The organism is Methanofastidiosum sp. (assembly GCA_013178285.1).
Classification (GTDB): Archaea; Methanobacteriota_B; Thermococci; order Methanofastidiosales; family Methanofastidiosaceae; genus Methanofastidiosum.
The window spans coordinates 1-57671 of sequence record JABLXD010000007.1 but is presented as its reverse complement, the minus strand read 5'-3'; the positions used below and the strand labels follow the sequence as shown (position 1 = coordinate 57671).

59 protein-coding genes (1 of these 59 running past the window's edge) are annotated in these 57671 nt (G+C 33.5%); 38 read left to right on the top strand and 21 right to left on the bottom strand.

What is annotated here, in order from left to right:
* On the bottom strand, window positions 1-186 hold the 5' portion of the coding sequence (locus HPY60_04010) for a SemiSWEET transporter (protein ID NPV50346.1). It extends 69 nt beyond the left edge of the window; only the first 186 of its 255 coding nucleotides appear in the window; its start codon is at window positions 184-186; the stop codon falls past the left edge of the window.
* 110 nt (window positions 187-296) lie between these two features.
* On the opposite strand from HPY60_04010, the gene HPY60_04005 reads away from it, so the two are divergent.
* The 4 genes from HPY60_04005 to HPY60_03990 are packed head-to-tail and all read left to right on the top strand — an operon-like array spanning window position 297 to window position 4346.
* A complete protein-coding gene (locus tag HPY60_04005) occupies window positions 297-1607 on the top strand; it encodes an adenylosuccinate lyase (protein ID NPV50345.1) in 1311 nt (436 codons plus the stop codon).
* On the top strand, window positions 1588-3177 hold the full coding sequence (locus HPY60_04000) for a DUF5591 domain-containing protein (GenBank protein ID NPV50344.1): 1590 nt from the start codon (window positions 1588-1590) through the stop codon (window positions 3175-3177). Before HPY60_04005 ends, HPY60_04000 begins: the two co-directional genes overlap by 20 nt.
* A gap of 1 nt (window position 3178) precedes the next feature.
* A complete protein-coding gene (locus HPY60_03995; protein ID NPV50343.1) occupies window positions 3179-3577 on the top strand; it encodes a YjbQ family protein in 399 nt (132 codons plus the stop codon).
* A gap of 4 nt (window positions 3578-3581) precedes the next feature.
* Complete coding sequence (locus tag HPY60_03990; protein ID NPV50342.1) at window positions 3582-4346, top strand: inositol monophosphatase; 765 nt, start codon at window positions 3582-3584, stop codon at window positions 4344-4346.
* Here the strand turns inward: HPY60_03990 and HPY60_03985 are convergent.
* Window positions 4343-4885 (bottom strand): redoxin domain-containing protein, encoded by a 543-nt coding sequence (locus tag HPY60_03985; GenBank protein NPV50341.1) that lies wholly within the window; start codon window positions 4883-4885, stop codon window positions 4343-4345. The genes HPY60_03990 and HPY60_03985 overlap by 4 nt on opposite strands.
* 125 nt (window positions 4886-5010) lie before the next feature.
* Between HPY60_03985 and HPY60_03980 the strand changes: the two genes are divergently transcribed.
* Window positions 5011-5880, top strand: a complete 870-nt coding sequence (locus HPY60_03980) for an ATP phosphoribosyltransferase (GenBank protein ID NPV50340.1) — start codon at window positions 5011-5013, stop codon at window positions 5878-5880.
* Window positions 5881-5889: 9 nt separating this feature from the next.
* On the opposite strand, the gene HPY60_03975 is transcribed toward HPY60_03980, so the two are convergent.
* The gene (locus tag HPY60_03975; protein NPV50339.1) at window positions 5890-7302 is read right to left on the bottom strand and encodes a hypothetical protein; all 1413 of its coding nucleotides are present in this window, start codon (window positions 7300-7302) and stop codon (window positions 5890-5892) included.
* A 161-nt stretch (window positions 7303-7463) separates the two neighbouring features.
* Here HPY60_03975 and HPY60_03970 point away from each other — a divergent pair, with 161 nt between their 5' ends.
* Together HPY60_03970 and HPY60_03965 are read left to right on the top strand one after the other, a co-directional pair.
* Complete coding sequence (locus HPY60_03970; GenBank protein ID NPV50338.1) at window positions 7464-8240, top strand: Mrp/NBP35 family ATP-binding protein; 777 nt, start codon at window positions 7464-7466, stop codon at window positions 8238-8240.
* Entirely contained in the window at window positions 8237-9091 is an 855-nt protein-coding gene (locus HPY60_03965; protein ID NPV50337.1) for an MBL fold metallo-hydrolase, read from the top strand. Before HPY60_03970 ends, HPY60_03965 begins: the two co-directional genes overlap by 4 nt.
* Here the strand turns inward: HPY60_03965 and HPY60_03960 are convergent, their stop codons facing one another.
* Window positions 9092-9361 carry an acylphosphatase gene (locus HPY60_03960; GenBank protein ID NPV50336.1) on the bottom strand — a complete coding sequence of 90 codons (270 nt, stop codon included), beginning with the start codon at window positions 9359-9361 and terminating at the stop codon, window positions 9092-9094.
* A 99-nt stretch (window positions 9362-9460) separates the two neighbouring features.
* Here HPY60_03960 and HPY60_03955 point away from each other — a divergent pair, with 99 nt between their 5' ends.
* Genes HPY60_03955 through HPY60_03945 form a run of 3 tightly spaced genes read left to right on the top strand, consistent with a single transcriptional unit; the run spans window position 9461 to window position 13815 of the window.
* Window positions 9461-10279 (top strand): hypothetical protein, encoded by an 819-nt coding sequence (locus HPY60_03955; GenBank protein NPV50335.1) that lies wholly within the window; start codon window positions 9461-9463, stop codon window positions 10277-10279.
* A 32-nt stretch (window positions 10280-10311) separates the two neighbouring features.
* Window positions 10312-13134, top strand: a complete 2823-nt coding sequence (locus tag HPY60_03950) for a M1 family metallopeptidase (GenBank protein ID NPV50334.1) — start codon at window positions 10312-10314, stop codon at window positions 13132-13134.
* A gap of 9 nt (window positions 13135-13143) precedes the next feature.
* Window positions 13144-13815 (top strand): hypothetical protein, encoded by a 672-nt coding sequence (locus tag HPY60_03945; protein ID NPV50333.1) that lies wholly within the window; start codon window positions 13144-13146, stop codon window positions 13813-13815.
* Between the two features lie 10 nt (window positions 13816-13825).
* Here HPY60_03945 and HPY60_03940 read toward each other — a convergent pair whose 3' ends face one another.
* On the bottom strand, window positions 13826-14029 hold the full coding sequence (locus tag HPY60_03940; protein NPV50332.1) for a dodecin domain-containing protein: 204 nt from the start codon (window positions 14027-14029) through the stop codon (window positions 13826-13828).
* A 96-nt stretch (window positions 14030-14125) separates the two neighbouring features.
* Here HPY60_03940 and HPY60_03935 point away from each other — a divergent pair, with 96 nt between their 5' ends.
* The 4 genes from HPY60_03935 to icd all read left to right on the top strand — a co-directional run bounded on the left by HPY60_03935 (window position 14126) and on the right by icd (window position 18689).
* A complete protein-coding gene (locus tag HPY60_03935) occupies window positions 14126-14875 on the top strand; it encodes an alpha/beta fold hydrolase (protein ID NPV50331.1) in 750 nt (249 codons plus the stop codon).
* A gap of 54 nt (window positions 14876-14929) precedes the next feature.
* Window positions 14930-15454, top strand: a complete 525-nt coding sequence (locus HPY60_03930; protein ID NPV50330.1) for a 2'-5' RNA ligase family protein — start codon at window positions 14930-14932, stop codon at window positions 15452-15454.
* 117 nt (window positions 15455-15571) lie between these two features.
* Entirely contained in the window at window positions 15572-17488 is a 1917-nt protein-coding gene (locus tag HPY60_03925; protein ID NPV50329.1) for an aconitate hydratase, read from the top strand.
* Window position 17489: 1 nt separating this feature from the next.
* Window positions 17490-18689: an isocitrate dehydrogenase (NADP(+)) gene (icd, locus tag HPY60_03920; GenBank protein ID NPV50328.1), complete on the top strand. Its 1200-nt coding sequence runs from the start codon at window positions 17490-17492 to the stop codon at window positions 18687-18689.
* On the opposite strand, the gene HPY60_03915 is transcribed toward icd, so the two are convergent.
* Both HPY60_03915 and HPY60_03910 read right to left on the bottom strand, forming a co-directional pair.
* Window positions 18686-18946 (bottom strand): hypothetical protein, encoded by a 261-nt coding sequence (locus HPY60_03915; GenBank protein ID NPV50327.1) that lies wholly within the window; start codon window positions 18944-18946, stop codon window positions 18686-18688. The genes icd and HPY60_03915 overlap by 4 nt on opposite strands.
* A 45-nt stretch (window positions 18947-18991) precedes the next feature.
* Window positions 18992-19456: a GNAT family N-acetyltransferase gene (locus HPY60_03910; protein NPV50326.1), complete on the bottom strand. Its 465-nt coding sequence runs from the start codon at window positions 19454-19456 to the stop codon at window positions 18992-18994.
* Between the two features lie 120 nt (window positions 19457-19576).
* On the opposite strand from HPY60_03910, the gene rsgA reads away from it, so the two are divergent.
* Together rsgA and HPY60_03900 are read left to right on the top strand one after the other, a co-directional pair.
* The gene (gene rsgA, locus HPY60_03905) at window positions 19577-20650 is read left to right on the top strand and encodes a ribosome small subunit-dependent GTPase A (protein ID NPV50325.1); all 1074 of its coding nucleotides are present in this window, start codon (window positions 19577-19579) and stop codon (window positions 20648-20650) included.
* A 148-nt stretch (window positions 20651-20798) separates the two neighbouring features.
* Window positions 20799-21689 (top strand): hypothetical protein, encoded by an 891-nt coding sequence (locus tag HPY60_03900; GenBank protein ID NPV50324.1) that lies wholly within the window; start codon window positions 20799-20801, stop codon window positions 21687-21689.
* Window positions 21690-21827: 138 nt separating this feature from the next.
* On the opposite strand, the gene HPY60_03895 is transcribed toward HPY60_03900, so the two are convergent.
* Both HPY60_03895 and HPY60_03890 read right to left on the bottom strand, forming a co-directional pair.
* Entirely contained in the window at window positions 21828-22511 is a 684-nt protein-coding gene (locus tag HPY60_03895) for a hypothetical protein (GenBank protein ID NPV50323.1), read from the bottom strand.
* Window positions 22512-22889 carry a hypothetical protein gene (locus tag HPY60_03890; protein NPV50322.1) on the bottom strand — a complete coding sequence of 126 codons (378 nt, stop codon included), beginning with the start codon at window positions 22887-22889 and terminating at the stop codon, window positions 22512-22514.
* A gap of 226 nt (window positions 22890-23115) precedes the next feature.
* On the opposite strand from HPY60_03890, the gene HPY60_03885 reads away from it, so the two are divergent.
* Window positions 23116-23559, top strand: a complete 444-nt coding sequence (locus HPY60_03885; GenBank protein ID NPV50321.1) for a VOC family protein — start codon at window positions 23116-23118, stop codon at window positions 23557-23559.
* 17 nt (window positions 23560-23576) lie between these two features.
* Here the strand turns inward: HPY60_03885 and npdG are convergent, their stop codons facing one another.
* The 6 genes from npdG to prs form a co-directional block, all read right to left on the bottom strand.
* Complete coding sequence (gene npdG, locus HPY60_03880) at window positions 23577-24317, bottom strand: NADPH-dependent F420 reductase (GenBank protein NPV50320.1); 741 nt, start codon at window positions 24315-24317, stop codon at window positions 23577-23579.
* Between the two features lie 124 nt (window positions 24318-24441).
* Entirely contained in the window at window positions 24442-25590 is a 1149-nt protein-coding gene (locus tag HPY60_03875) for a hypothetical protein (GenBank protein NPV50319.1), read from the bottom strand.
* Window positions 25509-26195, bottom strand: a complete 687-nt coding sequence (locus tag HPY60_03870) for a hypothetical protein (protein ID NPV50318.1) — start codon at window positions 26193-26195, stop codon at window positions 25509-25511. Before HPY60_03870 ends, HPY60_03875 begins: the two co-directional genes overlap by 82 nt.
* A 182-nt stretch (window positions 26196-26377) precedes the next feature.
* Window positions 26378-26827 carry a hypothetical protein gene (locus HPY60_03865; protein NPV50317.1) on the bottom strand — a complete coding sequence of 150 codons (450 nt, stop codon included), beginning with the start codon at window positions 26825-26827 and terminating at the stop codon, window positions 26378-26380.
* 58 nt (window positions 26828-26885) lie between these two features.
* Window positions 26886-27431 carry a CBS domain-containing protein gene (locus tag HPY60_03860; protein NPV50316.1) on the bottom strand — a complete coding sequence of 182 codons (546 nt, stop codon included), beginning with the start codon at window positions 27429-27431 and terminating at the stop codon, window positions 26886-26888.
* 8 nt (window positions 27432-27439) lie between these two features.
* A complete protein-coding gene (gene prs, locus HPY60_03855) occupies window positions 27440-28288 on the bottom strand; it encodes a ribose-phosphate diphosphokinase (GenBank protein ID NPV50315.1) in 849 nt (282 codons plus the stop codon).
* Between the two features lie 203 nt (window positions 28289-28491).
* On the opposite strand from prs, the gene lonB reads away from it, so the two are divergent.
* The 9 genes from lonB to HPY60_03810 all read left to right on the top strand — a co-directional run bounded on the left by lonB (window position 28492) and on the right by HPY60_03810 (window position 39504).
* Window positions 28492-30444: an ATP-dependent protease LonB gene (gene lonB / locus HPY60_03850; GenBank protein NPV50314.1), complete on the top strand. Its 1953-nt coding sequence runs from the start codon at window positions 28492-28494 to the stop codon at window positions 30442-30444.
* Window positions 30445-30448: 4 nt separating this feature from the next.
* Window positions 30449-31069 (top strand): MBL fold metallo-hydrolase, encoded by a 621-nt coding sequence (locus tag HPY60_03845; protein NPV50313.1) that lies wholly within the window; start codon window positions 30449-30451, stop codon window positions 31067-31069.
* A 202-nt stretch (window positions 31070-31271) separates the two neighbouring features.
* Window positions 31272-32519: a Glu/Leu/Phe/Val dehydrogenase gene (locus HPY60_03840; GenBank protein NPV50312.1), complete on the top strand. Its 1248-nt coding sequence runs from the start codon at window positions 31272-31274 to the stop codon at window positions 32517-32519.
* An 85-nt stretch (window positions 32520-32604) separates the two neighbouring features.
* The gene (gene gatD / locus HPY60_03835; GenBank protein NPV50311.1) at window positions 32605-33894 is read left to right on the top strand and encodes a Glu-tRNA(Gln) amidotransferase subunit GatD; all 1290 of its coding nucleotides are present in this window, start codon (window positions 32605-32607) and stop codon (window positions 33892-33894) included.
* Window positions 33878-35755 (top strand): Glu-tRNA(Gln) amidotransferase subunit GatE, encoded by a 1878-nt coding sequence (gene gatE / locus HPY60_03830; protein NPV50310.1) that lies wholly within the window; start codon window positions 33878-33880, stop codon window positions 35753-35755. Before gatD ends, gatE begins: the two co-directional genes overlap by 17 nt.
* Window positions 35756-35875: 120 nt before the next feature.
* On the top strand, window positions 35876-37147 hold the full coding sequence (asnB, locus tag HPY60_03825; GenBank protein NPV50309.1) for an asparagine synthase (glutamine-hydrolyzing): 1272 nt from the start codon (window positions 35876-35878) through the stop codon (window positions 37145-37147).
* Entirely contained in the window at window positions 37134-37388 is a 255-nt protein-coding gene (locus HPY60_03820; protein NPV50308.1) for a hypothetical protein, read from the top strand. Before asnB ends, HPY60_03820 begins: the two co-directional genes overlap by 14 nt.
* Window positions 37389-37439: 51 nt before the next feature.
* Window positions 37440-38849, top strand: a complete 1410-nt coding sequence (locus HPY60_03815; protein ID NPV50307.1) for a CoA-binding protein — start codon at window positions 37440-37442, stop codon at window positions 38847-38849.
* A complete protein-coding gene (locus tag HPY60_03810; GenBank protein ID NPV50306.1) occupies window positions 38800-39504 on the top strand; it encodes an acetate--CoA ligase family protein in 705 nt (234 codons plus the stop codon). Before HPY60_03815 ends, HPY60_03810 begins: the two co-directional genes overlap by 50 nt.
* Here the strand turns inward: HPY60_03810 and HPY60_03805 are convergent, their stop codons facing one another.
* The 5 genes from HPY60_03805 to HPY60_03785 all read right to left on the bottom strand — a co-directional run bounded on the left by HPY60_03805 (window position 39505) and on the right by HPY60_03785 (window position 43598).
* The gene (locus tag HPY60_03805) at window positions 39505-40266 is read right to left on the bottom strand and encodes a hypothetical protein (GenBank protein NPV50305.1); all 762 of its coding nucleotides are present in this window, start codon (window positions 40264-40266) and stop codon (window positions 39505-39507) included.
* 1 nt (window position 40267) lies between these two features.
* Entirely contained in the window at window positions 40268-41047 is a 780-nt protein-coding gene (locus HPY60_03800; protein ID NPV50304.1) for a transglutaminase domain-containing protein, read from the bottom strand.
* A 115-nt stretch (window positions 41048-41162) separates the two neighbouring features.
* Entirely contained in the window at window positions 41163-42500 is a 1338-nt protein-coding gene (locus tag HPY60_03795) for an FAD-dependent oxidoreductase (protein NPV50303.1), read from the bottom strand.
* 79 nt (window positions 42501-42579) lie between these two features.
* Window positions 42580-43113, bottom strand: coding sequence for a hypothetical protein (locus HPY60_03790; GenBank protein ID NPV50302.1), 534 nt, complete (start codon window positions 43111-43113; stop codon window positions 42580-42582).
* A 20-nt stretch (window positions 43114-43133) separates the two neighbouring features.
* Window positions 43134-43598, bottom strand: a complete 465-nt coding sequence (locus HPY60_03785) for a DUF1003 domain-containing protein (GenBank protein NPV50301.1) — start codon at window positions 43596-43598, stop codon at window positions 43134-43136.
* A 97-nt stretch (window positions 43599-43695) separates the two neighbouring features.
* On the opposite strand from HPY60_03785, the gene HPY60_03780 reads away from it, so the two are divergent.
* The 9 genes from HPY60_03780 (at window position 43696) to dnaJ (ending at window position 54712) form a co-directional block, all read left to right on the top strand.
* The gene (locus HPY60_03780) at window positions 43696-44436 is read left to right on the top strand and encodes a hypothetical protein (GenBank protein NPV50300.1); all 741 of its coding nucleotides are present in this window, start codon (window positions 43696-43698) and stop codon (window positions 44434-44436) included.
* Window positions 44429-45553 (top strand): hypothetical protein, encoded by a 1125-nt coding sequence (locus tag HPY60_03775; protein NPV50299.1) that lies wholly within the window; start codon window positions 44429-44431, stop codon window positions 45551-45553. The genes HPY60_03780 and HPY60_03775 overlap by 8 nt, the downstream gene beginning before the upstream one ends.
* A 68-nt stretch (window positions 45554-45621) precedes the next feature.
* Window positions 45622-46833 (top strand): hypothetical protein, encoded by a 1212-nt coding sequence (locus HPY60_03770; protein ID NPV50298.1) that lies wholly within the window; start codon window positions 45622-45624, stop codon window positions 46831-46833.
* A 27-nt stretch (window positions 46834-46860) separates the two neighbouring features.
* Window positions 46861-47553 carry an ABC transporter ATP-binding protein gene (locus HPY60_03765; protein ID NPV50297.1) on the top strand — a complete coding sequence of 231 codons (693 nt, stop codon included), beginning with the start codon at window positions 46861-46863 and terminating at the stop codon, window positions 47551-47553.
* Complete coding sequence (locus HPY60_03760) at window positions 47534-50518, top strand: FtsX-like permease family protein (protein ID NPV50296.1); 2985 nt, start codon at window positions 47534-47536, stop codon at window positions 50516-50518. The genes HPY60_03765 and HPY60_03760 overlap by 20 nt, the downstream gene beginning before the upstream one ends.
* Window positions 50519-50608: 90 nt before the next feature.
* Window positions 50609-51055: an ArsR family transcriptional regulator gene (locus HPY60_03755; protein ID NPV50295.1), complete on the top strand. Its 447-nt coding sequence runs from the start codon at window positions 50609-50611 to the stop codon at window positions 51053-51055.
* Between the two features lie 8 nt (window positions 51056-51063).
* Window positions 51064-51606, top strand: a complete 543-nt coding sequence (gene grpE / locus HPY60_03750; GenBank protein ID NPV50294.1) for a nucleotide exchange factor GrpE — start codon at window positions 51064-51066, stop codon at window positions 51604-51606.
* A gap of 37 nt (window positions 51607-51643) precedes the next feature.
* Window positions 51644-53554 carry a molecular chaperone DnaK gene (dnaK, locus tag HPY60_03745; GenBank protein NPV50293.1) on the top strand — a complete coding sequence of 637 codons (1911 nt, stop codon included), beginning with the start codon at window positions 51644-51646 and terminating at the stop codon, window positions 53552-53554.
* A gap of 33 nt (window positions 53555-53587) precedes the next feature.
* The gene (gene dnaJ, locus HPY60_03740) at window positions 53588-54712 is read left to right on the top strand and encodes a molecular chaperone DnaJ (protein ID NPV50292.1); all 1125 of its coding nucleotides are present in this window, start codon (window positions 53588-53590) and stop codon (window positions 54710-54712) included.
* A 43-nt stretch (window positions 54713-54755) separates the two neighbouring features.
* Here dnaJ and HPY60_03735 read toward each other — a convergent pair whose 3' ends face one another.
* Window positions 54756-55604 (bottom strand): alpha/beta hydrolase, encoded by an 849-nt coding sequence (locus HPY60_03735; protein NPV50291.1) that lies wholly within the window; start codon window positions 55602-55604, stop codon window positions 54756-54758.
* 220 nt (window positions 55605-55824) lie between these two features.
* Here HPY60_03735 and HPY60_03730 point away from each other — a divergent pair, with 220 nt between their 5' ends.
* The 3 genes from HPY60_03730 to HPY60_03720 form a co-directional block, all read left to right on the top strand.
* Window positions 55825-56241, top strand: a complete 417-nt coding sequence (locus HPY60_03730) for a phosphoheptose isomerase (protein ID NPV50290.1) — start codon at window positions 55825-55827, stop codon at window positions 56239-56241.
* Between the two features lie 108 nt (window positions 56242-56349).
* The gene (locus HPY60_03725) at window positions 56350-57261 is read left to right on the top strand and encodes a mechanosensitive ion channel (protein ID NPV50289.1); all 912 of its coding nucleotides are present in this window, start codon (window positions 56350-56352) and stop codon (window positions 57259-57261) included.
* A gap of 50 nt (window positions 57262-57311) precedes the next feature.
* Window positions 57312-57671 (top strand): class I tRNA ligase family protein (locus tag HPY60_03720; protein ID NPV50288.1); only part of this gene is annotated, 360 nt, incomplete at its 3' end.

The following is a 57671-nucleotide window of genomic DNA, read 5'->3' as shown; positions in this document are numbered from 1 at the left end:
AATTGGTAGATCGTTTCTAAAAATACCATAAATTAACCACAAAAATATTCCTAGAGAAAGAAAAGTCCACATCCAAAAAGAAATATCTCTCGTTTCCTTTAATTTAATAGTCTTTATCACTTGAGGTAATGAAGAAACGGTAGTAAGGAAAGCAGCAGTTAGACCAATAATACTAGTATAATCCATAATTATAAGAATTACTAGTTAATGATATATCTTTCGGTTACTTTTTTTAGATAGAATAATATATCTCAAAAAACTTAATAAACTTTATTCAGAAAAATAGATTAGGTGTAATAATGATCCATCCGATTGATAATAGATATGGTTCTGTTGAGATGAGAAAAATATTTGATGAGGAGGAGAGGCTAAATAAGATGCTTCTAGTTGAAGGTGCAATAGCAAAGGCCCATTCAGAATTAGGCCATATACCAAAAGAAGCAGGAAATGAGATCTTCAAAAAAGCAAATACAAAATATGTTTCTCTTGAAAGAATGAAAGAGATTGAAGCTGAGATCAATCACGATATTATGGCGTTAGTTCTTTCTTTATCGGAACAATGTGGTGAGTACGGAAAGTATGTTCACCTAGGAGCAACTTCTAATGACATTAATGATTCTGCAACGGCCCTTCAATTTGTTGAAGCATTCAAGATTATATTTCGGGATTTAAATAAACTTGAGAATATATTAATAGAATTATCCAAAAAATATAGAGATACAGTTTGTGTAGGAAGAACTCATGGGCAGCATGCTATACCAACGACTTATGGAATGAAGTTTGCAATCTTCTTAGATGAAATAAGAAGGGCGAATGATAGGCTTGAATTCTCATATAGTAACGTTTCTGGAAAGATTTCTGGTGCAGTTGGAACTATGGCATCATATAAAGATGGGCCTGAATTACAGAAAAGAGTGGGAGATATACTTGGTATTAAAATGGCAAAAATATCAAATCAAGTTGTATCTAGGGACATATATGCAGACGTTATGTTTTCTTTGGCTTCTATAGCTTCAACTTTAGATAAACTGGCATTGGAAATAAGAAATCTTCAAAGAACAGAGATAATGGAGATTGCAGAAGGATTTGGTAAAAAACAAGTTGGATCTTCAACCATGCCAAACAAAAAAAATCCAGTAACTTGTGAAAAAATATGTGGTCTTGCAAGAGTATTATATTCTAATGTGTTTCCTGCCCTCTTAAACAATCCTCTGTGGCATGAGAGAGATCTTACCAACTCTTCTTGTGAAAGGGTAATCCATCCCGAGTCATTTATTCTTTTGGATGAAATGCTCAAAGGAACTATCAAAGTTCTATCCAATTTAGTATTCTACGAGTCAAATGTAAAAAAGAATTTGGGGCTTACTGGCTATTCAAATTTAGCGGAGGTACTAATGCTAAAGCTAGTTGAGAAGGGAATGGGTAGACAAGACGCTCATGAAATAATGAGATTAGTTTCTATGAAAGAAGGTCTATTTATTGACAATGTTAAGAAGGATAAAAAGATAACAGAACTTTTATCTGAATCTGAAATAGACGATGCGTTAAATCCTGAGAAATATATTGGTTATGCTAAAGAGATAGTGGATGATGTCATTGGAAAATAATCTTTCATTTGAAATACTATATGAAGATGGCCATAGGCTGGGTAAAGTCTCCCTAAATAGTACTTTAGAAAATACTCCGTTCCTTATTAAGAATAATATGAATTTTTTACAATTTGGCAGCATAACTATAGAAAAGCCCATATCTTATCTTGTTTCTGAAACTTACAAAAGAGAAAAATATGATTTGACAACAGCCCCACTGATTGATATACCTTTTGACTTACCCTTAAAAGAGGCTAAAAAACTATCTAGTTTGAACATTTCCATAACCAATCAAAATACTGATGATTGTCTTCCAATATATCTCACGAAATATAAAGAAATTAATCAAGAACTTTTTGAGGCAATACCTGAAAAATCTATTTATTTTTTCAAAAGAATACCAGATGAAAGAATTCTTCTCGATTTCTTTTTTAGATTAAAAGAAAAATATCCCTCTTCACTTTTTTTCATCAATTCAAAAAATTATGAAATCCCAATATTCCTATTTATAGGATTTGATTTGTTTTTACATGAAGAAAACAATGAGCATTTTTTTAAGGAGTATCTCTCAAATCCATCGCCGGAAATAGTTGAGATGTATTCTAACGGGTCTGTAGATTCGAGAAGATTACTAAGAATACTTTACAAAGAATTTTATGATTCATTTGAAATTCATTTACGAAGAGAATTTAAACGTTCTTATTACATAGACGATATTTCCTTGGAAAGACCCCAAGTTGTGAGATGGAGAAATGAAATAGAGGAATATTATTCTCCGTCTACAGATATAATTTTATTACTTCCATGCAGTGCAAAAAAACCTTATCGCGTATCTAAATCCCATACAAAAATTATTTCATTTCTAAAAGATTTTCTAAAAGATAAATACTCTAATATCTCTCAGTTGATTCTTACCTCTCCTTTGGGCGTAGTTCCAAGGGAACTTGAAGATTATGCAGACTATGATATTCCAGTCACTGGTCACTGGAGTCAGGAAGAGTTGGATTGCCTTTCTGAATTATTGCTTTCCTTACTAAATAAATGTAATAATCCAATTGTAATTGCTCACTTCGGTGAAAATAGCCCTTATTTAAAAGCTCTCGAAAAACTACCTTTTGAGATATTATATACAAAAGGTTCTCTTGAAGAATTAAAAAATATACTTGAAGCTAATAGAATTTTTTGGGATAAAGAGCCTTTAAATGAATATAAGATAAAAGCACAAAAAATGTTTTCTTTTCAATTTAAAAAAGAATTTGATTTACCATTTGATTATCAAGAAAGAAGAAAAAGCACTGACTTACTATTTAATAAGAAAAACATTGGTATTTTCCAGAATAAAATCAAAGTCAATGTTAAAGGTGGCGAATTAATTAAAGATTCATTATGGGTAAACATAGATTTTGATTTAAGAGGGGATATTTTCTCAAAAGGAATCGTAAGTTGTTCCAGTAACATTAGGCCCGGTGACGATGTGATTGTTCAGAAAAATAATAAATGTATTGGGGTGGGAGAGGCGATAGTTTCAGGAGAGGTCATGAAAAATTTAAATAGAGGAAAAGTTGTTAAAATTAGAATGAGAGGATAATTTGGATAACACCATAAATCTAAAAACAAACAAGAGAATTGACTCAATAGAAATAACAAAATATGTAGAATCTATTATATCCAAATCAAATATTTCCTCTGGATTATGTGTAATTTATTCTCCACACACTACTACTGGTATAATGATTAATGAAGGTTACGATCCTTCAGTTGTTGACGACATAAACAATTTCTTATCAGAATTGGTACCTCACAATAGGAATTACAAACATCTCGAAGGAAATTCTGATGCCCATATAAAGAGTTCTATAATCGGCCCTTCTAAAACAATTATTATTGAGAATGGAAAAATTTCTTTAGGAACATGGCAGCAAATATTTTTCATGGAATTTGATGGGCCACGATCAAGAAAAATACATGTAAAATTAATTAAAGGTTGAATTTATGCTTCAAACTGCCTTCAGTGCTGCAAGAGCATCTGGTGAAATCTTAAAAAAATATTATAGAAATGATTGTGGAATTTATAAAAAGGGAGATTTTGATCTAGTTACTGATGCAGACTATGAATCTGAAAATAAAGCAATGGAGATAATAAGTCAAAAATATCCAAATCATTCTTTTTTGTGCGAAGAATGCGGGTATTCTGGAAATAAAGAATCAGAATACAAATGGTTAGTTGACGCACTTGACGGAACAATAAATTTTTCTAGATGTATCCCATTGTTCTCTGTTTCTATTGCTTTATTAAAGAATGATAGCCCAATCCTTTCAGTAATATACAATCCAATAACTGAAGATTTTTACTTTGCAGAAAAAGGCAAGGGTGCTTATATTAATGATAAAAGAATTTTTATTTCTAATAAACTCAATCTTACCGATTCCCTAATAGTAACAGATTTAACTAAAGATAGGGATTTTCATGAAGAATTTTTTAAGATAATTTCTTCATTTTCAAAAGATGTTCTGGGTATCCGTCTAAATCAATCTACTTCAATTAATATGGCATTTGTTGCAGAAGGTAGATATGACATTTTTATAAAAAATAAAATCAATTATTATGATGCAGTTGCTGGCTCATTGATTTGTGAAGAAGCTGGCGGGATTGCCATTGATTTTTTTGGGAATAGCTTATCCAATTCTTCTAAAGGAGTTATAGTTTCCAATAGTGAATTGACTAAGAAAGTTTTAGAAAGGATAAATTTATTTTAACTATTTTGGGCTTTATCCAGTAACTCTATGGCATCTATTACTTTAGTTATATGGGCCCACATCTTACTTTGTTCCCATAACTCAATTAAATTGTCTGCATATCCAGAAAACCTATAATACATCTTTTCTCTGTTCCATACTTTAGATACAATACCTTTTTTGTTAATTAGAAATGTCATTGGAAGGATTCTCTTGTTATTTTCTTTATCAAGAAATACTACGCCATACTCTTCTGATACTTTGTAATCAAAATCGCTTAGTAGCATTATATCTGGATTATGTTCTAAGCAAAAATTACTAATTTCTTTTTGTGACACAGGGCCAACTCCAACCAATTCTGCCTTTAATTCTTTAAAATCATCTTTTACTTTTGAGTAGTAAAGTATGTCGGAATTCTCAGATTCAAGAATACTTTTATCAAAAAAGAAGAGTACTATCCAATCACTTTTTATTTCATTTAAACAGACCTTTTTTTCATCTTTATTGTATAAACAAAAATTTAATGCTTTCTCCCCTTCTAAATGTTTTTCATATGGCATAATTACTATTAAAATTTCTTTTTATTTATCTCTTTTGTAAATATAATAAAGAGATTATAGGATTTAGTGCATAAAATATATAAACAGTTTTCAAGGACCAGATTTATAATTAAAAAGTGAGAGAAATGATGCTTAAAATTGGATTGCCCAAAGGTAGCTTACAGGAATCTACCCTTAATATGTTTAAAAAAGCAGGTTATTCTATCAATATCTCTTCTAGGTCTTATAAACCGTCGATTGATGATACAAATATCGAATGCTTATTGATTAGAGCACAAGAAATACCAAGGTATGTAGAAAAAGGAATAATTGACATAGGTTTAACTGGATTAGATTGGGTAATTGAAAACAATGCAGATGTAGTTAACGTAGGAAAACTAGTCTATGCAAAACAAGGATTAAAACCTGTAAGGTGGGTCTTAGCTGTTTCAGATTCTTCAAAAATAAAGACTATTGAGGACCTTAACGGAAAAAGAATTGCAACTGAAGTAGTCAATATTACAAAGAAATACTTGACTGACAAAGGAGTAGATGCATCAGTAGAGTTCTCTTGGGGCGCTACAGAAGTAAAAGTTCCAGAGCTTGTCGATGCAATAGTGGATCTTACTGAAACAGGATCATCCCTCAAAGCTAACAATCTTAGAGTTCTTGATACACTATTAGAATCTACAACAGTTCTGATAAGTAATAAAGAATCATGGAAGAGCAGCTGGAAAAGAAAAAAGACCGAAGATCTTTTCATGTTGTTGAAGGGTGCATTAGCAGCAGAATCAATGGTCGGAGTTAAGATGAACGTTCAGAAATCAAATCTTGAAGAAGTAATCTCAGTTCTACCCGCTTTAAGAAAACCAACTATTTCTAATTTAAGTTCAGATGGTTGGGTCGCAGTTGAAACAATAGTCGATGAAAAAATAATTAGAGATTTAATACCTAAATTAAAAAGCGCTGGTGCAGAAGGAATAATAGAATATCCTTTAAATAAAGTAATATATTAAAAATAAAATTTAGAATTTTTTGAGAGGCCTTATGGGTTCTGCAGAAGGTCTTGATATGGGCTGTTGAGATGGTCTATTACTTTGTTGCTGTGATGGCCTAGAAATCTTTCCAGGTAGTGTAAGTTTTCTACCGCCTCCACTTCCACCTTTTCCCCTAATTATTATAATAAGTAGTATAGCAACAATAATTGCAAGGACAATTTCAATTATTGTGTGGATAGAAAATGTGGTTAGGCTTTCTCCTCCTGAACCGGATACTCCTCCAAGTATTCCGCCAAGAGGCCTATTGGCAGCGTTCATAGCATCTTCACACAATTGTACTGCTTGACAGTCATTAATTTCAGTGTAAAGTGTCTTTGCTTCAGAATAATATGTTACTGCATTTTTCAAGTCGCCTGCAAAAAATCTAGTTTGACCCTGCATAAATTTGTCATTCGCTTCCATTCTTTTTATTAACTTGTCAATTTCTTGTACAACTAATATGTTGTTATTTTCTTCGTAAATTTCCCTTGCCTGATTTAAAGATATTTTTGCATTTTCATAGTCACATGCGTCATAGTAAAGTCTTCCTTGGTCATAAAAGTTCTTACCAACATTTTTCACTGTTGCTCCAATCTCTCTAAACATATCATAGTCTGCCCCATATTTGTCAGAATAAGTAAGTCTTACTCTTATGACCTGCGTTCCAATAGGGGCCTCATAAGAAGCTCTGATATATAACGATCCAGTAATTTGCCCACCTGGTTGAAGTACACTTTGATTTACAGGAGGGTCGATTATCCCTTTTACCATAGGAGTGTCTTGGACAACAGTCATCTTCAGATTGTATGCTGACTCAGTATTGTTAATATTTGTTATTCTGAAAGGAATATTTGGTAAATAAGGAACTACAAGTTCAACTTCACAAACTCCTTGCTCGATATCTATTTGATATTTATCAAATTCTAAAGTGATTAATGGGTCATTTCTTTTAATCTTGATAGTTGAAAATACAGTCAGTAAAGATGGCTCACAACCTTCCCTACATCCACCTATACCAGTTGCCACAACTACAGGAAGCAAGTATTCTCCACTCAGTGCCTTAGTCGTTATTTTAACAGTTAAAATAACAGTTTCTTCTTGTTCAGGATCCATTCGAACAGGAAATAATTTCTTTCCTTCTACTATCTGAAAAGCAGCTTTAGCTTCCTTTGTCATTGAATCTTCATCAATATATGCAAGTGTATCCCACATTACATCATTTACTGTATTTTTCACTTTTACACTAACTTTAATCTCCTGATTTGGTGTTGCTTCAGTGGGATAATCTAGAGAAACTTCAGGCAACAAACTTTTTTCATCTTCATCTTGGGCACCAATATAGGTTCCAAAAGTAGAAAATAGCATTAATAAAATTAAAAGGATAGTTATTGATTTGTTCATACTATATAAATTAAGGACTTAATTTCTTTATAAACGTTTTGCATTTAATGTAAATATAGATGACATATTCCTAATATTTTCTATTATTTTTAATTTTTTTTATTTTAGGCATATCTAAAAAGTTTTAAATAGTATTGAATAAATATTCCAACGTGGTATAAATGGTTTCTAACCTTCAAGAACAACTGAAAGTTCAAAAGATGAACATTGATGAAAGAATGTCAAAAATTGGCAAAAAAATAGCTATTGGGAGCGGTAAAGGAGGCGTTGGAAAATCTGTTGTTACTTCATTAATTGCGTCTTATCTAGCTAAACAAGGAAAAAGTGTAGGCATATTAGACCTCGATATAACGGGGCCAAGTATACCCATGATGTTTGGCACAAACGAAAAACCAATAGGTGGTAGCTCAGGTATAATGCCAGTACTAACTGAAAGTGGAATCAAAATAATGTCAATGAGTCTACTCTTGCCTAAAAATGAAGATGCTGTAATATGGAGGGGCCCAATGATTAGCGGAGCAGTATCTCAGTTCCTTGCAGATATTATTTGGGATGAACTCGACTATTTATTGTTCGATCTCCCTCCTGGAACAAGTGATGTTCAGTTGACATTAATGCAGAGTATCAAATTAGATGGATTTTTAGTAGTAACATCTCCTCAGATTCTTGCCGCAACAATTGTAAAAAAAGCAATATCGATGGCTCAAGAACTAAATGTTAAAATTATTGGTGCTGTAGAAAATATGTCTTATGCAACATGTCCGGATTGTGGTAGTAAAATCAAAGTGTTTGGGAATGGTGATGACAACAAGATGGGAGTCCCAATTGTTGGCACAATACCAATCGATCCAGAAATATCAAGATTATGTGATGAAGGTAAAATAGAAAAATATGAAATAGATCTTGGAGGTATATTTGAAATATTGGAAGGATTATGATGCATGCAAAGATTAAATGTGTTGTAGATAATAATGTAAAGCTTTCCTCAAATTTTTGGGGAGAGCATGGAATTAGTTTTTTAATTGAAAATAAAGAAAAAATATTATTCGACACTGGCAAAACTTTTGAAGTGCTTAATCATAATTTAGAGGTATTAGGTGAAAAAAAAGAGGAGATATCTAAAATCTTCATTAGTCATGGGCATTATGATCATACAGGCGGATTAATCGGCATAATGAAACATACAAATGCAAAAATATTTGCCCATCCCTCTATTTTCGATCAAAAATATAAAAAAACTCCCGAGGGACCTAAATATATAGGTGCCCCATTTAAGGATAAAGACTTACAAGAGATCTTGCTTACTAAAGAAAGCGTCGAATTGTCTAAGAATATATTTACTACTGGAGAAATAGAGAGAACTTTTGATTTTGAGAAAGTCTCAACAATATTTCAGAAGAAAGTAGGGTCGAAGTATAATCATGACGATATACCTGATGACCAAGCTTTAGTTATTAAAACAAATGTTGGTGGAGTTGTGATCTTAGGCTGTAATCATTCCGGCCTTTTAAATACAATTGAGCATTCTAAGGATATTATAGGCGATGACGTTTTTTTAGTTCTGGGGGGGACACACCTTGTTTCAGCAGATGAAAAAAGGATATCTTTAACCATAGAGTATCTTAAAAAATATGGAATAACTTTGTTTGGATTCCATTGCACCGGTGATCACGCTTCTTCAATACTTTGCCATGCACTTGACAAAATGTATTGCAGAGGATATACAGGATTTGAGGTACTAACAGAATTTGAGGGATATCATTTAGGAAAAGATACAAAATGCCAATAATTATCTAATTAAAAACTCTTTGAATTCTCCCTTGTACTGTTCGTTTATTACTTCGACCTTATCTACTCTGGCATACTTTGGACCAACTTCACACCATTGAATCATCTTATTAACACAAAGATCTTCTCCCTCTATCACCGCTTCTACTCTACCATCTTGGAGATTCCTCACATAACCAGTAACTTTAAGCCTTTCAGCTTCTTTTTGGGCATTAGCACGATAAAAAACTCCTTGTACTTGTCCCGAGACATAAATTCTTACTCTTTTCATCGATAATTATTATATTTTGAATTTCTTAAAGCTTGTGTTTGAATAATGGTATAATATTAACATAATTACTCTTTTATAGTTTGAGACTTAGTAATATTTATGAAAGGTTTCAAAGAACGCCAAAATATTAAGACAGATATACAGCTTTTAGATGATTTAATAATTGATGGTCTCCCTAGAGACTCATTTATGGTATTGCTCGGGGAGGGAGGAACAGGTAAATCTGCAATCCTTGGGGAGTTATGTTATAGATTTCTTAAAAAAGGGGAACCCGTAATATACGTTGCATTAGATAACTCTCCAGCGTCTGTTTTCTCAGATATCAGTAGTTTAGGTTGGGATCTTACTCCTTTTTGTGAAAAGGGCTTGATCAGATTTTTAGACTGTTTTTCTTTTAGGATGAAAACAGATTACGATGAAAAATGTATTACTGTTCTAAGAGAGCCAGATGACTTACCCAATTTTACGGATAAATTAGTTAGTATAATGGACGAATTAAATATGGATGGAAAAGGTATAGTGTTGATTGACTCCCTCACTGAATTTATGACCTTGTCAGATCCTTCTCAAGTAGTAGACTCCGTTAAAAATTGGAGGGCTAGAGGAACAAAGGAAAGAAATGTATTGTTTGTCACGACACTACATTATGGTCTTAAGGCATTTGAAGGATTTGCTGACGTATTTGATTATATTGTGGATGGAATTATAGATTTAAGATATGATCCGACTTACATGGCTTCAGATATACTTCTAAAACAGATAAGAGTCAGAAAAATTAAAGGTGCGGATCATTATACTAATTGGGTCAATTTCGTTATACAAAAAGGTGGGTTAAAGCCGCTGATAATTGAAACTAAAAAAACAAAGAAGAAAAAAACTTCAAATAAATCAAAAAATAAAAATCCAAAGAAAACTTAATTATTTTACTCTCAAGATGAAAAGGTGCAAATATGAAAAGAATGTTCAAGTATTATCCTGAGGATTTCAAGGATCTTCCAGTCAAAGTAATTCATATGGATTTAGTTTTTGATGTATACGATACATATACAAATGTTAAATCAAAACTTAGGATTAAATCGCTAAAATTACCTTTATCGAAGATTGAACTTAACGCAAAAAATCTGGAAATCTTATCAATATCCGTAGATAATGGTGAGACTAATTACGAATATAGAAAAGATGAAAATATCATTATTATAAATTTTCAGAATCCTGTTCCTCCTGATACTGAGTTCGTAATCAATACAGAAACCATATGTAAGCCGACTAAAAATATCTTAGAAGGGCTATATTATGATGAGACTCCTCAAGGAGCACCACCACAACAAATTACCCAATGCCAACAGTGGGGATTCCAAAGAATCGTTCCATGTTTTGATGATATGATGGCAAAATGCACTTACACAACCACAATTATTGCAGACGAGAGATATACCAATTTAATCACAAATGGGGACATAGTTGAAGAAAGACATTCCATTGGCGGAGGAAGAGACAGAATAAAATATGCCAATCTAATAACTCCTATGGCGCCATATCTTTTCTTTTTAGGAGTTGGAACTTATTCAACTTATACAAGAGAAGTTGAGTACCCCGATGGACACAAGTTCATGTTAGAATTACTTGTTCCACCAGATTCAGTTAAAGAAATAGTGGAAAAAGCATTGGATGTACTGCACAACTGTGTATTATGGACATATATTTTTACAGGGCCAAATCAATACGATAATCTTGACATCAGAAATGAAATGATGTCCTTAATCGAAGAAAGAGAAGAATATAAAATTGAAGGGAACAGTCAAAAACTTCAATCGTTGAGGAATAGATTGTCTGAGTTAAATGGTAGAATAATCCCAGGATACAAATACACTGGGACAGTCTATCGCGAAATTGGAATGCAAAATTCTGACTTTGGCGGAATGGAAAATGTCGGGAATACAACAATTAGCACTAATAGAATTATGCCTTTCGATGACATGACAGATGGAGGATTTGAATACATGACTTCTGTCAAGGTACATGAATATTACCATAACCTAAATGGCTCAGAAGTTACAGGAAAAGATCCTTTTCAAATATGGTTAAACGAAGCAGTTACAGTCATCATTGAAAAACAGTACCATGAATTCCTTTTTGGAAAGGATTATGGAAGATTAAAAACTGTATTAACTTTACTTGCTCCAAGCAGCGGAACATTTGCTTCTGATCAAGGTTCATCTGTTATGCCAATATTACCAGATGGCTTTAATGATCCCAATGAATTGATAACGGGGGTCACTTATGTCAAAGCTCCCGAATTTGTAAAAATGATTGAAACTTTAATGGGGAAAGAAAAGTTTGTTAAGGGTCTGGATTTGTACCACAAGAGATTCAGCCATGGAAATGCAACAACTGAAGACTGGATTAAAGCGATGGAAGAAGTTTCAGGCATGAGTTTTTATGAAATGTCAAAACAGTGGTTAAAACAAACAGGTTTTCCCACAGTCGATATAAAAACTAAGTACGATCAAAAACTCAAAAAATTAACAATTAAATTAAAACAATTGACTCCACACGAAGGAGTATACTGGACCTTCCCATTAAAAATTGCTATCTTAGACAGCAATGGCAATGATATCATAGATGTAATTACAAAAATAGAAGGCCAAGAGTCAAGTATAGAATTTGATAATATTCCAGAGCCTCACTTTTTATCTTTGAATAGAGATTATTCTTTCTATGGCAAGATAACTTTTGACATTCCCTCTAAAGAAATTATTTCCCAGATAAGAAAAGATAAAAATTTGATTGCTAAATATGTATCTTTTTATAAACTTCTCGATACGGAGAAGATGAGACTTTTGGATAATCTAAATCTTGAGCCAACTGAAGAAATAATAGATCTTTATTATGAATTACTCTCAGATGAAAATCTAATGGAAAATGCAGGTGGTCAGTTCCTTACCATATTTGAATCAGTGGATGAAAGAAAATTTGCACATCATTATACAAAAATGTATTATGTTAAAAAGAAACTAATGGAATCAATCGGAAAAAAATACAAGAAAGAAATTTTAGAGATATATAATAAATATAATGTACCTTGTCAAGGAAAAAACTATGTTGAAACTAAAAGTATCGAAATAAAAAGAAGACAGGTAAAAAATCTTGCTTTATCTTTATTGGCTTCAATTGATACACAAGACATTCACAATATTATAAAAGAACAACTTGAGGGGTCAGATTCTGCAACAGATAAGCTAACGGCTTTTTCCCTGTACCTCAATAGTTCTGCAAGGGATAAAATGGAAGTTCTTAAATTAGTGGAGGAAAGGTCAAGAAAGAATCTAGTAAGCTGGGAGTCATTTCTTGCAATTATCTCATCAAACAGTAGCGAAGATACATTAAAAATAATTAAAAAAATTGAGAGTTCCGATTCATTTAGAATAGAGCAATCTAACGACCAAAGAGCACTTTATGTTCAATTTGCACACAATAGGAAAAAATCATTAGAGACTGAAGAGGGAAGAGATTTCTTGAAAAATTCAATAATAAAACTCTCTAAAATAAATGAGTATACAGCTGTCAATGCAATAAAAGTATTTGGAAATATCGATGATATGGAAGAAAAATACCATTTGGATTTGATCAAAGTACTTGTTGATATTATGTCAAGTATATCACAAGAAAAAATGCCAAGTGTATATAACACTGCTAGGAGATTACTAATTGGGGCTCCAGTAGCTGTTGGTAAGTATAAAGAGAGATATGGGGAACTAAATTTTATCAAATAAGGTTAGTCTATGTCTGAAAATAAAGAATATCTGCCTTTTATAGTAAAAGAAGGCGATAGTTTTTCTGTAGGAGGATTTGTTAGAAGGGACATTGTCCACAGTAACTTTAGGATACCTCACATATCTGTGAACATTATCCCAATAATTAGAGGAACAGAAAAAACAATCCTACACATAAGATCAAAAAAGAGAAAAATAGACCCAAGTAAATATGATTTTAACGGTGGCCATGTTACTTATGAACCAATTCTAATGTTGGGGCCAAAGGTAATCGAAGAATCAAATGATAAAACTGCTTTAAGAGAAACTAGAGAAGAAATTGCCGTTTCAACTGATGGCAGGCCTTATGTATTCTCATCCAGAGATTTGATAAGATTTACAAAGGTTGGGGAGCTTATAACAGGATTTGATAATTCCGCCTCTATTAATGTGGGGTATATGACAGGGTATATTCTCTCCATACCTGCCGATTCAACAATAGTAATTACAGATGAAAATGAAGATGGGTCAATAGAAGAGTTATCCTATAAAGAAATTGACATATCCGAAGTAGTTTCTTTATTCAAAGAAAAACCAATTGATTTTGCAAGTGGCGCAACTGCAGTTCTAAAAGAGTTATCCAATCCCAAAAGTGAGGCATATAACAGATTCTGGCACATTGTAAACATAAATAAAAAATAAAAAATTTAATTTATTCAACAACAAAGATCAATTTAACATTGGCTTTGTACTTAGTTATCTTGCCATCACTTACTTTTCCTGTTAACTTTTCAATTTCCACGCCTTTAATACCGTGGACGGTTTTCGAAGCAACAAAGACTGCTTTTGATACCGCATCTTCCCAACTTATTTCAGATTTTCCAACTACCTCAATCACTTTCGCAACTTCAGACATAAAAATCCCCATTACAATAAGACTTCTTTCTATAAATAGTTTGGGGTCAAGTAAGAATTACATTATCTTTTTATTTTTATTTACATATTCTTGTTCATGACTGTGCAGAAAGTATCTTTTTTTAATTCAAGAGGGCTTAAGATAGTTGGCATACTTGACGGTGAAGGGGATAGATGTGCCATAATTTCAAGTCACTTCACTGGATTCAAAGAAGTTAAACATTACTTTAATCTCGCAAAAACACTCTCAGATAACGGAATATGCGCACTTAGATTTGACTTTAGTGATTGCATAGGTGAATCTGAAGGTACATGTGAGGAGATGAGTGTAACTAATCAGACCAATGATATTATCTCCGCAATTGATTTTCTTGAGGAGAAAGGTATCTCAAAAATAGGTATAATCGGGCATTCACTTGGAGGACTAGTTGCAATAAACGCAGCTGCAAATGATAATCGAATTAAGGCATTAGTCTCAGCAGCAGCTCCAGCAAAGCTTGAGTGGGATACGCTCTTTAAGGAAAAGGAAGCTCAATGGAAGAACGATGGTTACATAACATTTCCCTCTTGGAAAAGAGGAAAGATAAGGATAAACTATGGATTTTATCTAGATTTAAAAAAACAAGATGCAACTAAATTGGTACAAAGAATAAAAGCACCAATTCTTGTAATCCATCCTGAAAACGATGAACTAGTTTCTATTGTTAATTCACAAGAGATATATGAAAATGCAAATGATCCAAAGAATTTTATTGTCATAAAAGGGTCAGACCACATGTTTTCAAAAGAAGAGCATGAGTCTGAACTTATAGGACTTACTTTAGATTGGTTCAAAAAATGGTTATGAAAAAGATCAATAGTAAATAGATATATTTTTATTATAGTAAATAAATTAGTAATCATGTCATTTTTAGTTATTGCATATCCAGAACTCAAAAAGAAGGATTTCAATTGGATTCAGGAACTAAGAAGTAAAAATGATGAGCTTTATTATGATGCCGTAAAACCCCATTTTACTCTTGTATTTCCCGTTTTTTATTTGAATCAAAAACAACTAATTTCTGAAATTAAAGAAAAGTCTAAAGACCTTAAAAAGGTAGATTTTTGTCTTAGATGTGCAGTGCTAAACAAGGATGCATTCAATGATTACTGGCATGCATTTTTAGTGCCCGATGAAGGATTTAGCGGTATTACAAAATTTCATGATAAATTTTATTCAGGTAAGCTAAAAGATGAGCATTTCCTTGCTATTCAGTATCTTCCTCATATAGGTGTTGGTAATTCTATAAATGCAAATGAATGCAAGAAACTCGTTGACGAGTTAAACGAGATGAACTTTGAAGTATTTGGTAAAATAAAAAATCTCACGATAATAAGATATGAAGAGAAGAAGGTAGAGGATATAGAAACAATAGAATTAGATTAGTCATTTTCACTCATTTGTTTTATTTATTACAATAATTTGCCTTAATGTACCCACTAAACTTAAAAACATATTCAATATACCAAAGAAAAGAGCTTATAGTGAACAATTGGTGTTAATATGGCATATAATGTTTCTGAAAAAGTTATATCTGCTCATTTAGTTGAGGGCGAGATGCAAAGTCAAAGTCTTATTGGAATTAAAATAGATCAGACTTTGACACAGGATGCAACAGGTACGCTAGCCTATCTACAGTTTGAAGCAATGGGAGTTCCACGAGTAAAAACTGAGTTATCCGTAAGTTATGTTGACCACAATACCTTACAGACTTCATTTGAAAATGCAGACGATCACGCATATCTACAAAGTGTTGCGAAAAAATATGGCCTAGTTTTTTCAAGACCTGGAAATGGAATTTGTCACCAGCTACATCTTGAGCGATTTGGCATACCCGGAAAAACTCTTCTTGGGTCTGACAGTCACACACCAACAGGTGGCGGAATAGGCATGATTTCTATGGGGGCCGGAGGGCTTGACGTAGCACTTGCAATGGCAGGTGAGCCATTTTACTTGAAAATGCCAAACATTATAGAAGTTTGTCTCGATGGGGAGCTTTCTGATTGGACTTCTGCAAAGGATGTAATTTTAGAACTGTTGAGAAGATTATCCGTTAAAGGCGGAGTAAATAAAATATTTGAGTTTACAGGTAAAGGTATTGAAAGTTTATCCGTTCCAGAAAGAGCAACAATTACAAATATGGGAACTGAACTAGGGGCAACAACTTCTATTTTCCCAAGCGATAAAATAACAAAAAAGTTTATGGAATCTGAGGGAAGAGAGGCCCAATGGAAGAAACTTGAAGCCGATAATACTGCAGAATACTCTGAAACTATTGCTATTGATTTAGGCAAATTGGAGCCAATGATTGCAAAACCACACATGCCCGATAATGTTGTAAAAATAAGTGAAATTGAAGGCACTAAAGTATCCCAAGTTGCAATTGGAAGTTGTACTAATTCATCCTACAAGGATTTAGCGCTAGTATCTGAAGTTCTTAAAGGTAAGACAGTTCATCCGAATGTCAGTTTTGTAGTTTCTCCAGGCTCTAAACAAGTTCTTTCAATGATAGTCAAGGATGGCCATCTAAAGAATATTGTAGATGCCGGAGCAAGAATTTTGGAGTGCACATGTGGGCCATGCATAGGGATGGGCCAAGCCCCCACATCCGGAGGTACTTCTCTTAGGACATTTAACAGGAATTTCAAAGGTAGAAGTGGGACAAAAGATGCAGATATTTACTTAGTAAGCCCGGAAGTTGCAGTTGCAGCAGCTCTTTATGGGGTCATCACAGATCCAAGAAAATTGGGCAAATACCCTAAAATAGACATGCCTGAAAAGTTTGAGATAAATGATAACTTGTTCATCTTTCCAAAAGAAGATGGAAAAGATGTAGAAATAATTAGAGGGCCAAATATAAAACCTGTTCCAAGAAACGAGAGTCTAAAAGATCCTTTGAAAGGCTCCGTCTTATTAAAAACAGGGGATAATATTACAACTGATGATATAATGCCTGCAGGGGCAAAGATATTGCCACTAAGGTCAAACATCCCAAAAATATCCGAATACGCTTTTGAAAGGATAGACAAAGACTTCCCTTCAAGGGCGAAAGCTAAAGGTGGAGGATTCATAGTTGGAGGTAGTAATTATGGTCAAGGATCCTCAAGGGAGCACGCTGCAATAGCTCCAATGTTTTTGGGGGTTAAGGCTGTAATTGCTAAAAGTTTTGCAAGGATACATCATGCAAATTTAGTTAACTTTGGGATAGTTCCGCTTACATTTTCTGATGAAAAAGACTATGACAGAATAGATTCTGGCGATGAGCTATTAATTGAGATAGGGGACTTTAGTAACATCGTCTGTAAGAACATTACAAAGAGTCAAACATACAAGCTCAATAAAAATCTTTTGAGTAGGGATCTAGAACTTTTGAAGGCCGGAGGGGCCTTAAATTATGTATATAACAAAATGAGGAGATAAAATGAGTGGAGATTTAATTACAATAAAATCTGGGAAGATTGATGTTCCAGATTTCCCGATTATTCCTTTCATTGAAGGGGATGGGATAGGTCCTGATATATGGAAGGCATCCCAAAAGATTATGGATGCTGCTATTCAAAAAGCATACGGAAGCAAGAGAAAAATATACTGGACTGAAGTATTGGCTGGAGAAAAAGCTTTCAATAAAACAAAAAGTTGGCTTCCGGATGAAACAGTTGAAAAGATTAAAGAGTGCATAGTAGGTATTAAAGGGCCTTTAACAACTCCAGTTGGAGGGGGTATAAGAAGTATTAACGTTACCCTAAGGCAAGTTCTTGACCTTTATGCATGTATACGACCAGTTAGATACTATACTGGACTCCCTTCTCCAATGAAACATCCAGAATACGTTGACATGATTGTTTATAGAGAAAATACCGAAGATGTTTATTCTGGGATAGAATGGCCTGCCGGTTCTGAAGAAGCTAATAAAGTTATTTCTTATCTTGAAACACAGTTTGGAGTAAAAATAAGAAAAAACTCTAGCATTGGTATAAAACCCATTTCAGAGTTTGGAACAAAGAGAATTGTTAAGAAAGCATTTGATTTTGCAATTGAAAATAATAGGAAGTCTGTAACTGTAGTACACAAAGGGAACATAATGAAATACACAGAAGGGGCTTTTAAGAACTGGGCATATGATCTTGCTAACCAGGATTACAAAGGTAAGATTATCCCTTATACTGAGTATAAAGATTCTGGCATCGTTCTAAAAGATGCTATAGCTGACAATATGTTCCAACAAGTTCTTTTAAGACCGGCTGAATACGACGTGCTTGTCATGCCAAACCTAAATGGGGATTACTTCTCTGATGCTCTAGCAGCTCAAGTTGGCGGACTTGGAATTGCACCTGGTGGAAATGTCGGAGATGGATACGCTGTGTTTGAGGCAACTCACGGTACTGCACCAAAATATGCAGGAATGGACAAAGTAAATCCAGGATCATTATTACTTTCTGGCGTCATGATGCTAAACTACCTTGGATGGAAGGAAGCTGCAACTTTAGTTGAAAAGAGCTTTGGCGAAACCATAAAACAAAAATATGTCACATATGACTTCGCTAGACAGATGGAAGGCGCAACTGAAGTAAAATGCTCAGAGTTTGGCGAGAGAATAATTAAGAATATGGATAAGATTTAATCTTCTTTTTTAACTTTCTTTTTCTTTTGAATAACCTCTTTTCTGAATTCTTCAATATCCTCTTCAGGGATTTCTGGGAAATATATCAGATCGTTTACAAATACACTTTCCTTGATACTTCCATAGCCACATTCTTTACAGATATCCCTTACCATATAATTAAATGATTCAACAGAAACATCAGTACTACCGCAATTTGGGCAGATTTTGATGTACCCTTTCATACGTGTATCCTCAATAGGTTTTTTCTTCTTCATAGTCTCTCAGGTTATCTATTAGATTATTTGATTATAAAAATCTATTCAATCAAGGTAATACATTCTGACCTTTTTACCGTCAGATGTTAGAGTTCCTACCTCTTTAAATCCAACTTTATCATGGAATTTGACTGAGCCTTCATTTTGAGGTTCTATAGCTACTTCTGCTACAAGAGGTACTGGCCCTTTATTGTTTATCAGTTCTTTGTATAGCATAGAAGCAATCCCTTTGCCCCTCATAGACTCATCAACAATTACTCTATCGATATAGTAGTATTTTCTGAACTTATTTTTAAACCATAGAAAATTGACACTATCATAATCTGTGCAGTCATCCATAGCCATCAAGAATCCAACTACTTTATCGCTATCTTCAATTATACTGAAGAATGGAATATTCCAGTATTTTTGAAAAAAGCTAATTTCCTTTTTACCCACCCATTTAGATTCTATATTGTTTAATTCTAGTATTCTAGGTAAGTCTTTTTCTTGTGCTCTTCTAATATTCATTAATCTATTAGATTATTAGGTATATTAAAATCTTTAGTTCTATCTTCATATGTTAGTTTTTTAAAAAGATAGGGCATCTACTTAAAATAGAAGAGAGGGTATTCAATGGAAAATTCATCAATTGATCTTGAAACTATCGGCTGGGATTCCTACTTTGAGGATAATTTTACCGAATTTAAAGAAGAAGGATTGATACCTGGCCGTATCACTGAAGTCCAACGTAAAAGCTTCATGGTGATTACAGAACTAGGCGAGGTAGAATCTAGAGTTTCTGGTAAATTTAGATTTAATACACTGGACAAAAGTAATTTCCCCGTAGTTGGAGATTGGGTGATCATAAAGATTGAGATTAATAACAAGGGAACTATTCATGAAGTTCTACCTAGAAAGAGCAAATTCTCTAGAAAAATTGCAGGTAAACTTACAGAAGAACAGGTCTTACTTGCAAATGTTGATGTGGTTTTGATTGTATCAGGACTTGATCATGATTTTAATATCCAGAGGATTGAAAGATACCTTACTTTAGTTTCAAAGAGTGGCGCAAGGCCAGTTATTGTACTAAATAAATCTGATATTTGCAATGACCTCGATCAAAAGTTAGAAGAAGTGAAAAAAATAGCCCCAAATGTTCCAATACATAATTTGAGTGCAGAGTTAAATGAAGGATTGGAGTCAATTGAACAATATCTTGAAAAAGGAAAGACTATAGCTCTTCTCGGATCTTCTGGCGTAGGCAAATCAACTATTATTAATAAACTACTTGGCACAAACCGTCAAAAAGTTAGTTCTGTAAGAAAATCTGATAGCCATGGGAGACATACTACGACTTTTAGAGAGATGATTATGCTTCCAAATGGAGGGATGATTATTGATAATCCTGGGATGAGAGAACTTCAATTATGGTCTGATGGTGACGATGTTAGTGATGTCTTTTCTGATATAGAAGCACTTTCAAATAACTGTAGATTTTCAGATTGTACCCATATTAGTGAACCAGGCTGTGCTGTGAAGAATGCTATTGAAAACGGTGATCTTGAAGCACGTCGGTATGAGCATTATCTTAAACTGAAAAAAGAAATAGAATATCTTACTATAAAACAGAATGAGATGGGCAGGGTTACAGAGAAAGTTAGAGGCAAAGACATTTCTAAAAAAATAAAGCTTATCAAAAAAATGAGGCCTGATAAATACTAGGCTTGTAATTTTAGTAAAATAGTTCAATTTAACTTAATAAAATATAAATGGATATTTAAATTGGCCCTTTCAAATAATCCCTCGGTAAAATCCAAAACTTTTATATAATATTAAGATTTCATTTAAATGAATATTAAAGGTGGTAAACATGAAAAAAGGAATCATTGCTTTAATTGGTATATTTTTATTGGCGATTAGTAGCCTTTCAACAGTACTTGGTCAGAATCCAATGGACGATATGTTTGTTGAAGGGGTGCCTTTTGAGTGCTATAATGAAAAACTAGTTTGGTCATTTAACACAACTCTTCAACCTGGCGAAAACAGATCATATAGTGTACCTTCTTTTATTCTTGAAGATTGTTATTACTATCTCCAAATAAAAGGGCAAACACAAGAATGCATAGAATGTACAGGAGACCCCCCTCTAGCAATTTTTTGGATTACAGCTTACTATAAAGGAGAAGAACACGGGATTAGCTCACCTCAATTTGACCCAGAGTGCGGAGTTGTAGATGGTGTGGATATTAGGTTTCCTTTTAGTGAGAATGAATTTATACAAGGAAGTGTAATAAAAGAATTTGAAAGTATTCAAGTTGTAAACAGCGAGAATTCAGATTGTCCTATTACCTATTCCTGGAAACTTTACTCAATCTGTGAATGTAAAGGAAAGCAGGCTTTATACCCAAAAGTCGACATTGAAGGATTTGCAGTTAGCGGTGGCGCAACCATAATAAAGGATGGTAAAATCATCTCAGCTTTCAATGTTTTGCCTGGTGTACAGCAGACAATGATACAAGTTGAGAACAGAGGATTCTTTACACAAAAGGATGCAAGAGTAAGATTCATTGGGCTCCCAGATGGAGTCACAGTAGAATTAACTCCAGCTACACAGACAATAAAGGCACATAATATAGGTACATACAGCGCAACATTCACAGTAGGTACAAACGTTCCATCAGGAACTTATAATATCTCTATGGTAGCTTACTCTACAAATGGAACATTTGACACAATAAGGATACAACTAGTTGTTCCATAAAATAAATTTTATTTTATTTATTTTTATATACTAATTCCTTTCTTAGATAAAACAGTTCATTGAATTCTTCATTATATTACAAAGCCCTGTAATATTAGTAAAATTATAAAGTTTAACTTAATAAACTATAATTTCGTCTTATATGTGGTAAATTATAAAAAAGAAGAATATTAGACAGATAAAAAAATATCCAATAAGTGGAAATATGTCCACCTTATACTCTTCTCCCGAATATTTTTCAATATAGTGTTCATATGAATTTGCAAGAGCGTCTAATTTTTTTCTAAGAGGGACAAATTCTAGATACATAGAGCATAAATTACCAATTAAGATAAAAATTAGAAATAATTTCATAAATAAATTCCAGATACTCTCTTCAAGCACGATGGAAAACATTCCCGAAAAGAATGGAACGCCCCAAAATATTAAGGCAGGCAACATGGGCAAGTATGATAAAGCGCAATATCTGCCAATTGTATTGATGCCAATTTCATCTTTTCCTTTGAGATACCTTACCATATCTTTTCTTATTTCGTCGAGGTAATAGTACTGGCCCCCAACAATCAACCACATCTGAAACCTATATACTCTTTCATCAAAAGTGATAACAGTTTCAGAAATGTGATTTTCCAATTTTAGACTAATCCATATCTGGCTAATCTTGAAACTATAAAAATAATTATACGCTATAAGTGAATTTTCATCTTCTTCTTTTACTTCTATCCCTTTTTCAGTAAGCCAATCCTTGATCTCACTCTTCACCTGTTCTATGCCCTTGCCTTCTATCAGGTATGCTTTGCCGGGTTTGAAGTCGGATGTCATTTAGTTGGTCTCCTTTTTCTTCTTGTCCCTTGGATCCTCCCAGACCTTCTGCTCGTAGTGGAAACGATTTAGAGGATCTTCCTTGGTGTGCCAGTACCAGTAGAGGAAAATACTGCTAAAGGTTATCCATAGAACTGAAAATACGAAACCCCAAAATTTCAAAAGAAATATAGCAAAGAGATTAACAAACATAAAGATTAGAATTAGGTAGGCTAGAACACCATTTCCAGTATAATGAGTTTCTGGAATATTCGCATCAATTCGAATCAATTTGCCATATTTACGATATCTTAGACTATTTAAAATAGAAAAAAAAGTTAAGAGTTCGACTAAGCTAAGTAATAAAAATACAACAATTAAGTTATTGTCTAATGTCATTTAATCTCTCTTACTTAAATTCAATTTGATTAATTTCATCTTTTCCATATATTTAAGGATATGGAAAAAATTAGGGAAAATAGGGAAAGAAGTTTATCCAATATAAAGGTTGTAATATAATGGAAACTCCCTTCTTTCAGGTTATATTAAAACCGGTTATAACATTAGTAAAATTATAAAGTAATCATTTCAAAACCTTTAAAACTATCCATTTCTTAAAGTATTTATGGCAATTTTAAATCACATAGCCTTACTTGTTTCAAATCTTGAAACATCAAAAAGATTCTATAAAGAAACACTAGGATTAGAGGCAGTCTTTGAACATCCAATTAACGGTGAACAGTTCGAAAAAGTAACGGGTCTAAATGACTTTGACGTTGTATTTGCAGTATTATCTGATAAAAAATCCAAAGTAAATATCGAGCTAGTAGAATTCAAAAATGGCCTCATGGAAAGTCCTTCAATATTTAACCACATAGCTTTTGAAGTTGAGGATGTTGATGCACTTCACCAAAAATTTGTAAATAATTGCATAGAAACAGTTTCAGAGCCAGTAACGCTTACACACCCCCATCCAAAAATAAATGGCAAGAGATTCTTCTATTTTTATGATCCAGATGGCAACATAATAGAAGTATATAATAAAAAAGAAGGATTATACTCAGAATAAATTTAAAAAATTATTTTTTATTCAGGAAGATAAGTAAATCTGATGCCCATTCCTTCTCTGACTTTGTACCTTATGTTCATCCCGATCAACAATGCAGTTATTGGCTCAATAAGTCTTGCATTTTGTAGTGGTCCACCATCAATTGCTCTAGCGCCAGGTATATCCTTTGCAAGTTCCATTATGTTTTTTCTTGCATCTTTTGAGCCTCCACATACCATTATATCACAATCGACATCTTTTTCAAGGTCAGAAAGCCTATCTGCACTAACATTCTGAAATGCGCTAATAACTTGAACATTTTCTGGAACTAAACTCTGGATAACTTCAGCAGCGCTGCCTTCCCACGGGGATATCATAGTAGTTGCTTTTCCGCCCACAGCAGTTGAAAGAGGCACAACTACAGATACAATTATTTTACCTTCAGTTAAAGCTTCCTTAATAGAAGCAATTGTTGGAATTAAGTGTGAATAAGGAACGCTTATCACTACTATGTCTGCTTTCTTTGTAGCTTCTAAATTGTCAAATCCTGATATCTTCGCTTCAGGAACTTTTTCCTTTACAGCTTGGACATCTGTTTTTTCTATTTCTAACAAAGAGCATGCAGTATCAATACAAATCGTTTTTAAACTATCGGCAGAAGTACAGGCCTTTTTCTCTTCCCTAGATCCAATAAAGACTTCATGTCCAGCTCTTGCCCACCTCAATGCAAGTCCCGAGCCCTGTCCGCCAGTTCCTCCTATAATAGCAATTTTTTTCATTTAAATCAACCTAGAATAAATTATAATTGTCTAAATATAAAAAGTTTTTGAGAGATTACTCTCTTCTAAAATAAAAATGAATTGAAAAATTAGTATAAAAAAAGAATAAGAAAAAATTAAATATTTATTTGTATTTCTTGTGTTCTTCTTCTCTGATTTGTTGCCACTTCTTGCCTTTTCTTATACCTTCAAAGACAGGCTCAGCATCTCCTGGTCCTTTACAGTATATTGCATAGTCCATTGTCTCTGCGTAAGCTGGGTCGACTGCTCCACCGGCAACTATGAATGGGACCTCTAATCCTTCCTTCTTCATAAGTTCGGCTACCTTGGGGAATGCAGTTCTTGTTGTTGTCATTAAAGCAGTACCGGATACTACATCAGGTTTTTCTTTCTTTGCAGCTTCAATTACTTTATCCCATGGAACACTTGCCCCTAGATCAGTAACTTGGTATCCCTTTGCAATCAAGATTGACTTTACAATGTCTTTTCCAATGGCGTGAACGTCACCGAATGCAACGTGCATAATAATCTTACCTTTTGGCTTGACATCTCCCATTGCGCTCTGGCAGTGGCTGATACCTTTCTTCATTGCGTTTGCAGCGAGTAATATTTCAGGAACGAATGCGTATCCACCATCGTACATTTCTGCTACACCAATTGCACCAGGTAACAATGCTTCCTCTACTAAATCAATTGGCTTTAATCCTTTTTCGAGTGCAGCTACTACGAGCTTTTCAGCTTTATCTGCGTCACCTATCATGACTGCTTTTGTAATTTCTGCAAATTCAGGTTTTGCTGGTGTGTACTTCTTTATAATCTCTTCTTTGCTTAGCGCAACGACTTTTCTCTTTACTTTCTTTGGCCCACAAGCTTCTACCATGGCCCTTATGTTTGCATTTGGAGTCATTGGTGGTGTACCGCATGCTGGAGAAAGAATATCTACTCCATCTGCAATATCTCTAAGTGATTGTGTGTAAACATATTCTGGTGTACCCATCATGACGACTGGGATTGTTTCCAAACTTCCGACGAGTGTAACCCTGTCTCCAAGACCCATAACTGCTTCTTTAACTGAGGTACCAGGTGCCTCGAATGAGAATGCATCAAATCCAGAGTGTGGTATCCTGTCCATGTAACCTCTTGTGTCACCACAGATATGTAAGATAGACATAGTATCTTTTAATTCCTTTGTCATTCTCTTATATCTTGGCTCAAGGAAGTACTGGTAATCCTTTGGATCAAGTAAGTCTCCTGAAGCTGTTGGATCAGGCATGTAAAATCCATCTGCGCCACTTGAATCAACAGAGTTCCTAAGATTTCAATACAAAGATCAGTACAAATATCAAGACAAGCTTCAAATTTCTTTTCTTCTTGTTTTGACCACATTAATATTCTGTCTACGCCCCAAAGGTGACCTGCAATGGTCATTGGACCTGTAACAGTTCTAAAAACAGGAACAAGTTTTTCATATTTTTCGACTAGAATCTTAGTTGAACCTTCAACAATTGGATTTCTTCCCTTGGATATAACGTCTTTTGGCAAGTTGTATTTTGTTGGGTCAGTGTTTTCAAGAACATGTTTTAATACAGATGGATGTCTTAAATCAGTTCCTAAATCAATATCTGCACCAAGCATAGTTGATTCAGATACTAAATCATTGTGGGATATAAGTAAATCTAATCCCCAAACTTCATATCTGCCTGCCTGGAACTGTGCCATAACCTTTGAATCAGTCTGACATGCTGGCCAGGTAACGTTTGTTGAAGCCATTAATTCTTTACAAAAGTTTGAAAGTACTATAGTAGGTGTTCTGTCAACACGACCACCGGCCATAGCTGACATAAATCTTCTATATGGTGTCATTTCTCTTAATGCCAAATAATCTCCTCCTTTATGTAGCCAACCAAATAAAATTAGGTTAACTAACCCGATTGTTCCTTCTGATTAATTTATAAAAGCTTTTTCATGGATGGTCTAGCCATCCAATTATTTAATCAGTTAAAAAAACATTAATAAATTTTTAATTTAAAAGAAAAAATATAGAATTAATTATAGAAAAATTATTTCTTCTTTGGCTTTTCAGCCTTAGCAGCGTCTGGAGAAGCGCTGTATCTAAAAGGTGTTGCGATTGGAAGGCCTAGTTCCTTTATCAACATCATTGAAAATACGTAGCATTTAGCATTTATTCCATTAATGACTTCATCAAAAAATGCTGTGTCTAGTTGCTTTTTACCTTCCCACTGTTCAATGATTTTCTTTCTGAACTCTTCGCCTTCTTGATAGTAAACATTTCCCTTTATGCTTGCACTACCTACTGCAGGCTCATAATTTGAAAGGAAATCAAACTCAACATCTAAGACGTTTAATCTTCCTCCGGGGCCAGACATTTGCATCTCTTTAATTGAGACAATGTTTGGTGTCTGCGTGAAACTTACTGGACCCTCAGGGGCCTTCTCCAATTTTTTCTTTTCTACTTCAGCTTTTGTAATATTAAAATTAATTATTGGCATGTCAAACCTCCTTTTCCTATGGAATGAAGATTTGTTTTTAAAATTAACTATTAAAATATTATATTTTATCGAGGATGTCTGCCCTGGTAATTATCCCTACGACCCTTCCCATTTCTTCTATAAGAACGGCTTGATTTTCTTTTAGCAAGGTATAAACTTCGACAAAACTTTGCCTCTTGGAAACTACTGGAAAACTTTCATCCATGATCTCAGATACTGTGAGGTCTGGACTCTCACATATTTTCCCAAGCCCAAGTTTTTTTACAAGTGATTTCTCAGAAAGGCTACCTACTGGTATTCCATTTCTCATGACAGGTAGTTGTGATATATTATATTTTGCCATTATTGTTATAGCGTCACTAACTTTATCCTTGGGGTGAACAAAGATTACTGGCGAAATCATAACATCCTCTATTTTTTTCATTCTTGCCCTTAGCTCTTCTAAGGCATTTAAGATCTTGTTGAAGGTAGAAAGTTTTGGATCAATTTGTTTGTTTTCAAGTTTAGCTATGTAAGCTTGAGTAACTCCTGCTTTGTCGGCTAACTCTTTTTGGGTTATCCCAAATTTTTTCCTTAGCTTTTTTACTTCCCCAAGATCAATCATTTAATCCCCTAAAACATTTCTTCTATTATAGATGCAATTGAGATGTCCGAGAATTTGGAAGGTATAGAATCAGAACCAAAAATTCCGTCTATTCCTGCCTTTTTTAGTCTTTCCTCAGCATTTGATATCATTAGGAGGTGTGTTGCCCCAGATAGTACTTTTAGTGTTCCTTCTCTTTTTAGGACTTCACATGCCTTTGCCATAGTTCCCCCAGTTGATATGATATCGTCAACAATTGCTACGTCTCTGTTCTTAGTATTAATCTCTTTTGGTCTTATCTCCACTGTGTCCCCGGAAAGCCTTGTTTTCTCAAGATGATCAAACTCTGCGTCCATTTGGTCTGCAACTATTTTTGCCCTTTCAACTGAGCCCTTGTCAGGAGAAATAATAACGGGCTCTTTTAGATTTAGATCCATCAAATAATCTGCGATCAACGGCATAGCTGACAAATTTTCTCCGTTCATAGCTTTTGTGACTTTAAGATCGTGTATATCTACCGTATATTTGGATTCTAAATCGAATCTATCTATCATCTTTGCTAGAGAAATACCTGATACAGATTCCCAGTCTTTAAATCTCTTGTCTTGTCTTGCATAAGCCATATATGGAATTAGAAGATTAATTTTGATGTTTAGGTCTTTTAATGCATCAATCATGAAAAAAAGTTGCATTATATGCTCGTCCTGCGGGTAATATAATGATTGTACTATAAGAATCTCTTTAACATTTTTTACCTTTTCGTCAAATCTGACATAGCCTTCTCCATCAGGAAATCTTTCAAAATGGCAATCGATTAATTTGAAATCTCCCTTTAACTGCTGTAAAGTTTGTTTTGATGAGAGCGATGTAACAAACATTTTAACACCTTGAATTTGGTATGCCTAATCATTAATATATTTTTCTATTTTTTTATTTTGTCCATCTTTTTATTAATTTATGATTATTCCAATAATAAATTTATGTAAAATATTTGCTAAATATACAACTTATATAATAAGTACGATATATTTTTAAAGGCTTGATAACTATAAACGCTAAAGTCTTTCTAGAGGAAATAGTAATGGCAAAGAAAAAATCTTCTATTCCGGAATCAGAAGAAAATAATGTTAAGGTATTAAATGAAGAATTAGTAGACATAACTGAAGAAGTTAAAAAAGTTAGAGAACAAATTAAATCATTTTATGATGTTACAACTACAGAAGAAATAGAAGTTCCCGAGAACTTAATTGATCAAGTTATTGGTCAGGACCACGCAGTTGAAATCGTTAAGACCGCAGCAAAACAAAGGAGAAATGTACTATTAATAGGAGAACCTGGAACAGGAAAATCAATGCTTGGATTGGCAATGGCAGAACTTTTGCCAAAAGAGGATCTTGAAGATATCTTGGCATATCCAAATCCTGATGATCCAAACACGCCTAGAATAAGAACTGTTCCAAGGGGCAAGGCTAGGCTCATAATAGATGAGCACAAAGCTATGGCAAAAAAACAGGAAGAAACTAAAAGAATGATACTTTTCTTTGTCATAGGTGCAATCGTTGTAATCGCATTAACTCAAGGACAGTTACTCTGGGGACTTTTCCTCGCAGTTATTATATTCTTTGGAAGGCAGACATTTAGGATTAAAAATCAAGTCATGATTCCAAAGGTATTAGTTGATAATTCTAAGTGGGACCATGCTCCGTTTTTGGATGGAACAGGTGCTCACGCCGGGGCATTACTTGGGGATGTCAGACATGACCCATTCCAGTCGGGAGGGCTTGGTACGCCTGCGCATGAAAGAGTTGAAGCGGGTATGATCCACAAGGCTCACAAAGGATTACTGTTCATAGATGAAATCTCAACATTAAAAATCCAGATGCAACAAGCCATTCTTACAGGTATGCAAGAAAAAGCATATCCCATAACTGGGCAAAGCGAAATGAGTTCTGGTGCAATGGTTAGAACTGAAAAAGTTCCCTGTAACTTTGTTTTAGTTGCTGCCGGAAATCTTGAAACTTTAAGAGACATGCACCCTGCATTACGTTCAAGAGTTAGAGGTTATGGTTATGAAGTTTACATGGAAAATTCAATGCCTGCCAACGAAGAGAACATTAAAAAGATTGTAAGATTTGTTGCACAGGAAGTTAAAAAAGATGCAAAAATACCACATTTCTCCCTTGACGCAGTAGCTGAAATTGTTCAAGAAGCAAGAAGGAGAAGTAACAGAAAGAATCACCTTACCTTGAGATTGAGAGAACTTGGTGGAATGGTAAGGGCAGCTGGCGACGTAGCATTATCTAGAGGAGATAATATTGTTACAGTTGAGCATATTGTTGAAGCAAGAAAACTTTCTAGGTCTCTTGAACATCAAATAGCTGATGACTATATTGATAGGAAAAAAGCTTACCAGATATTTGGATCCACAGGGGCCCAGATAGGAAAAGTTAACGGGCTTGCTGTTTTGGGTGAAGGAAGTGGAATTATTACGCCTATAGAGGTCGGTGTTAGTAGATCCTCCTCAAAATCTCATGGAAATGTAATTGCAACAGGAAAACTCGGAGAAATTGCAAAGGAGTCAATATCTATTGTATCCTCTTTAATAAAGAGATATTCGAACAAGGATTTATCTAGCTTTGATATTACTATCCAGTTCCTTCAAGCATATGAAGGGGTTGAAGGAGATAGTGCTAGTGTATCTGTTGCAACAGCAGTTATCTCTGCACTCGAAGAACTTCCAATAAGACAAGATGTTGCAATGACTGGGTCACTTTCAGTTAGAGGTGATGTTCTTCCAATAGGCGGAGTCACTGCTAAAATAGAGGCTGCCCTAGAGAGTGGAATGAAAGAAGTAATTATCCCTGACTCAAACAAAGATGACGTATACATAGAAAAATCAAAGAGAGAACAGATTAAAATAGTTCCAGTAAAGAGACTAGAAGATATTTTGAGCTATGTACTAATAACAAATAAAAATTCAGATTTTATTAAAAATCTAACAAAATTAAAAGAATCTCTAGGAGTACAAGCGTGATTAAATGTTTCATTTTATAGAGTCCATTGGTGTTGACTCTAATTGTTACATCCTTGAAAGTGATATAACTGCACTAATTGATACAGGAACATACAAAAACTACAGAATATACGATTATGTAGATGAAAATGATTTACAAATAGATATTATTATTAATACGCATTGTCACTACGACCATATCGGCGGCAATAAATTTTTTCAGGTACCGATATATGCGCATGAAAAAGACTACCTTGACATAAAGAATGGATCAGAGAAAACTTTTTTCTGGGGATTTTCAGAAACTTTTGAAGGATTTAAAGATGTAAATCCCCTCAAAGAAAACGATGAAATTGATCTTGGAGATTACTTGCTTAAAGTAATTCATACACCTGGGCATACATCAGGATCAATGTGCCTACTTGAAGAAGATAAGAGTTACCTCTTTTCAGGTGACACCGTTTTCAAAGGATCAGTTGGCAGATATGACTTGCCATCCGGAAGTCTTGAAGATTTAAAGGAATCTTTAAAAAAGCTATGCGATATTAAAGTTAAAGAAGTTTTTCCAGGACATGGGGAAAGTTTTCCAGGGAAAGATCTTCTATTTAACAAGTATATGGTTACCCTTATGGAAGAGGATATATAACCTCCGAATATCGTACGGCTTAACTATTTTTTCACTTATTTTTTTGTACAATTTAAGGCCATTTATAATCTAATTAATTTTAAAATAGGTAAAACTGGCATTATGTTTGATAATTTAATGTCAAATTGTAACTTTTTCTGCCAAAGAAAATAACTAAGATTTAAATACTTAAAAATTTAACATTCCAAAGGGGAGGTATTCTATGGAAAACATAGATCCTTTTGAAAATGTATTAAAACAACTTGAAAAAGTAAACAAAGTTCTGAAACTTGATGAAGGAATATACGAGGCACTTAAAAGGCCAAAAAGATTTCTTGAGGTAACCGTGCCAGTTACTATGGACAATGGTAATGTTAAGGTTTTTACTGGTTATAGATGTCAATATAACGATGCCAGAGGTCCAACAAAAGGAGGTATAAGATATCACTGGAATGTATCTCCATCAGAAGTAAGGGCACTTGCCGCTTGGATGACGTGGAAATGCGCAGTCGTCGATATCCCATACGGAGGGGGAAAAGGAGGAATAATTTGTAATCCAAAGGAAATGAGCGATCGAGAAATTGAGAGACTTTCCAGAGGATTTATTGCAGCAATTTACAAATTTATTGGTCCAGAGTTAGATGTTCCAGCTCCTGATGTTTATACCAATCCAAAAATAATGGGATGGATGATGGATGAATTCTCTAAGATAAGGCAACACTACTCTCCAGGAGTTATTACCGGAAAGCCTTTGTCTATAGGGGGTTCACTAGGAAGAGGAGACGCAACTGCAAAAGGTGCATGGTACACAATTAGAGAATATGTAAAGTATTTGAAATGGGATATGAAGAAAACAACAACTGCAGTTCAGGGATATGGAAATGCAGGTTCATACATTGCACAATTCCTACATGACCAAGGTTCAAAAGTCATAGCTGTTTCTGATTCTCAAGGAGGAATTTATAACGAAGCAGGACTTGACCCATATAAGGTCCTTGAGCATAAGGAAAAAACAGGCTCTGTCGTGGACTTCCCTGGTGCAAAAAACATAACTAATGAAGAACTATTATTCCTTAAATGTGATATCCTATGTCCTTCTGCACTTGAAAATCAAATCACTGCTAAAAATGCAGACAAGATCCAAGCAAAAATGGTGGCCGAACTTGCAAACGGGCCAGTTACCCCTGAAGCCGATGAAATACTTATTAAAAAGGGAGTTTACCAGCTACCTGACTTCTTATGCAATGCAGGTGGTGTAACAGTATCTTACTTTGAGTGGGTCCAGAATCTAATGAATTACTACTGGTCTGCAGATGAAGTATACGAAAAACTTGACAAGAAGATGACAAAAGCTTTCTGGGACGTAATCGCGGCTAAGGAAAAATACAACATTGACATGAGAACAGCTTCTTATGCAGTTGCAATCCAAAGAGTAGTCGACGCAATGAAGGCAAGAGGGTTTGGTTACTAAATCTATTTTTATTTCATCTATTATTTTATTTTCTAATTTTTTTAATATGTAAAACACTTATATAGTATTCTTCTTATTCTTAAATATGGAGCCACAAGTTGGAGATGTTATTACATTAAGGAGGGGTAAAATTAGTTACGAAGGAATAGTCATACCTTCTCCTAAAAAAGATTCAATTATTATTAAATTATCTAATGGATATAATATTGGTTTTAGAAAAGAGTCCGTTGAAATAATAAACGTAGAGAAAAAAGAAAAACCAAAAATATTTTCTGAAGTTAAGTTCCAAAAACGTAAGGATATCCCTGAAATATCTTTGATTTCTACAGGAGGGACAATCGCTTCGAGAGTAGATTATGAAACGGGGGGAGTCAGATGGCTTATGAAACCGGAAGAAATATTTTTTATGGCACCTGAACTCTCAGATATAGCAACTTTTAGAAATATCTCATCTCCTTTTCAGATAGCCTCCGAATCAATGACTTTTGAATGCTATAGAATATTGGCCAAAGAAGCAGCGAAAGAATTAAACGCTGGATCAAAAGGAGTTATTATCACTCATGGAACTGATACACTACATTATACTTCCGCTGCATTATCCTTCATGCTCCAAAATCTATCAAAACCAGTTTGTCTAGTAGGTGCACAAAGAAGTCCTGATAGGGGAAGTTTTGATGGTTCTATGAATTTAATATGTGCTTCATATATCGCCGGGCAGTCAGATATGGGTGAAGCTGTTATAGTGATGCACGGAGAAATGAGCGATACCTATTGCAATGTCCTAAGAGGAACAAAAGTCAGAAAAATGCATTCTACAAGAAGGGATACATTTAGGCCCATAAATACATCTCCTTTAGCCAAAGTATTCATGAATGGAAAATTTGAGAAAATATCAGATTATAGATTAAGAAATGACGATAATGAAGTATATGCGGACATAGAGATGGAAGAAAGGACTGCAATTATTAAGGCATATCCAAATTTTAACCCAGAAATCCTTGATTATTATATTGACAAAGGATACAAAGGGTTAGTGATTGAGGCGTCAGCTCTAGGTCATGTTCCAACAGATACAATTAATGAAAAGTTTTCTTGGGTAAATTCAATTAAAAGAGCGAGGGAGCAAGGCATAATAGTTGTTTTTGCAACACAGTGCCTATTTGGTAGGGTAGACCCATTTGTGTACTCCAACGGAAGGATAATGGAAGAGATGGGTGTAATATACGCTGAAGATATGCTACCTGAAACGGCATATCTCAAACTATCTTGGATTTTAGGCCACACAAACGACTACTTTGAGGTAAAAAGAAACATGCTTGATAATATGGCTGGAGAGATAAACTATCGTATAAAGGGGGATAAGAATGGACTATAAGGAACTTGGACTTAGAGTAGGATTAGAAATCCATCAACAATTAAATACTAAAAGAAAACTATTTTGTGATTGTCCAACAGTTCTTAGAACTGATGATCCTTTTGATACAATTGAAAGAAAACTAAGGCCAACCCCTTCTGAAATAGGTGAAGTAGACGTTGCCGCTTTAAAAGAATATATGAGGGGTAAAACCTATATCTACCAATATTATGATACAAACTGTCTAGTTGAACTTGATGAAGAACCACCCCATCTTGTTTCTGAAGAAGCCAAGGTAATTGGAGTTGAAGTTTCTTTACTGCTTAATTCTAATATAGTTGAAGAGATACAGGTGATGAGAAAAACTGTTCTTGATGGATCAAATACCTCTGCTTTTCAGAGAACCATGCTTATATCAACAGATGGATACATTGAAACTAAAGAAGGTCCAGTTTCAATTCTAACAGTATGTCTCGAGGAAGACGCGGCTAGATTAATTAGTCAAGATGATACCACTAAAACATTTAGGCTTGATAGATTGGGAATACCTTTAGTTGAAATAGCTACTGGCCCCGATATTTCTAATCCCGAACAGGCAAAAGAAGCGGCATATATTTTGGGGCAAATCTTAAGGGCAACGGGGAAGGTAAAGAGAGGTTTAGGAACAATAAGACAAGATCTAAATGTTTCCATTAGAGAAGGTGGAAGAGTTGAACTAAAAGGAGTCCAAAAACTAGAAATGATACCTTTATGGATTGAAAGAGAAATTGAAAGACAGATCAATCTCGTTGAAATTAAGAAAGAATTGTATAAAAGAGGATCTGAAAAAGATCTTGAGTTTAAGGTCACTGAACTTACTGATATTTTTAATAATACTTCATCTAAGATAATTGCTAGTTCCATCAAAAAGAATGGAGGAGTCTATGCAATAAAATTGAAAAATTTCAGAGGAATTCTTGGAAATGAAATTCAAAAAGGGCGAAGATTTGGAACAGAACTAGCGGATCATGTGAAAACATATGGACTCTCTGGACTATTCCATATAGATGAACTTCCAAACTATGGAATAACAATAGATGAAGTAACTAAAGTAAAAACAAAACTTAAGATTGAAGAAATGGATTCTTTTGTTATCGTAACTGGGAAGGAGAACATATGCTATAAGGCTTTAGAAGAAGTCTTTGAGAGGTGCAAAAAGGCATTTTCTGAAGTTCCCAATGAAACAAGGGATGCATTAGAAGATGGGAATTCAAAATATTCTCGTCCACTTCCAGGAAGGGCAAGGATGTATCCTGAAACCGATATCCCTCCATTTTCTATTCAATCAGAATTAATAGAAAAAATTAAAATTAATCTGCCTGAAACTTTTGATGAGAAGGTTAACAGATTTATCGACAAATATGGGCTTAAGAAGGAAGAGGCGGAAAGAATAGTTTATGAAGGCCCTGAACTTTTTGAAAAAGTTTCATCTTCCCTTGATATAAAATCTACTATATTTATAAAAGCTTTAGATCTTTCAAAAAATCTAGAAAGAGAAGAAGGATATGTAACAGATGATGAAATCCTATACTTACTCTTTGAAAAAGTATCAAAAGGGATTATAGCAAAAGAAGGGATTGAAGAGGTTTTGAAGAGAGTTTCAAAAGGAGAAGATATTGAAAAAGTCTTATCAGAGTTCTCTTCAGAGAACAATTCTTCTGACGTTGAATCTGCAATTGAGAAAATTATCCTAGAGAAAAGAGATTTCATAATAGAAAAAGGAGACCGTGCTATTTCTCCACTAATGGGTTTATGCATGAAGGAATTTAGGGGAAAAGTAGATGGTAGTTTAATTAATAAAATCGTAAAAGAAAAGATAGAAGAAATCATCAAATCTTCTTGAATAATCTTTTCTATTTATTTTTAAAAATAGTTAATTATTTAAAGGCCCTCCCAAAAGATTCTCTAGAAGAAGATTCCTAAAGATTTTATTTACTAATTTTATTCTTTAGGAGGGAGCATAATGTGTGGTTTTATTGGAAGCTTTCCTAGCAAAGATAAGAATAGTGTATCAAAAGGATTATTTAAAATTCTTCATAGAGGGCCAGACGACAACAATATTATTGAATCTGAAATGGGCGTCTATGGACACTGCAGGCTTGCCATTATTGATGTTGATTCTGGGATACAACCAATGGAATATAAAGATCATTTAATAGTTTTTAATGGAGAGATATACAATCATCAGAATCTTCGTTCACTCACAGATGAGGAATTTTCAACCGATTCGGACACAGAAACAATTTTAAGACTTTATTTAAAGTATGGCCCAGAAATCGTGAACAAATTTAATGGTATGTTTTCATTTGCTATAATTAACAAAAATAGCTTATTTTTGGCAAGGGATCCTATTGGGATTAAACCTTTGTATTATATAATAAATGAAGACACAATTTATTTTGCTTCAGAGATTAAAGCCCTATCAGGTTTAGGCGGGAGAATTATTGAATTCCCTAGTGGAACATATTGGCATTCCAACTTTGGATTCAAAAAATATTATGATTTCTCTAATTCATTAATACCAAATCTAAAAACAGATCCATTTTTGGAGGAAGATTTAATTAAAATAAAAGACTCTCTAAAAAAGGCTGTTAACTTAAGATTGATTGTAGATGAAAATGTTCCACTTGGCGTTGCTTTAAGTGGTGGGCTTGATAGTAGTATTATAACGGCCCTAGCAAGAGAGCAAAAAGATCCTTTGGATACTTTTGCTGTGGGTACACTTGGATGTAAAGATTTGGAATTATCCTTAATGGTTTCTGAATATTTGGATACTAATCATCATACTTATTTATATGATGCTGAAGATATTCTAAAAGCCCTCCCTACAGTGATAAAGCACTTGGAGTCTTTTGATGCTGCATTAATTCGAAGCGCAGTCCCAAATTATTTTCTAGCAAAGCTGGCTTCAAAATATGTTAAAGTAATATTAACTGGTGAGGGCGCAGATGAATTGTTTGGTGGATATAAATACATGTCAGAAATATCTAATCCGTATGAATTTCAAAGTGAATTATATAATCTGATATCTAACCTACATAACACAAATCTTCAACGTACCGATAGGATGACCATGGCATTTAGTTTAGAAGCAAGAGTACCTTTTCTGGACAAAAATGTTATTGAAACTTCATTAGGGATCCCTGTAACCTGGAAATTACATCACAAAAAAAGAGTTGAAAAATATATTTTAAGAGAAGCATTCAAAGATATGCTGCCGTATGAAAATTCATAGGCCAAAAGAAAAATTCTCTCATGGTGCCGGGTCAAAAGATTTGATGGCAAATCATGCAGAGAATCAGATATCGAATAAGGAATTCGACAAAGAAAAAAATATAGGAAAAAATACAATTTTAAGATCAAAAGAAGAACTATTATATTATAGGATATTCAACGATATATTTGGGGACTCTATTAACCCAGAAACTGTGGGCAGGACTAGATCTATATTAAAAGATGAATTGATAAAAATATAGATTTTACAAAATATATTTAAATTAGCTAATACCATAGAAGTTTGTGAAAATATGAAAGACTTAGATTTCTTTTTTAATCCTTCTTCTATAGCCGTCATAGGCGCTTCAGATACAGTTGGGAGTGTGGGTTATGAAATAATGAAAAATCTCCTTGAAGATTTTCCCGGAGAACTATACCCAATAAATATTAAACAAAAACCTATTTTTGGCAAACCTAGTTACAAGAGTATACTTGACGTGCCCAAAACTATTGAAATGGCAGTTATAGCCATTCCAGCACAATATGTTGCTGACGTTTTAGAGGAATGTGGTAAAAAAGGTGTAAAGGGAGTAGTTATAGTTTCTGGAGGCTTTTCAGAAATTGGAGAAAAAGAGAGGGAAGCTAATCTATTAGAGATATCTAATAAATATGGCATTAGAATAATAGGCCCAAATTGTATAGGAATTTATGATAATTTTTCTGGCGTAAATACAGTATTTTTATCAAAGGAGAAAATTTCTTTCCCCCAAAAAGGTAATATTTCTTTTATTTCACAGAGCGGGGCATTTGCAGGACTTATATTGGACTGGACAAGTAAGGAAAGAATTGGAATATCAAAAGTTGTAAGCTATGGAAATAAAATAGATGTCAATGAAGCCGACCTTATTGACTATTTATATGATGATGAAACCTCAAAAGTTATTTGTTTGTATATTGAAGGTATACGTCGTGGTCTTAGATTTATGGAATCTGCAAAAAGGGCCTCAAAAAAAGTTCCTATTCTTGCATTGAAATCCGGCAAAACTAAATCTGGAGCTAAAGCCGCTTCAAGTCATACTGGAAGCCTTGCAGGAGAGGATATAATATATGACTCTGCATTTAAACAATCTCACATAATAAGGGCAAGTAATTTTGAAGAACTTTTTGACATGGCAAAAGCTCTAGAAAAACAGGTTTATCCTAAGAGTGATGGGGTTGCAATTTTGACTAATGCCGGTGGACTAGGGGTAATGACCGCAGATGCATTAGAAATGAATGGACTTAGACTTGCCAATTTGGGTGAAGACACAGTAGAAAAGCTAAAGACCCAGTTTCCCGAAAGAGTAGTTGTTTCAAATCCAATGGACTTAGTTGGAGATGCAGATAAAGAACGTTATGAAATTGCTCTAAAAGCCCTTATGGAAGATAAAGACGTAGGTTTAATCGTAGTTATTTTGTTACTTCAGGTTCCAACACTTTCCTTAGATTCTGCAGACATAATCCTCAATATTAAAAAGAATTCTGATAAACCCATTATTATTCTGGCAGCAGGAGGAGAAATCATAACTCCATGTCTTAGAAAATTGGAAGAAGGTGGACTTGCAGTTTATCCTTCTCCTGAGAGAGCAGCTAGAGCAGCATACGCCTTAGTTAATCATGCAATAGTTCGAGGTGATATCCATAGAGAGCGTAAGGAAAATATTGGAATTTGTAAAATCTGAAGGAAGAAATTCTTTGATGGAACATGAAGCTAAGGAAATAATGAAAGCTTATGGGATAAAAGTACCAAAAGAAGGAATTGCAACTTCTGAAGAAGAAGTACTAAAGATTGCAAGAAAAGTAGAGTATCCGGTAGTACTAAAAATTGCGTCACCCGATATCCAACACAAGACCGATGCAGGTGCAGTATTTTTGAATTTATCAAAAGCAGAGGATATTTTAGAAGGATATAGGAAGGTAATACAGAACTCAAAGAACTTTAAGCCTGATGCAGACATAAGAGGTGTAATAGTCCAGCACATGATGCCAAAGCAAAGAGAAGTTATTATAGGAGTTTCTAAAGACAATCAATTCGGCCATGTCCTCATGTTTGGACTTGGTGGTATCTTTGTTGAAGTATTAAAAGACGTATCATTTAGGATTATCCCTATAGAAAAGGAAGATGCATACGAAATGATTTCTGAGATTAGATCACATCAGATGCTTTGTGGGGTCAGGGGAGAGAAACCATCAGATATAGATGCACTAGTGGACATTATGCTTAAAGTATCAAAATTTGTTTCTGATTTTCCAGAAGTAAAAGAACTTGATTTAAATCCCGTATTTGTTTCCGAAAAAGGTGCTGTGGCTGTAGATGCTTTGATTGTAATAGAGTAATCACTCTATTATTTCATAATATAAATCATTAAAAGAGCCTTTGTAGCTTGCATTGATTAATGAGTAATATCTTGTTTTTTCGATATAGTCACTTGCACTACTAGTTGGGTCGAAAACAACCCAGTTCCCTTGATAAAAAAGCTCTACCCATGCATGGCCCGTATTCGATGACGTGAGTCCAAATACTACTTTTACATCTTCTGGACTATAGCCTTTTGCCCTCAATAAAGTGCACAATAAAATAGCTTGATCTTCACAGTCACCAGTTCTTAAATTAAGTGTTTCTTCTGGTAATTGCCAATATTCGAATCTATAATCGTAAGTTAGATAATCCTCTTCGTACTTAATTTCATCACGCACAAATCTATATATTGTAAGAGGGTCATTTGTACTAATCTCATTAGAAAAAGATTTTATACTCTGATTTTCAGGTGTTATGAAAACAGTCATATCATATTTTTTTAATTTTTCATAGACATTTATTTCTTCTTTTAATATGCCAATGCTTTCCGTTCTTTGATTTATTCTACCTTTAAGATCATCTATGTTTTTGTTTTCAGCAACAATATTAATTTCTATAGCCTTAACTTTATCTTCAATATTAGATCTTTCGTTATTGTAGTAAAGAAGCCTATTCTCTAGTTCTTTCTCTTGGATTAAACTATTGCTATATTGGTAATGCCTAATTAAAAAACCTGAAAATAAAACTGATGAAAAGATGATTAGCATGATAACAAGGGTCTTAAACTTTTTATATTCCATTTTATGACCTCATCAGTTTTTTATCATTAAATCTGAATAATTCTTGGACACTATATAATTTGTATATGTCATTTTTATTATAAGAATCAAAATTATTTTTTTCTCTGGGTAAAAGCAAATATACATTTCCATTCAATTTAAGCTCGACCCATATATCCGAAGAAGTCGAATTGAGCAAGTTTATTTTTGCACCAACCACTTCAACTTCATTTTCACTAAATCCAGAAGCTCTAAGCATTGAAACCAATAAAATAATTTTATCTTCATATTCTCCTTTTTTACTTTGAATAATATTTTTTGGATAGTTCCAGTAGTCGATTCTGCCATTTCGTATTAGCTTATCATCTTTCTTAATTTCATCTCTTGTGTAATTGAATATTGCCCTAGCTTTTTCTGCATTTCCCATACCAGGAGTAATAATCTGATTAAGAGTTTCGGTAACTAAAGAATCATTTAAATCAACAAAAATTCTAGGATCTTTTGATTCATATATCTTGTATGAACTAATCTCTTGATTTAATTTATTTTGGGCTTCTAGAAGAAATAATTCTTCTTCACTTAATTTATCTTTATACTGGACCATTTCTTCAAGTTCAAATATTTTTTCCATTAAAGTAGAATTAGTTTCTTGAAGCGCTAAATATGATTCCATTATTTCTTCTTCTATTTGGTAATTTGATTTTGTTTGAAAGTTTAATTTTTGTGTTTCTGACATAAACATAAATGAAAACAATAAAATTCCGAATATAAAAAACGAAACAACAAAAAATCTCTTCATCATATTTTTTTAAATATTAAATCTATATTTAAGAATAACTTAAATCAAATATATGATTTAATCTGGAATTCTTTATTATTAAAATATTTAAAATTTAAAGAGATAAGTTATTAGTTGATTAATCAGAACCTATTATTTTTCTTGCAGCCATTGTTAGAGGGTCTAGTGCACTTGATATTGGAGGTGCATATGAGGTTTCTGAAGTTGCAAGTTGGTGGACTGTCGTTTTTCTTCCTATAAGGAGGGCCATTGCATCTATCCTCCCTTTAACTCCTTCTTTTGATATAACTTGTGCGCCAATTACTCTATAATCACTGTCAGATAAGATTTTAACGTAAATATCTTCCCCTCTGGGGTAGTACTTTGCTCTTGTTAATCCTTTAGCATTGCCTTCAATTGGATTTATTCCATATTCGAGAGCTTTTTCTTTTGTAACGCCTACTGTACCTACTTCTAATTCACCAATAACTGCTATACTTGGGCTTGATATTGGTCCAAAAACAGTATTTTTACCCAGAATATTGTCTGCTACTACCACTCCTTGTCTAATTGCCGTTGATCCCAAAGCACTGATTGTAGATTTATGAGTAATAATATCTGTAACTTCAACACAATTACCGCAAGAATATACATTTTTTAGGAATTTACCCTTTCTTCTAACTCTGAGTGAAGCATCTGTTACAATTCCTCCAGTGCTACCTGTTTCAATACCTGCATTCTTAGCCAATTCTACATTAGGCCTTACTCCAACGGATACAAGAACTAAATCTGTTTCGAATTCATTTCCGTTTGCTTTAACATAATTTACTTTTTTCTCGCCTAAAATAGAAGAAGCAACAGTAGAGGTATTAATATTCATATTTAAGGAAGTTAAATATTCCTCTACAATACCCCCCATATCTTTATCCAGCATATTAGGGAGAACACGATCTTTCATTTCAATAACTCTTGATTTAAGGCCTTTTTTAAGAAAAGCATGTGCCATTTCAAGACCTATCGATCCTGCGCCTATAATTGTAGGAGAATTTGCATTTTTTAATGACTTTGATATCCTTAGTGCATCTTCTAGAGAATTCAAAAAATAAACGCCTTCTAATTCTATTCCCGGTATGGGTGGAATTATTGGAGTAGCACCACTAGCAATCACCAAAGTATCATATTTTATTTTATCGTTGCCAAAATTAATCTCTTGAGCATCTAGATCTATTTTATCAACTGTAGTCTTATTCAATATGTTAATGTTCATTTCGGAATAGTATTTCATATCCCGAAGAATTAGATTATCAAATGAATTTATCATACCAGAGACTACAAATGGGATGCCACAAGGACTATATGCAAAATATTCGCGGCTAGTAATTACGGTTATTTCTATATTTTTATTTTTTCGTCTAACTTGAGACGCTACGGGAAGTCCTGCAGCCCCTGCACCTATTATAACAAGGTGTTTTTGCATGTTTACTATAAACCGGTAACGGCCTTTTAAAGTTAAGGTTTAATATTTGTATAATTTTGGCCAGCTATCTAAGTCTTCATTATAAAGCCTTACTCAAAAGTATTATTAGAAAAATGCCTGCAGTATTAAGAACATAAGATATAATTCCAAAATGTTTTAGTTTTACTTCTTTTGATGATGCAAGGATAGTGACACCTATCTCATCAGGCAGAGGAGTTGCTATAAAAATAGATCCAAGAGCATATGCTAAATACTTTTGATAAAGTTTAGGTATTTTATTCAATGTAAAGATTGATACTTTGTGCTGTGAAAATTCCTTTATCTCATCAGCAAAAGAAATTCGAATAAAGTGAAATATTAAGAAATCGCCTACTAACGATCCTACGCCTGCAATCAATCCTAGAAATATAATGTTTTTATTAGTTGAAAATATTAAGATTAAAGCAGTAGCAATTGGGGCAGTGAAGGAAAAGACATACAAGATTCCAGAAATAAAAATACCTAAGTATCCCCATTCTAAAAAACTCTCAGGTACGAAATTACTTAATCCTCCAAAGAAGAAGAAAGTCAGTAAATAAATTACGCCCAATGATTTAAATTTCTTATATTTCACCACACCACATCAAAATAGATTTATTTTTTAATATTAAGAGAATCTTCAATCGAAGATAATTTTTGATAAATCAACTTAATAGCATTATTTTGTGCATCTAGATTATCTAGTATTACTCTTATCTCTTCTTCAGCTTTTAAATTTATCAGATAATCTGTATGTGCTTCTAATCTAGTCTTTGCGTCTTGCCTATTTTGGCTCATCATTATAACTGGGGCGGTGTAAGATGCTAATAATGAAACAATTAGATTTAAGAATATGAAGGGGTATGGGTCCCATTGATTAATCCACGCAGTAATATTCAAAGATACCCATATTAATAAAATTATGGTCTGTGTAAATATAAATCCCCAAGAACCAATTTTAGAAGTGGCCCAATCAGAAGCCTTTTCACCAAATGTTTGTTTTTGTTCATATAATTCATTAACGTCACATATCTTTTCGTGTTCATGTTTATAAGGCTCAGGGAAATTTAATTTATCCATTTTTTCCACCTTTAAATTGATTTTGTTGCGATATTTATATATTTAATTAACTAATTGGAATAGAATTAAATATAAAAAAGGCCCATATATAATCCGTATGAAAGATTCTGTGTCAAATGAATACCTTTCAGAAATTGTAGGTAACGCAATAATTAAATTATCTAATTATAACTTAGATATTTTCTCTGATTTGTTTAAACCAATACTAGAAAAGAAATGCCCTTTTTCTAAACTTGATTTAATTGGAAGGAATTTGGGATTAAATCTTAAGGATAAACCAGAATTACTTATCAAAGGATTTGATATTTTAATTGAATCTAATAAAATGGGAAGCTATGTAATAGTAAGCCAAGGATTATCTCAACTTATGCCAGAAAATATTGAGTTAGTAATGGAAAAAAGCAGGCAATACATTATATATGGAGATAAGTGGTATGTTTGCGATATAATAGGAGAGAGGAGCATAGGATTATCTTTAGTTAATTACTTTGATATTACTATTCCATGGATTCAAAAGTTTTTAGAAGACGAAAATAGATGGATTAGGAGATCTGCTGGGGTTTCTATTCATTTCTTTAGTAAACGAATATTAGATCAAAAAGAGAGAACAATTTTACTATTAAATATTTTAGAGCCACATATGGAAGAGAAACAGATTGATACAGTAAAAGGAATTGGTTGGGGGTTAAAAACAATTGGCAAATATCATCCAGATATACTCACTGAATTCTTGTTAGCACAATTAAGCAAAGACAAGATTATATCAAAAACTATGCTTAGAAAAGCATTGACTTATCTGCCTATGGATAAAAGAGAGGAGATCGAATCATTTGTATAAAGAGTATTCTACAAAACATATCTTGAATGTCCATAAATATTGCGATGGAGGGTGGTTCTGGATAAAGTATTCTGCTTCTCCATATATTGGTTGTGAATATGGGTGTAGTTACTGTTACTGCAGAGAAGATAAATACGACCCGCATAAACGTGAAATAGATCCTGAGATAATTGAGTTGGAGGACCCATTCTCTGAATATATTAAAATTAAAAAAGATGCGCCAGATCTTTTTAGAAAAGCGATTGGGAAAAAACCTAAAGATTTGATTTATCTTGACAGCTATCAACCTGTTGAAAATAAATATGGTTACTGTAGGAAAATTTTAGAGGCATGTCTTGATCTAGCATTTCCTATTTTTATTAATGAAAAATCTCCGCTTCTTTTAAAAGATTTAGACATATTAAAAGAGATTAATAAAAAAACTTATGTCAACGTTGGATGGTCAATCATTGCCAGTGAAAACGACGAAATATTTTCAACGTTTGAACCTAATAATCCTTCTCCTGATTCCAGATTCGAATCAATGAGGGTATTATCTAATAATAATATTCTTACAGGAACAGTATTCATGCCAATACTACCATACATTTATGACACTGAAGATAATATAGAAGGAATTATTAAAAAAACAGCTGCCAATGGAGGAAAATATATCCTTGACGGAGGATTAACCCTAAATGGTTACTGCAAATCTTATTTTTTTAATTTTTTAGAAAAATATGATTCCTCGCTAATTGAAAAATATGAATTACTTTTTTCTAACGATAAACTATATTCACAAGTCAATATTAAAACCCATAAAATAGTCTCGAAATATTGTCAAAAATATAAACTTCAAAACCATATTACACGACCTATAGATTATTTTCCTATAGAGTATCAAATTAACAAAAAAGTATCAGAAAAATTATTTCTAAAAGCCAGAGAGATTCAATTGGAGGGGAGAGAACGATATAAAGAATGGGCATATAGAAAAGCGGCAAGGGAAATAGATGAACTTGATGAGAGCATAAGTACGATATATATAAATGAAGGATTAAAAGGATTATTGAAGATAAATGGTGTAGGTAAATCAATCGCAATGGAAATTGAAAAATTAATTAAATCCAATATTTAAGCGGAAATAGTCGAAAAATATATAAAAAGAATAATTCTAAAAATCTCAAGATAGTTTAAAGTGATGTTATGAAAATAATAACTTATTTAATGATTGGAATGTTGCTTTTGGCAACAGGTATGTATGTTTCAGCATCTGATAAGAATTTTGATATTATAGTGGCTCAGGGGTCTTCCCTTAAAGCAGGCACTGAAAATAATCTCGTTACAGTTACTATTAATAATGAAACCTCTCTAGAGTTTCAAACTGTAAAGGTATATTTGGACCTTTCTTCCCCATTTTCAGCTTCAAATAAAGAATCTGATCAATTTGTAATTGGGAATCTTACGACTATCCCTAAAGGTGCTTTCTTTGTAATTGACGTTGACAGTGGAGCTGCTTATGGAAATTACAAAATACCTGTTATTATCGAAACAAACAGAGGGAATTATCAAGAAGAGGTAGAGATTAAAGTTATTGGCGATACTCTAGTTAGTGTAGATGATTTCGCAATCAATGGAGTTAAAGGCACAACTGTTGACCCTGGTACAGTTTTCAATCTTAATCTTAGATTGAAAAATGTTGGCGGTAACAGATTACAGTGGTTGAAAGTCACATTGGACACAAATGATCCAGAAATTGTTCCCGTTTCATCTTCTTTAACAAAAACATTCCAAGATGTTAGAAGCAGTGAATACGTTGTTGCTTCTTACGATTTATCTATAGGGAAAAATACAACTCCAAAAAACCATATAATGACTTTAGTTCTAACTTTTCAGGATAATCTAGGAGTCACACATACACAAAACGAAGTTCTTGGTTTAAAAATATCTGGAACTCCACAATTGGAACTTGGTAGAAGAACTACCGACCCAACTAGGATTGTTCAAAATCAGCCTTTTGTCTTAACCTTAAAAATAGAAAATATTGGTACAACTGATGCAGATAATGTTAAACTAAAAATAGAATCTCCATTTGTAGGAGACAGTGAAGCATACCTTGGTAAGATTCAAAAAGATGATTACGCAAACGGTGTATTTGCCTTAAATTCCGGTGCCAGTAGTGGAGAAGTTAAATGTAAACTCATTGTCACATACAATGACGATAAAGGATCTCATACAAATGAAAAAGAATTCTTTATTTCCGTAAATGCTATTCCTCAAGCAACAGCTGGACAAGCCATAGCAGGTTTAATTGTTCCAATACTAATATTGGCCATAATTATCGGCGGAATATATTTCTACAGAAAAAGGAGAAAATCAAAAAAAGAAGGATCTTCTAAAGAAGCATCTGGCCAATAAATTGAAATCCTTAGAGGGTATTAAAAAATGGAATCTCCAGTAATTGATGCAAGGGCACTTTATAAATGCTATACTCTTGGTAATGTACAAATTCCCATCTTGCGCGGGATAGATCTTACTGTAAAAAAGGGCGAAATAGTTGCTTTAATGGGGCCATCTGGATCTGGTAAAAGTACCCTTCTAGGGATTCTTGGAGGTTTAGATTTACCAACATCAGGGAAGATTCTAATCGACGGAATTGATATAACAAGACTTCCGGAAAGTAAACTTGCAGAAATTAGGGGTAAAAAAATTGGATTTGTCTTTCAAGCATATAATTTAGTTTCAACACTTACAGCAATTGAAAATGTAATGTTGCCGTCATATTTTGTCAAGGGAACAAAAAAGGATCCTGAAGAACTATTGGAAATAGTTGGACTTAGCCATAGAAGAAATAACAAGCCAACTGAGATGAGCGGTGGAGAACAGCAAAGGGTGGCTATTGCAAGAGCATTAATAAATAATCCGAAAATATTGTTTGGCGATGAACCTACAGGTAACTTGGATTCTAAGACTGAAAATAAGATATTAAATTTATTTCAAAAATTAAGAGATGATTTTGGTTCTACTATTTTTTTGGTTACACATTCGGATGAAGTGGCAAATATAGCTGACCGTGTTATATATATCAGAGATGGCAGATTGGAACGGGAGAAAAATGTTGGAAAACTCAAAAATTAGCATATATTCAAAATATGCTTCTACCTCCCTATTAAGAAGAAAACAAAGAACACTTTTTTCTTTACTTGCAATAGCAATTAGCATAGCATCTATAGTAGCCATTAGTCTCATGGGCAATTCTGTTAATTTCACTCTTCAGAGTAGCGTAAAATACTATTTTGGAGGAGATCTAAGGCTTGATATGGAACCTGTGGGATTTAGGACTGGTGATTTTGATTTTCGAGAAACTGAAGATTTTATTATAGGATTAAGGGATACGGGAACCATTGAAGATTACACATACATTATAGATACTGTAAGAGGAACAGATATACAAAGGGAAGGGGTTACTCAGACTTTTTTGGGGTTAAGAGGCATAGAAACAGGAAAGTATCCGTTATACGACGAAATTCCCGTAATTGAGCCCAAAGGAGTAAAATTCAATACCCTAATTAAAGAGCCATATGATATTGCTGTAAATGACATATTGGCCCAAAATCTTAAATTAAAAGTTGGAGACACCCTACCTGTTTTATCCGACAATGGTCGAACCGAATTCAAAGTAGTGGGGATAGTGAAGGAAGGGGGCGGTGTCGCCGATATATTTGGGGTAGGGATAATAAAACATGAAACAATAATGGAACTTCTTGAACTAGAAGAAAAAGATGCTTCTAGCATATTCATTAAAACACAAAATGATTCCTTGATGTACGAAGCCGAAAGATCAATTCAAAATCAGCTAATAGACAGGAATAAATATCAGATAACTCTTACAAATTATATAGAGCAAAATGAAGCAACTATTGATACTCTAAGGCCTGTACTGCAGTTTTTTGGTCTCGCGGGAATTATAGCACTTCTTGTAGGTGCAATTGGTATAATTACTACGATGTTTATATCAATGAAAGAGAGAAAAAAAGAAATAGGAACAATGAAAGCCGTAGGTATTAAAAGTTCTCAAGTTATTAATTTTTTTCTCTTTGAGGCGTTGTTTTTAGGTATCAGTGGAAGTATTTTAGGCGTTATTCTTGGGATAATAATATCAACCCAACTTGTTCTTATTGCAGAAGGATTGTTCAATACAGCTTTACGTTTAGTCATAGACCCATTTATTTTACTGTACGGTTTTTTAGTAGGTGTATTTTCCGTATTGACTTTTCAGATAGTACCCGCTTACATTGGTAGTCAAATAAGGCCAATCATAGTTCTCAAAGATATGGAAGGCGAAAAGCCATTTTATAGAGATTGGGGATTTATAAAAATAGTTTTTATATCTTTCATAGTTTTTGGAGGAATATTATACTTGAATTTGCGCTCTTTATTAATTGTACTGGGCGTATTTGGATTAATATTTTTAATGTTCATATTTACAATTGTTTCAAGATATATCATTAAACTAGTTTCTAGATTCCCAACTTTTAATTTTGTTTCACTTAAGTTAGGATTAAGAAGTATTGAAAGAAATCATTGGACAGTAGCAACAGCTCTTTTGGCAATCGCAATTGGACTCGGCAGCGTTGGGGGAGTTCTTACTACTGGAGAAGGTCTCAAAGATTTTGTAGCTGATGCATTTTCTTCATTTGCAGATTACGATATTCAAATAAACGGCATACCAGATTCAAAGATTTCTGATATGGAAGAGAGATTGTTGTTGATGGAAGAAGTCAAAACAGTATACAAAACAACTGATGAATTCTCTGGATTTAATTTAAATATCGATAAAGTCAATGGTAAACCAATATCTCGATATATTAGTGATTTTACTGAAGAGAAGAGAATAAAGGCAGAAGAAAGATGCATCAATGTAAATTTGGGCGGGAGAAATATAGAGTTTAATCCACTTAATCCTGTTACTTTTAAGACTGTAGGGGGGAGGCTCCTTGGAAAAGAGGACATAGGTAAAAATAATATAATTGTTTCCACACAATGCGTTGATACTTTTGGGTTTGGAGTAGGGGATACCATTACCTTTAGATATAACGATTACTATTTTGACATGAAGATTGTTGGGGTTTATGCGCCGAGTTTTCAAGGGGGTGGTCCACCTTCTTCTAATTTAGGAATTATTACATCTATAGAAACACAAGATAGAATTAGACGATCATCTTCAAATAAGGAGTTTAATATACTCGAAGTTAATGGCGTAAAATTATCAGATTATGCAAAATTATTGCCTGAAGATCAGTCAAAATTAATACCAATTCTATCTAAGACGAGTGTAAACATTGTAGGATTAGACGTAGAAGTTGAATATTTCGGACCTTACGGTAGTGAGGAAATTATTATTTCAAAAAGATTGGCAGAATCATTTAGACTTAAGATTGGAGATTCAATTACCTTAGAAGAAAATGAATATATGAAAACATTTGTTATCCAAGATATTAGAGAAGGCCCCTTCAATAAGGAATCAGATATTATAATCCCTTATTCAGCACTTAAGGGAACTTTTCCAGATATTTATACTTATACTTTGAGCGTGATAGCTAAAGAGGGTCAAGCACCTGCCTTATCTAAGAAGACCAAAGCTATGTTTTCACCAGAATATTATGTATTTGAATCCTCTGAAGTATTATCCATAGTGAATAGACTAATAGATCAAGTTGTAATTCCAATATCCTTACTTGCCTCGTTTTCCCTTTTTGTTGCTATTATAGTTATATCTAACACTATGTATCTTTCTATAATTGATAGAAAGAGGGAAATAGGAATAATGAAAGCAATTGGCGCAAGTAACTTTACCGTACTAAAAAATCTTGCTATAGAAAACTTAGCAATTGGTGTAGTAGGCGGTATTTTATCTTTAGTTATTCTGTATTTTGCTTTCTTTGGGCTCTCTCTTATACTTCAAATAGAGGGCACACCAATTAGTCCATTAATACTTGGAGGTATATTCTTCTTGTCGTTAGTTGTATCTGTGATTGCTTCGATTATACCTGCATACAACACTTCAAAAATAAGGCCATTGTCAGTATTAAGATATGAATAATATTTTTATTGTTCAGTATCATTTCGACAAAATAAGCATAACCGAAACTCTTATAAATGGATTGATTAGATTAACTTCAGGTGAACTTAAGTGGCCGTTTCACGAAGCTGTCCTATGAGGGTCGTTGTAAGGGATTTAGACGCTCCTTTTGAGGACTCTCCGACAGAATACATTGAATGGGTTTGCGAATCTCTAGGAATTGTAACTGGAAGAGACGTAAACAAGACGGCAATTACAGTCTTTAGAGTCATAGTAGAAAAATCTGATTGTAGATACGGTGTTTCAAGTACAGAATTGGCTGAAGAACTATCCATGTCTCGTGGTGCTGTAATCAATCAGCTTAACAAATTAATTGAATGCGGCCTACTAAGAAAAAGCGGACGAAATTATACTCTCCGAGGTGGAAATCTAACTAGAACAATGATGGAGATAAGAGGGGATTTTGATAGACTCTTTGAAAGACTCGAGAAAGCTGCAACATATATGGACAACTGCTTTGGCTTCCCAATGGAGAATAAACTCTATAAAAAATTATAGGTGAGCAAATGGAAGAAGAAACTGGAATCATTGATAATAATGAAGACATAATAACTGAGCTTCAAAATAAATTATCTGAATTAGAGAAACAGCTTTCAGAAAGTGAATCAAAGTTAAAAGATACTTATGACCGATTTCTAAGAAGTGAAGCGGATTTTCAAAATCTTAGAAAAAGAACAGAAAAAGAAAAAGAAGATACGAGAAAATATGCTTTGCAGGAAGTAATAATAGGAATATTAAATGTACTTGACCACATAGAAAGAGGAATAAAAGCCTATAAGGAGTCTGAAAAAGAAACTCTACCTAAAGAAGAAGTTCTCAAAGGAATTGAACTTATTTATAAAGATCTTAAAGATGTGCTGAGCTCTCATGGGTTATGTGAAATAGAATGTTTGGGAAAGGAATTTGATCCATTCTACCATGAAGCGTTGGCTACAGTATGTTCTGAGGAATCAGAGCACAATAGGGTAGTGGAAGAGTTTCAAAAAGGATATATATTGAATGATAGGGTGATAAGACCCTCAAGAGTAAAAGTAACAAAAAATGAGTAATTAGGATAATAATATTATAGTAAATGAGGTGGATATAATGGGAAAAGTTTTAGGAATTGATTTAGGAACAACAAATTCATGTATGGCTGTAATGGATAAAGGTCAACCTCTAGTAATTCCAAACGCAGAGGGGGGAAGAACTACTCCTTCAGTTGTAGGAGTTTCCTCCAAAGGGGAATGGCTAGTAGGCAGAGTTGCAAAAAATCAGATTGTTTCGAATCCTGAGAATACTGCTTACTCTGTTAAGAGATTCATTGGAAGAAGATATGATGAAGTAGACAGTGAAAAGAGGATTATCCAATACACAATTACGCCCGGTAATAACCAAGAAGTAAGGATAGTTTTGGGCGGAAAAGACTACACACCTGAAGAACTATCTGCAAAAATACTCAAAAAAATGAAAGATGATGCCGAAGCTTATCTTGGAGAAAAGATTACGGAAGCTGTAATAACTGTGCCTGCTTACTTTAACGATTCACAGAGAAAAGCTACCAAAGATGCAGGAGAAATTGCAGGTTTGAAAGTATTGAGGATTATAAATGAGCCTACAGCAGCGACTCTTGCTTATGGGCTTGATAAGCAGCATGAGCAAACAGTTCTTGTTTATGACCTTGGTGGTGGTACCTTTGATGTTTCAATCCTAGAGATTGGAGATGGAGTATTTGAAGTAAAGTCAACAAATGGTGACACACACCTTGGCGGAGATGACTGGGATCAGCGTATCGTGGAATGGCTAGTTGAGGAATATAAGAAACAGTATGGAAAAGACATAACTAAAGACAAAATGGCAATGCAAAGATTAAAAGAAGCTGCAGAGAAGGCAAAAATTGAGTTATCAGGATTGGCCGAAACTTCAATTAATCTTCCGTATCTAACTGCAGACGAAACTGGGCCAAAGCATTTAGAACTTTCTCTATCAAGATCTAAATTTGAAGCTATGACTAAAGATCTTTTAGAAAGAACTATGAAGCCAATCCAACAAGCAATGACCGATGCCAAAGTAGAGCCAGAGGATATTGACTCAATTCTACTTGTTGGCGGATCAACAAGAATGCCTCAAGTATACAACTATGTAAAACAGTACTTTGCAAAAGAGCCAAGAAGAGACATTAACCCTGATGAATGTGTAGCAATTGGTGCAGGAATCCAGGGAGGAGTATTAAAAGGAGAAGTAAAAGATGTACTTCTTCTCGACGTTACACCACTATCATTAGGAATAGAAACTTTGGGAGGAGTATTCACAAAATTGATAGATAGGAATACAACTATTCCTACAAAGAAAAGTGAAGTATTCTCCACAGCAACAGACAACCAGTCTTCAGTAGAGATACATGTACTCCAAGGAGAAAGGCCAATTGCAGCTGACAACCATACACTTGGTAAATTTACATTAAGTGGAATACCTCCTGCTCCAAGAGGCATCCCTCAGATAGAGGTTACATTTGATATAGATGCGAATGGAATTCTAAACGTTACTGCTAAAGACAAGGGAACTGGAAAGGAACAGAGCATTACAATTCAGGCTTCAGCTAATCTGTCAAAGAGCGAAATTGAAAATCTAAAGAAAGAAGCAGAAGTTCATGCCCAGGATGATATTAAGAAGAAAGAACTGATAGAAGCTAGAAATCAGGCTGATACAGTGATTTACACAACTGAAAAAGCAATAAAAGATTTCGGGGATAAGATAGAAGTATCTAAAAAATCTGAATTAGAAGGATTAATTACAGAACTAAAGAATGCTATGAATAGCAACAATCCTCAAGAAATAAACGAAAAGACAGAAAAACTTTCAAAATCAATGTACGAAGTAAGTGCTAAAATCTACCAGCAAACACAAAGTGCACAGGAACAACCAAGCGAAGAGCCAAAAACAGAAGGCCAAACAAATACTGGCGATAATGTCTACGATGCTGATTTTGAGGTAACAGACGAAGATAAAAAAGATTAATTTATTTTTTATTTTAATTTTTGAGGTTTTAGGATGGCTAAAAGAGATTACTATGAAGTTCTAGAAATAACAAAAAACGCTACTGATGAAGAAATAAAAAAAGCTTACAGGAGACTTGCTAAAAAATATCATCCTGATCTCAATAAAGGGGATAAATCCGCCGAAGAAAAGTTCAAAGAGATTTCTGAAGCATATGAAGTCTTAATGGATAAAAATAAAAAAACTAATTATGATAAATATGGTCACGCAGGCGTAAATAGTCAATTCGGTAGAGAAGGATTTGAATGGAGTAATTTTACTCATTTTTCAGATTTAGAAGATATTTTTGGTGGAGGATTTGGCGGAGGAGGTTTCGGCGATTCAATATTTGATATATTCTTCGGATCTTCTGGCCAAAGAGGTGGCACTTATAGACCACAAAGAGGCAGAGATCTAAAAACAGGCATATCTATAACACTTGAAGAGGCATATACAGGAACAAAAAAATCTCTTAAGATGAACAAAGGATTAAAATGCTCCGATTGTCAAGGATCTGGTTCAAAAGGCGGATCGCCACCAAAAGTATGTCCTGCTTGTGGGGGCTCTGGAAGGGTCCAAGCTAGAAGAGAAACTGTTTTTGGTACATTTGCAACAGTAACTGCATGCAACACTTGTGGTGGAAGGGGAAAAGTTATAGTAGAGAAGTGCCCTAAATGTGGTGGCAGTGGCAGTGTACGTGGAGAAAAAACTATCAATATCGATATACCTAAAGGAATTGAAGACGGAACGACTCTTAGAGTGTCCCAAGAAGGTGAGATGGGATCTCTTGGGGGGCCACCTGGAGATTTATATGTTGAAATTAGAGTTCTTCCGCATAGTAATTTCAAGAGAGAAGGAGCTGATTTAGTTTATTCCCAATCAATTAGTATGGCCCAAGCTGCGTTGGGGTGCTCTTTATCCGTACCCACAATTGATGGAAAAGCAAACGTTAAAGTTCCTCCTGGAACACAGCCGGATACCATATTAAGACTAAAAGCTAAAGGAATGCCAAAACTTAGAGGATTTGGAACTGGAGATCTACTTGTAAGAATAAAAGTGGAAATTCCAAAGAATTTAACATCTGAAGAGAGAGATATATTAAAAAAATATGCCCAGATCAGAAGAGAAGAGATTAACTGAATCAAAATGTAAATATTTCTTTTTAGTAAATCTTTTTCTGAAATTAATTATTCTGAATACGTTCAAGAAACTCAAACGCTTTACCTGTTAAATAATCATTTTGATTACCAAAATCACTATTAATACTCATGTGTGATTTGTCTAAAGTAGGTACTAGCTCTGAATAAAAATTAAATTCTCTCAATTTATTAACAAAATTCTCTGATTGTATATCTCTATTTCTCAAAGATCCAACTAATCCGCCGCCAGAGTATGCTATAAACATTGGAGGTATATCCTTATCTTTTTCCACATAGGTTACAGGAGAAGAATATATTAAGAATTCAGGATCTTTTCCAAACGTAAGAATATATGCTTCAGGTATATTATTATAGGTTTTATACAAAAGATCTAAATCATAAACTGCATCGAGGGATATAACCCCTTTTATGTTATTAAGATTCAAACTATTCTCTTTTAAGTACCTTTCATCTGTCGATACCAAAGTTACAAGGTGGGCCCCAGCAGAATGGCCCATTAAATATATTTGTTTTTTATCCCCTCCATAATTTTCTGCATTGGCATAAATCCAAGCTATAGCCTTTCCAACGTCTTGTACATGAACCGGAAATTTAGCGTTAGGAGAAAGCCTATAATTAATTGATATAAAAATAAATCCTTTTTCTGTAAATGCAAGCGGTTTTAGACCTACACTAGTTTTATCTCCTAATCTCCACGCTCCACCGTGCACATAAATCATAATTGGTTTTAATTCTTCTGAATTTGTTGTATATATGTCCAAACTATTGAGCTTTGGATCGACCCCCTTTATTGAATCATATTGAATATCATAATATTTTAAAAGAGAAGTTGAATCTTGAGTATTATTTTCAATGCTTAAACAACAAGCCATTATAATTAAAAAAATAAGCAAAATAAATAATTTGTAAGTCATAATATCTCCATACATTATTGATTTAATATTAGAACTTTATATATTAAAAGAAACATTAGTATTAAAAGTTTAAGACTATAAATTAGAGTATATATTTCAAGATGAACTAATTATAGATAATAATAACCTATAAATAGTATTGTATAATTTTTATTATATATGTTAGCGAGGTAAATAAATGAAATATCTTAGAGAACACATTGGTTCAAATGGAAAAAAAACAAGCCCGCGTCTCCTAGAAGGATTAAAAAACTTCATTATAGATATAGATGGAGTTATTTGTGATGATATACCTAATGAAGAGCCTGAAAGAATGTCAACAGCCAATGAAATTCCTAATGCAAAGGCAACTATTAATAAGTGGTATGAGGAAGGGCACATTATCACGTTTTTTACTTCTAGAACTGAAAAAGAAAGAGACGTAACTGTTAAATGGTTGGAAGATCATGGATTTAAGTACCACAATATTATTTTTGGAAAACCAAGAGGCGGAAATTACCATTACATAGATGACAAAGATATCAGAGCTACTAGATTTGAAGGTAAATTCGGAGATTTTGTTAAAAAAACAAAAGAAATACAAGTTTTTGAATAATATGAGAAGATATTTTTATCAATCCAAAAAACTTCAAAAAATATAGTATTTTTTTCTCTTAGAGAATATAAAGAAAAGCATATAAATTTTATTTATTAAATAGTATATATGAAAAAAATCTTCTACTTTATTTTGTTTGTAATTATATTTTTATCTTTGCTGTTTTACCTTATTGATTATACCAACATAATACTTAATAAAATATATTATAGTTTTTTAACAATAACATTAACATATCTCATTTTTAAATATTTTTTTCAGGATAATATTTCAAATAAAATTAAGGATTCTAAAACAAGATATTCATTTAAAAAAACGATATATGTACTTTATATAATACTCACCGCCACAATAATTATTAGAATTTGGGTTCAAGATACTCAAACATTAGTTATATCGTACGGTCTTTTTGCCGCGGGTGTAGCAATCTCCTTACAAGAATTTTTTAAGAATTTTGTTGGAGGAATAGTATTATTCGTGACTAGAGAATATAGTGTAGGCGATAGAATTGAAATCAAAGGCAAATATGGGGATGTAATTGATATCGGAATCTTGAATACAACTTTACTTGAGATAAGAGAATGGGTATCTTCAGATCAACCTACAGGGAGATTGTCTATAATTCCAAATGGCCAAATATTATATGCAACTGTCAATAATTATACTAAGGACAATAAATACATTTGGGATGAGATTGAAATCCCAATATCTTACGAGAGTAATTGGGAGAAAGCCATAATACTAATTGAAGGAATTGTAAAAGAATATACAAAAGAAATTGTTATAAATGCTGAAAAAGAAATCTCTGAATTAAGTAATAAATATTACCTATCTAATAAAGCAGTTGTCCCAGAAGTCTATATATCTCTAACAGACAATTGGATTAATTTCAATGTAAGATACATTGTTGAAGTAAGGGAAAGAAGGAAAGTTTATAGTGATTTAAGTAAATTATTTTTAAAGGCTATACAAAGTTCTGAGGATATAAATATTGCATCTGAGACTCTTAAAGTGTCTTAATATATTTTTTATTTAGGTATGTTTTTATATTTGTTTGACATAACCAATTCATGAGCTATGAAACTACTTCAAATTTATCTTTTTACAATAGTTTGAGTAAAAAAATTGATAAGTTAGATATACCCATATCAAAAGAAATTAAAATGTTCACATGTGGACCTTCTATATATAGGAAGCCACATATTGGTAACTATAGAACGTTTTTATTTGAGGATATACTCCAAAGATATTTGGAATACATGGGTTATAATGTGACGAGATTAATGAATTTTACAGATATTGAAGATAAAGCAATTGAAGAAGCTAAAAGTAAAGGAATATCCGTAAACGAATTGACAAAAAAAATAGCGGATATATTTCATGATGAAATAAAACTTCTCAACATTAAGACGCCCACATATATAGTAAGA

Bases quoted from the DNA above. Each gene is read 5' to 3' on its own strand.
- HPY60_03765 (NPV50297.1), top strand. From the start codon at position 46,861: ATGGAATCTCCAGTAATTGATGCAAGGGCACTTTATAAATGCTATACT.
- prs (NPV50315.1), bottom strand. From the start codon at position 28,288: ATGTTTGTTACATCGCTCTCATCAAAACAAACTTTACAGCAGTTAAAG.
- HPY60_03925 (NPV50329.1), top strand. From the start codon at position 15,572: ATGGCATATAATGTTTCTGAAAAAGTTATATCTGCTCATTTAGTTGAG.
- HPY60_03980 (NPV50340.1), top strand. From the start codon at position 5,011: ATGATGCTTAAAATTGGATTGCCCAAAGGTAGCTTACAGGAATCTACC.
- HPY60_03990 (NPV50342.1), top strand. From the start codon at position 3,582: ATGCTTCAAACTGCCTTCAGTGCTGCAAGAGCATCTGGTGAAATCTTA.
- HPY60_03770 (NPV50298.1), top strand. From the start codon at position 45,622: ATGAAAATAATAACTTATTTAATGATTGGAATGTTGCTTTTGGCAACA.
- HPY60_03860 (NPV50316.1), bottom strand. From the start codon at position 27,431: ATGATTGATCTTGGGGAAGTAAAAAAGCTAAGGAAAAAATTTGGGATA.
- HPY60_03940 (NPV50332.1), bottom strand. From the start codon at position 14,029: ATGTCTGAAGTTGCGAAAGTGATTGAGGTAGTTGGAAAATCTGAAATA.
- gatD (NPV50311.1), top strand. From the start codon at position 32,605: ATGGAGCCACAAGTTGGAGATGTTATTACATTAAGGAGGGGTAAAATT.
- HPY60_03985 (NPV50341.1), bottom strand. From the start codon at position 4,885: ATGCCATATGAAAAACATTTAGAAGGGGAGAAAGCATTAAATTTTTGT.
- HPY60_03895 (NPV50323.1), bottom strand. From the start codon at position 22,511: ATGACATCCGACTTCAAACCCGGCAAAGCATACCTGATAGAAGGCAAG.
- HPY60_03970 (NPV50338.1), top strand. From the start codon at position 7,464: ATGGTTTCTAACCTTCAAGAACAACTGAAAGTTCAAAAGATGAACATT.
- HPY60_03890 (NPV50322.1), bottom strand. From the start codon at position 22,889: ATGACATTAGACAATAACTTAATTGTTGTATTTTTATTACTTAGCTTA.
- HPY60_03875 (NPV50319.1), bottom strand. From the start codon at position 25,590: ATGCCTGATCCAACAGCTTCAGGAGACTTACTTGATCCAAAGGATTAC.
- HPY60_03910 (NPV50326.1), bottom strand. From the start codon at position 19,456: ATGAATATTAGAAGAGCACAAGAAAAAGACTTACCTAGAATACTAGAA.
- HPY60_03820 (NPV50308.1), top strand. From the start codon at position 37,134: ATGAAAATTCATAGGCCAAAAGAAAAATTCTCTCATGGTGCCGGGTCA.
- dnaJ (NPV50292.1), top strand. From the start codon at position 53,588: ATGGCTAAAAGAGATTACTATGAAGTTCTAGAAATAACAAAAAACGCT.
- dnaK (NPV50293.1), top strand. From the start codon at position 51,644: ATGGGAAAAGTTTTAGGAATTGATTTAGGAACAACAAATTCATGTATG.
- HPY60_03725 (NPV50289.1), top strand. From the start codon at position 56,350: ATGAAAAAAATCTTCTACTTTATTTTGTTTGTAATTATATTTTTATCT.
- icd (NPV50328.1), top strand. From the start codon at position 17,490: ATGAGTGGAGATTTAATTACAATAAAATCTGGGAAGATTGATGTTCCA.
- HPY60_03965 (NPV50337.1), top strand. From the start codon at position 8,237: ATGATGCATGCAAAGATTAAATGTGTTGTAGATAATAATGTAAAGCTT.
- HPY60_03935 (NPV50331.1), top strand. From the start codon at position 14,126: ATGACTGTGCAGAAAGTATCTTTTTTTAATTCAAGAGGGCTTAAGATA.
- HPY60_03915 (NPV50327.1), bottom strand. From the start codon at position 18,946: ATGAAGAAGAAAAAACCTATTGAGGATACACGTATGAAAGGGTACATC.
- HPY60_03865 (NPV50317.1), bottom strand. From the start codon at position 26,827: ATGCCAATAATTAATTTTAATATTACAAAAGCTGAAGTAGAAAAGAAA.
- HPY60_03930 (NPV50330.1), top strand. From the start codon at position 14,930: ATGTCATTTTTAGTTATTGCATATCCAGAACTCAAAAAGAAGGATTTC.
- HPY60_03950 (NPV50334.1), top strand. From the start codon at position 10,312: ATGAAAAGAATGTTCAAGTATTATCCTGAGGATTTCAAGGATCTTCCA.
- grpE (NPV50294.1), top strand. From the start codon at position 51,064: ATGGAAGAAGAAACTGGAATCATTGATAATAATGAAGACATAATAACT.
- HPY60_03960 (NPV50336.1), bottom strand. From the start codon at position 9,361: ATGAAAAGAGTAAGAATTTATGTCTCGGGACAAGTACAAGGAGTTTTT.
- asnB (NPV50309.1), top strand. From the start codon at position 35,876: ATGTGTGGTTTTATTGGAAGCTTTCCTAGCAAAGATAAGAATAGTGTA.
- HPY60_03885 (NPV50321.1), top strand. From the start codon at position 23,116: ATGGCAATTTTAAATCACATAGCCTTACTTGTTTCAAATCTTGAAACA.
- HPY60_03945 (NPV50333.1), top strand. From the start codon at position 13,144: ATGTCTGAAAATAAAGAATATCTGCCTTTTATAGTAAAAGAAGGCGAT.
- HPY60_03735 (NPV50291.1), bottom strand. From the start codon at position 55,604: ATGGCTTGTTGTTTAAGCATTGAAAATAATACTCAAGATTCAACTTCT.
- lonB (NPV50314.1), top strand. From the start codon at position 28,492: ATGGCAAAGAAAAAATCTTCTATTCCGGAATCAGAAGAAAATAATGTT.
- HPY60_03795 (NPV50303.1), bottom strand. From the start codon at position 42,500: ATGCAAAAACACCTTGTTATAATAGGTGCAGGGGCTGCAGGACTTCCC.
- npdG (NPV50320.1), bottom strand. From the start codon at position 24,317: ATGAAAAAAATTGCTATTATAGGAGGAACTGGCGGACAGGGCTCGGGA.
- HPY60_03730 (NPV50290.1), top strand. From the start codon at position 55,825: ATGAAATATCTTAGAGAACACATTGGTTCAAATGGAAAAAAAACAAGC.
- HPY60_03800 (NPV50304.1), bottom strand. From the start codon at position 41,047: ATGATGAAGAGATTTTTTGTTGTTTCGTTTTTTATATTCGGAATTTTA.
- HPY60_03840 (NPV50312.1), top strand. From the start codon at position 31,272: ATGGAAAACATAGATCCTTTTGAAAATGTATTAAAACAACTTGAAAAA.
- HPY60_03975 (NPV50339.1), bottom strand. From the start codon at position 7,302: ATGAACAAATCAATAACTATCCTTTTAATTTTATTAATGCTATTTTCT.
- HPY60_03785 (NPV50301.1), bottom strand. From the start codon at position 43,598: ATGGATAAATTAAATTTCCCTGAGCCTTATAAACATGAACACGAAAAG.
- HPY60_03900 (NPV50324.1), top strand. From the start codon at position 20,799: ATGAAAAAAGGAATCATTGCTTTAATTGGTATATTTTTATTGGCGATT.
- HPY60_03780 (NPV50300.1), top strand. From the start codon at position 43,696: ATGAAAGATTCTGTGTCAAATGAATACCTTTCAGAAATTGTAGGTAAC.
- HPY60_04000 (NPV50344.1), top strand. From the start codon at position 1,588: ATGATGTCATTGGAAAATAATCTTTCATTTGAAATACTATATGAAGAT.
- HPY60_03805 (NPV50305.1), bottom strand. From the start codon at position 40,266: ATGGAATATAAAAAGTTTAAGACCCTTGTTATCATGCTAATCATCTTT.
- HPY60_03815 (NPV50307.1), top strand. From the start codon at position 37,440: ATGAAAGACTTAGATTTCTTTTTTAATCCTTCTTCTATAGCCGTCATA.
- HPY60_03955 (NPV50335.1), top strand. From the start codon at position 9,461: ATGAAAGGTTTCAAAGAACGCCAAAATATTAAGACAGATATACAGCTT.
- HPY60_03845 (NPV50313.1), top strand. From the start codon at position 30,449: ATGTTTCATTTTATAGAGTCCATTGGTGTTGACTCTAATTGTTACATC.